48 protein-coding genes (2 of these 48 running past the window's edge) are annotated in these 57671 nt (G+C 38.4%); 35 read left to right on the top strand and 13 right to left on the bottom strand.

The window, feature by feature from the left end; genetic code table 11:
- The 14 genes from DRW42_RS07645 to DRW42_RS07710 all read left to right on the top strand — a co-directional run.
- On the top strand, positions 1-271 hold the 3' portion of the coding sequence (locus DRW42_RS07645) for an efflux RND transporter periplasmic adaptor subunit (protein ID WP_113948236.1). Its footprint begins 896 nt before the window's first position; only the last 271 of its 1167 coding nucleotides appear in the window; its start codon lies beyond the left edge, outside the window; it ends in the stop codon at positions 269-271.
- An 806-nt stretch (positions 272-1077) separates the two neighbouring features.
- Positions 1078-2292, top strand: coding sequence for a Pycsar system effector family protein (locus tag DRW42_RS07650; protein ID WP_113948237.1), 1215 nt, complete (start codon positions 1078-1080; stop codon positions 2290-2292).
- On the top strand, positions 2292-4331 hold the full coding sequence (gene ppk1, locus DRW42_RS07655; protein ID WP_113948238.1) for a polyphosphate kinase 1: 2040 nt from the start codon (positions 2292-2294) through the stop codon (positions 4329-4331). The genes DRW42_RS07650 and ppk1 overlap by 1 nt, the downstream gene beginning before the upstream one ends.
- A 173-nt stretch (positions 4332-4504) precedes the next feature.
- Positions 4505-5416 carry an SdiA-regulated domain-containing protein gene (locus tag DRW42_RS07660; protein ID WP_113948239.1) on the top strand — a complete coding sequence of 304 codons (912 nt, stop codon included), beginning with the start codon at positions 4505-4507 and terminating at the stop codon, positions 5414-5416.
- Between the two features lie 234 nt (positions 5417-5650).
- On the top strand, positions 5651-9256 hold the full coding sequence (locus DRW42_RS07665) for a BamA/TamA family outer membrane protein (RefSeq protein ID WP_113948240.1): 3606 nt from the start codon (positions 5651-5653) through the stop codon (positions 9254-9256).
- A gap of 141 nt (positions 9257-9397) precedes the next feature.
- Complete coding sequence (locus tag DRW42_RS07670) at positions 9398-11821, top strand: GAF domain-containing protein (RefSeq protein ID WP_113948241.1); 2424 nt, start codon at positions 9398-9400, stop codon at positions 11819-11821.
- A gap of 360 nt (positions 11822-12181) precedes the next feature.
- Positions 12182-12742, top strand: a complete 561-nt coding sequence (locus DRW42_RS07675) for an RNA polymerase sigma-70 factor (RefSeq protein WP_158544297.1) — start codon at positions 12182-12184, stop codon at positions 12740-12742.
- Positions 12743-12862: 120 nt separating this feature from the next.
- Positions 12863-14014 carry a FecR family protein gene (locus DRW42_RS07680; protein ID WP_113948243.1) on the top strand — a complete coding sequence of 384 codons (1152 nt, stop codon included), beginning with the start codon at positions 12863-12865 and terminating at the stop codon, positions 14012-14014.
- A gap of 56 nt (positions 14015-14070) precedes the next feature.
- Positions 14071-17688, top strand: a complete 3618-nt coding sequence (locus DRW42_RS07685; protein ID WP_113948244.1) for a SusC/RagA family TonB-linked outer membrane protein — start codon at positions 14071-14073, stop codon at positions 17686-17688.
- A gap of 10 nt (positions 17689-17698) precedes the next feature.
- Positions 17699-19159, top strand: coding sequence for a RagB/SusD family nutrient uptake outer membrane protein (locus DRW42_RS07690; RefSeq protein WP_147243694.1), 1461 nt, complete (start codon positions 17699-17701; stop codon positions 19157-19159).
- 16 nt (positions 19160-19175) lie between these two features.
- Positions 19176-20033, top strand: coding sequence for a putative zinc-binding metallopeptidase (locus DRW42_RS07695; protein WP_113948246.1), 858 nt, complete (start codon positions 19176-19178; stop codon positions 20031-20033).
- A 5-nt stretch (positions 20034-20038) separates the two neighbouring features.
- Positions 20039-21457 carry a TlpA family protein disulfide reductase gene (locus DRW42_RS07700; protein ID WP_158544298.1) on the top strand — a complete coding sequence of 473 codons (1419 nt, stop codon included), beginning with the start codon at positions 20039-20041 and terminating at the stop codon, positions 21455-21457.
- A 35-nt stretch (positions 21458-21492) separates the two neighbouring features.
- On the top strand, positions 21493-23118 hold the full coding sequence (locus DRW42_RS07705; protein ID WP_113948248.1) for a S8 family serine peptidase: 1626 nt from the start codon (positions 21493-21495) through the stop codon (positions 23116-23118).
- Between the two features lies 1 nt (position 23119).
- A complete protein-coding gene (locus DRW42_RS07710; RefSeq protein WP_113948249.1) occupies positions 23120-24655 on the top strand; it encodes an aspartyl protease family protein in 1536 nt (511 codons plus the stop codon).
- Positions 24656-24731: 76 nt separating this feature from the next.
- On the opposite strand, the gene DRW42_RS07715 is transcribed toward DRW42_RS07710, so the two are convergent.
- Positions 24732-25334 (bottom strand): GIN domain-containing protein, encoded by a 603-nt coding sequence (locus DRW42_RS07715; protein ID WP_113948250.1) that lies wholly within the window; start codon positions 25332-25334, stop codon positions 24732-24734.
- Positions 25335-25603: 269 nt separating this feature from the next.
- Here DRW42_RS07715 and DRW42_RS07720 point away from each other — a divergent pair, with 269 nt between their 5' ends.
- Positions 25604-25960 carry a response regulator gene (locus tag DRW42_RS07720; RefSeq protein ID WP_113948251.1) on the top strand — a complete coding sequence of 119 codons (357 nt, stop codon included), beginning with the start codon at positions 25604-25606 and terminating at the stop codon, positions 25958-25960.
- A gap of 248 nt (positions 25961-26208) precedes the next feature.
- Here the strand turns inward: DRW42_RS07720 and DRW42_RS07725 are convergent, their stop codons facing one another.
- Both DRW42_RS07725 and DRW42_RS07730 read right to left on the bottom strand, forming a co-directional pair.
- On the bottom strand, positions 26209-27507 hold the full coding sequence (locus DRW42_RS07725; protein WP_113948252.1) for an ABC1 kinase family protein: 1299 nt from the start codon (positions 27505-27507) through the stop codon (positions 26209-26211).
- 7 nt (positions 27508-27514) lie between these two features.
- Positions 27515-28168, bottom strand: a complete 654-nt coding sequence (locus tag DRW42_RS07730; RefSeq protein ID WP_113948253.1) for a TetR family transcriptional regulator C-terminal domain-containing protein — start codon at positions 28166-28168, stop codon at positions 27515-27517.
- A gap of 224 nt (positions 28169-28392) precedes the next feature.
- Here DRW42_RS07730 and DRW42_RS07735 point away from each other — a divergent pair, with 224 nt between their 5' ends.
- From DRW42_RS07735 to DRW42_RS07755, 5 genes are all read left to right on the top strand, one after another.
- Positions 28393-29247: an HD domain-containing protein gene (locus tag DRW42_RS07735; protein WP_113948254.1), complete on the top strand. Its 855-nt coding sequence runs from the start codon at positions 28393-28395 to the stop codon at positions 29245-29247.
- 496 nt (positions 29248-29743) lie between these two features.
- Positions 29744-29884, top strand: a complete 141-nt coding sequence (locus tag DRW42_RS07740) for a Sec-independent protein translocase subunit TatA/TatB (protein ID WP_113948255.1) — start codon at positions 29744-29746, stop codon at positions 29882-29884.
- A 58-nt stretch (positions 29885-29942) separates the two neighbouring features.
- A complete protein-coding gene (locus tag DRW42_RS07745) occupies positions 29943-30155 on the top strand; it encodes a hypothetical protein (protein ID WP_113948256.1) in 213 nt (70 codons plus the stop codon).
- Between the two features lie 330 nt (positions 30156-30485).
- On the top strand, positions 30486-33977 hold the full coding sequence (locus DRW42_RS07750; RefSeq protein ID WP_113948257.1) for a PKD domain-containing protein: 3492 nt from the start codon (positions 30486-30488) through the stop codon (positions 33975-33977).
- 2 nt (positions 33978-33979) lie between these two features.
- The gene (locus tag DRW42_RS07755) at positions 33980-34990 is read left to right on the top strand and encodes a PorP/SprF family type IX secretion system membrane protein (protein ID WP_113948258.1); all 1011 of its coding nucleotides are present in this window, start codon (positions 33980-33982) and stop codon (positions 34988-34990) included.
- Between the two features lie 98 nt (positions 34991-35088).
- Here the strand turns inward: DRW42_RS07755 and rpoN are convergent, their stop codons facing one another.
- The gene (rpoN, locus tag DRW42_RS07760; RefSeq protein ID WP_113948259.1) at positions 35089-36561 is read right to left on the bottom strand and encodes an RNA polymerase factor sigma-54; all 1473 of its coding nucleotides are present in this window, start codon (positions 36559-36561) and stop codon (positions 35089-35091) included.
- 165 nt (positions 36562-36726) lie between these two features.
- Between rpoN and mscL the strand changes: the two genes are divergently transcribed.
- Positions 36727-37116 carry a large-conductance mechanosensitive channel protein MscL gene (gene mscL / locus DRW42_RS07765; protein WP_113948260.1) on the top strand — a complete coding sequence of 130 codons (390 nt, stop codon included), beginning with the start codon at positions 36727-36729 and terminating at the stop codon, positions 37114-37116.
- A gap of 181 nt (positions 37117-37297) precedes the next feature.
- Here mscL and DRW42_RS07770 read toward each other — a convergent pair whose 3' ends face one another.
- Complete coding sequence (locus tag DRW42_RS07770) at positions 37298-38170, bottom strand: ChaN family lipoprotein (protein WP_113948261.1); 873 nt, start codon at positions 38168-38170, stop codon at positions 37298-37300.
- Positions 38171-38300: 130 nt separating this feature from the next.
- On the opposite strand from DRW42_RS07770, the gene DRW42_RS07775 reads away from it, so the two are divergent.
- The 8 genes from DRW42_RS07775 (at position 38301) to tsaB (ending at position 43249) form a co-directional block, all read left to right on the top strand.
- Positions 38301-39065 carry a LiaF transmembrane domain-containing protein gene (locus tag DRW42_RS07775; protein WP_113948262.1) on the top strand — a complete coding sequence of 255 codons (765 nt, stop codon included), beginning with the start codon at positions 38301-38303 and terminating at the stop codon, positions 39063-39065.
- Between the two features lie 23 nt (positions 39066-39088).
- Positions 39089-39436, top strand: a complete 348-nt coding sequence (locus DRW42_RS07780) for a DUF4288 domain-containing protein (protein ID WP_113948263.1) — start codon at positions 39089-39091, stop codon at positions 39434-39436.
- The gene (locus tag DRW42_RS07785; protein WP_244215226.1) at positions 39426-40487 is read left to right on the top strand and encodes a sensor histidine kinase; all 1062 of its coding nucleotides are present in this window, start codon (positions 39426-39428) and stop codon (positions 40485-40487) included. The genes DRW42_RS07780 and DRW42_RS07785 overlap by 11 nt, the downstream gene beginning before the upstream one ends.
- A complete protein-coding gene (locus DRW42_RS07790) occupies positions 40465-41199 on the top strand; it encodes a LytR/AlgR family response regulator transcription factor (RefSeq protein WP_113948264.1) in 735 nt (244 codons plus the stop codon). Before DRW42_RS07785 ends, DRW42_RS07790 begins: the two co-directional genes overlap by 23 nt.
- Before the next feature lie 237 nt (positions 41200-41436).
- Complete coding sequence (gene rpmH, locus DRW42_RS07795) at positions 41437-41595, top strand: 50S ribosomal protein L34 (RefSeq protein WP_010601723.1); 159 nt, start codon at positions 41437-41439, stop codon at positions 41593-41595.
- Positions 41596-41662: 67 nt separating this feature from the next.
- The gene (locus tag DRW42_RS07800; protein WP_113948265.1) at positions 41663-42061 is read left to right on the top strand and encodes a ribonuclease P protein component; all 399 of its coding nucleotides are present in this window, start codon (positions 41663-41665) and stop codon (positions 42059-42061) included.
- The gene (yidD, locus tag DRW42_RS07805; protein ID WP_113948266.1) at positions 42045-42275 is read left to right on the top strand and encodes a membrane protein insertion efficiency factor YidD; all 231 of its coding nucleotides are present in this window, start codon (positions 42045-42047) and stop codon (positions 42273-42275) included. Before DRW42_RS07800 ends, yidD begins: the two co-directional genes overlap by 17 nt.
- Before the next feature lie 278 nt (positions 42276-42553).
- Positions 42554-43249 carry a tRNA (adenosine(37)-N6)-threonylcarbamoyltransferase complex dimerization subunit type 1 TsaB gene (tsaB, locus tag DRW42_RS07810; RefSeq protein ID WP_113948267.1) on the top strand — a complete coding sequence of 232 codons (696 nt, stop codon included), beginning with the start codon at positions 42554-42556 and terminating at the stop codon, positions 43247-43249.
- A gap of 2 nt (positions 43250-43251) precedes the next feature.
- Here the strand turns inward: tsaB and DRW42_RS07815 are convergent, their stop codons facing one another.
- Positions 43252-44664 (bottom strand): DUF5723 family protein, encoded by a 1413-nt coding sequence (locus DRW42_RS07815; protein WP_113948268.1) that lies wholly within the window; start codon positions 44662-44664, stop codon positions 43252-43254.
- A 30-nt stretch (positions 44665-44694) separates the two neighbouring features.
- Positions 44695-46263 carry a hypothetical protein gene (locus DRW42_RS07820; protein ID WP_113948269.1) on the bottom strand — a complete coding sequence of 523 codons (1569 nt, stop codon included), beginning with the start codon at positions 46261-46263 and terminating at the stop codon, positions 44695-44697.
- Between the two features lie 90 nt (positions 46264-46353).
- Here DRW42_RS07820 and DRW42_RS07825 point away from each other — a divergent pair, with 90 nt between their 5' ends.
- The 3 genes from DRW42_RS07825 to DRW42_RS07835 all read left to right on the top strand — a co-directional run bounded on the left by DRW42_RS07825 (position 46354) and on the right by DRW42_RS07835 (position 50163).
- Positions 46354-46740: a DUF423 domain-containing protein gene (locus DRW42_RS07825; protein ID WP_113948270.1), complete on the top strand. Its 387-nt coding sequence runs from the start codon at positions 46354-46356 to the stop codon at positions 46738-46740.
- Positions 46740-49220, top strand: coding sequence for a replication restart helicase PriA (gene priA, locus DRW42_RS07830; RefSeq protein ID WP_113948271.1), 2481 nt, complete (start codon positions 46740-46742; stop codon positions 49218-49220). Before DRW42_RS07825 ends, priA begins: the two co-directional genes overlap by 1 nt.
- Before the next feature lie 286 nt (positions 49221-49506).
- Positions 49507-50163, top strand: coding sequence for a protein-L-isoaspartate(D-aspartate) O-methyltransferase (locus DRW42_RS07835; RefSeq protein ID WP_113948272.1), 657 nt, complete (start codon positions 49507-49509; stop codon positions 50161-50163).
- Positions 50164-50239: 76 nt separating this feature from the next.
- Here the strand turns inward: DRW42_RS07835 and smpB are convergent, their stop codons facing one another.
- Positions 50240-50689, bottom strand: coding sequence for an SsrA-binding protein (smpB, locus tag DRW42_RS07840; RefSeq protein ID WP_113948273.1), 450 nt, complete (start codon positions 50687-50689; stop codon positions 50240-50242).
- A 581-nt stretch (positions 50690-51270) separates the two neighbouring features.
- On the opposite strand from smpB, the gene DRW42_RS07845 reads away from it, so the two are divergent.
- On the top strand, positions 51271-51750 hold the full coding sequence (locus DRW42_RS07845) for a TlpA family protein disulfide reductase (RefSeq protein WP_113948274.1): 480 nt from the start codon (positions 51271-51273) through the stop codon (positions 51748-51750).
- An 86-nt stretch (positions 51751-51836) separates the two neighbouring features.
- Here DRW42_RS07845 and DRW42_RS07850 read toward each other — a convergent pair whose 3' ends face one another.
- Complete coding sequence (locus DRW42_RS07850; protein WP_113948275.1) at positions 51837-53702, bottom strand: Nramp family divalent metal transporter; 1866 nt, start codon at positions 53700-53702, stop codon at positions 51837-51839.
- On the bottom strand, positions 53689-54351 hold the full coding sequence (locus tag DRW42_RS07855; protein ID WP_113948276.1) for a metal-dependent transcriptional regulator: 663 nt from the start codon (positions 54349-54351) through the stop codon (positions 53689-53691). The genes DRW42_RS07850 and DRW42_RS07855 overlap by 14 nt, the downstream gene beginning before the upstream one ends.
- A gap of 127 nt (positions 54352-54478) precedes the next feature.
- Between DRW42_RS07855 and DRW42_RS07860 the strand changes: the two genes are divergently transcribed.
- A complete protein-coding gene (locus DRW42_RS07860) occupies positions 54479-54949 on the top strand; it encodes an Lrp/AsnC family transcriptional regulator (RefSeq protein ID WP_025142637.1) in 471 nt (156 codons plus the stop codon).
- Positions 54950-55096: 147 nt separating this feature from the next.
- On the opposite strand, the gene DRW42_RS07865 is transcribed toward DRW42_RS07860, so the two are convergent.
- The 3 genes from DRW42_RS07865 to DRW42_RS07875 all read right to left on the bottom strand — a co-directional run bounded on the left by DRW42_RS07865 (position 55097) and on the right by DRW42_RS07875 (position 57098).
- Entirely contained in the window at positions 55097-55759 is a 663-nt protein-coding gene (locus DRW42_RS07865) for an alpha/beta fold hydrolase (RefSeq protein ID WP_113948277.1), read from the bottom strand.
- Complete coding sequence (gene ung, locus DRW42_RS07870) at positions 55759-56439, bottom strand: uracil-DNA glycosylase (RefSeq protein WP_113948278.1); 681 nt, start codon at positions 56437-56439, stop codon at positions 55759-55761. Before ung ends, DRW42_RS07865 begins: the two co-directional genes overlap by 1 nt.
- Positions 56440-56579: 140 nt before the next feature.
- The gene (locus tag DRW42_RS07875) at positions 56580-57098 is read right to left on the bottom strand and encodes a thioredoxin family protein (protein ID WP_113948279.1); all 519 of its coding nucleotides are present in this window, start codon (positions 57096-57098) and stop codon (positions 56580-56582) included.
- A gap of 114 nt (positions 57099-57212) precedes the next feature.
- Between DRW42_RS07875 and DRW42_RS07880 the strand changes: the two genes are divergently transcribed.
- On the top strand, positions 57213-57671 hold the 5' portion of the coding sequence (locus DRW42_RS07880) for a YgaP family membrane protein (protein WP_113948280.1). The gene runs 81 nt beyond the window's last position; the window shows 459 of its 540 coding nt (coding positions 1-459); its start codon is at positions 57213-57215; its stop codon lies beyond the right edge, outside the window.

The following is a 57671-nucleotide window of genomic DNA, read 5'->3' on the forward strand; positions in this document are numbered from 1 at the left end:
GTATGTAGAAAGCGGTGCCAACAAAGTTGAAGCCTTGCCCGATGCCGCTATAGTTGAATTTGAAGGCAAGAAATATGTATTTATCGAGCAATCGGCCTCTAAACTGGCTTATCGTTACCGCATGATGGAAGTAAAAACAAATGTTGCCGAAAATGGCTATACGCAGGTATCATTCGCAGAAGCGGTAAACAAACCCAAAGTGGTGGTAAAAGGCGCTTATGATTTGCTGAGTAAGGTGAAGAATGAAGAGGAAGAAGGCGAAGAACATTAGTTCACTGGTCATTGGTTTATTGGTCATTAGTTCATTGGTCATTGGTTGATTGGTAACTGCAAATTGCCAACTGTAAACTGGCTATGCTTAATCGGTTATTTGTTCAAAAGAGACGTCATCTCGACTGTAGCACAGCGGAATGGAGAGATCTGCCTTGATAGATTTCTCGGCTACGTTGCCCTCCGCTCGAAATGACGGTATNCCTTGATAGATTTCTCGGCTACGTTGCCCTCCGCTCGAAATGACGGAATCTCGTGAGACGTCATCTCGACTGTAGCACAGCGGAATGGAGAGATCTGTCTCAAGACAGATTTAGCTTCGCTGAGCACTTACGTGGTTCTCGGCTACGTTGCCCTCCGCTCGAAATGACGGTATCTCGTGAGACGTCATCTCGACCGTAGCACAGCGTAACGGAGAGATCTGTCCCGAGATAGATTTAGCTTCGCTGAGCACTTACGTGGTTCTCGGCTACGTTGCACTCCGCTCGAAATGACGGTATCTCGAGAGACGTCATCTCGACTGTAGCACAGCGGAATGGAGAGATCTGTCTCAAGACAGATTTAGCTTCGCTGAGCACTTACGTGGTTCTCGGCTTCGTTGCACTTCGCTCGAAATGACGACTTTTTGATTGAAGACTATAGACTTCGGACTCCGGACTGAAGACTTCCAACTCCAAACTATTTCCATCATCAAAAAATAAACGTAATTTTATAATCATAAAAAATCAAAACAATTTCAGTGTAAAAAGATTTAATGAAAATGCATTTTCCCTCAAATAAACCATTAATACCATCATATTTACGTTCATGAACTATAAACAATTGCAGGAAGATGTAAAAACGCATGTTAGCGAATACTTCCATACCCATAACGATCCGCGGTTGGTTTATCATAATTTCGAGCATACCCAGGAGGTTGTAAATGCGGCACAGCAAATTGCCAATCATTATCAGCTTAACGAGCAGGATTTTTTTACCGTAACCGTTGCAGCCTATTTTCATGATACCGGCTATTTTGAAGATGCGCTAAACCATGAGGCAAAAGGGGCCGAACTGGCCGACCAATTTTTGGCCCGACATAAGGTAAATCAGGAAGTACGCGACAGTGTAAAGAGCGCTATTTTAGCGACAAAAATACCACAGCAGCCTAAAAACGAAATCGACAAAATCATCTGTGATGCCGACCTTTTCCATTTAGGCCTGCCCGATTTCCGTGCAAAAGGAAAACTGATGCACAAAGAAAACGAACTGATTTATAAAAAAGACATCAGTAAACTCGAATGGCGCAAAAAAGATATCCAGTTTATGGAATCGCACCATTACCATACCGATTATGCCAATTTGTTGTTGAGCGATCAGAAGCAAAAAAACATAGATAAGCTGAAAAGTAAACTAACCGCTCAGGAAGAAATCAGCACCGAACTCGAAGAGCCTAAAAATTTTGCTCCGGTAATTATCAAAGACAAAAAGAAAAAGGATAAAGATGACCGCCCTGATAAAGGTATCGAAACCATGTTCAGGATTACTTCGGCCAATAACCAGCGTTTGAGCGATATGGCCGATAACAAGGCACACATCCTCATTACCGTAAACTCCATCATGCTTTCGTTGATCGTGAGTTTGTTGTTAAGGCGTTTAGAAGATCACGGCAACCTGATTATCCCGACTTTTATTTTATTGATGGTCAGTTTAACCTGCGTAGTGGTTTCCATTTTATCCACCCGTCCGTCTATTCCTAAAGGCGAATTTACCCAGGAAGATATGGACAAGAAAAAAGTAAACCTTTTGTTTTTTGGTAACTTTTATAAAATGAGTTTGCCCAGTTATACCGATGGCATGATTAAGGTAATGAACGATAAAGATTTTTTATACGGAACCCTTATTACTGATGTATACTCGCAGGGTGTGGTGTTGGGCCGCAAATATAAACTGATCCGCCTGGCTTATAATATCTTCATGTTTGGCTTAATTGCAGCAGTATTGGCATTTGTAATAGCATACGCAGCGTACGGAAAACTTTAATGGAAACAACAACCGAAACCTCTTTTTTCAACAGGGATTTAAGCTGGCTAAAATTTAACGAGCGCATTTTGGTGGAAGCCGAACGCAATACCGTTCCGCTTCTCGAAAGAATCAAGTTCTTATCAATATTTTCTTCCAACCTCGATGAATTTTACCGCGTGAGGATGCCTGTACTGCTTGCCCTCGAAAAATTGAGCAATAAAGAAGATAACGACATCAAAATCGATGATAATCTGCTGAATACTGCCAATCAGCTTATTTCTGATCAACAACAGCGCTATGGCAAAATATTAAAATCAGATATTATTCCCCAGCTGAAAGAAAATAAAATAAATTTAATTTATGGTGAGCCATTTCCCAAAGAAATCAAGACAAGTGTTAGCAGGTATTTTTTGAGTCAGGTAATGGCCTTTTTGCAGCCCGTACACATTAACCAGGACACCAACTTTTTTCCGGCCAACAACGAGCTTTATTTTCTGGTTACCTTAAAAAAGAATAACGAAACCGAAGCAATAATTCTAAATATTCCTTCCAGTCAGTTGCCCCGTTTTTATAAGGTAGAAGCAGGCGAAGAAACCTTTATTGTGTTCCTGGATGATATTATCCGTTTCCATTTAGACAGGATTTTCCCTGAAGGAGAAATTACAGGTTGTTACAGTTTCAAGATTACAAGAGATGCAGAAATAGACCTGAAAGACGAATATCCGGGCAGTTTATCCGATCAATTGGAGAAACAATTGCTTAAACGCGATTCGGGTTTGGCTACACGTTTTCTTCACCAGCCAGGCATACCGGCCAATGTTTTCGAACTGCTTAAAAAACTGTTCAACCTTAAAAAAGCCAACAGGATAGAAGGCGGGCAGTACCATAACCTTAAGGATTTTATGGGTTTCCCGGTTAATTCTCCAAAACTATCTAACAAAAACTGGTCAAAAATCTGCAATACCGATTTCATTGATGGTTCTTTAACCGAGGCCATTTATAAAGACGATATCATTGTTCATACACCTTACCAGAGTTACGACAGTGTGCTGCGGTTTTTTAACGAAGCTGCTATTGATGAAGAGGTACGTGAAATATATGTAACGCTTTACCGCGTGGCCAGCGATTCGAAAATTGTAAATGCCCTCATCAGCGCTGCCAAAAATGGTAAAAAAGTAACTGTACTGGTAGAGCTTAAAGCCCGTTTTGATGAAGCCAACAACATTAAATGGGCCAAAAAAATGAAAGAGGTTGGCGTTGATATCATTTACAGTGTTACCGCGTTAAAAGTACACGCCAAAGTGGCCCTGGTTAAACGAAAAACAGGCGACCGGATGCATTATTCGGGTTTATTTGCCACCGGAAACTTTAACGAAAGCACTGCTGCCTTTTACACCGATCATATTTTAATGACGGCCAATAAGGAAATGCTTAGGGAGGTGGAACTGCTTTTTATTTTCCTTGCCAAAAGGGTTAAACCAAGCTCTGCCGATCTGATTAATTTCAGGCATTTACTCGTGGCGCAGTTTAACCTGCAAACAGTTTTTCTGGAGCTGATTGATCGCGAGATTGAACATGCCAAACAAGGCAAACCTTCGGGCATTACCATTAAAATGAACAACCTCGAAGAAAAAGTATTAATCAATAAACTTTACGAAGCTTCGCAGGCAGGAGTAAAGATCGATATGATTGTGCGGAGCATCTGCCGTTTGGTTCCGGGTGTGAAGGGAATGAGTGAAAACATTAAAGTTACCCGAATAGTTGATCGTTATTTAGAACATGGCCGCGTATTTATCTTTCACAATCTCGGCAAAAACGATGTGTACCTGGGGTCGGCCGATTGGATGAACCGGAATATTTACCGAAGGATTGAAGTTTGTTTTCCCATTTATAATGAGCAGATTAAACAGGAAATGATAGAAATTATTGAAATCCAGAAACAGGATAATGTTCAGGCCGTTTGTATAGATGAACACATGGATAACATTCCGGTTAAAACTGGCGGGGTTCTTGTTTCTTCCCAGCATGATATTTATGAGTTTTTGAACAATAAATAAAGCGCCGTGGGCCGTGGTGTGTCCACACGGACCAAAGCGATCGTCATTTCGACTGAAGCGAAGCGAAATGGAGAAATCTATCAAGCGATAACTAATCGTTCATAGATCTCTCCGCTACGGTCGAGATGACGGACCGAAGGCGGGACAACTGATAACAATTAAACTTTACCCTTATGAAATACAATAAAACTTTTCTTGCCTCCAGCTTTTTAATTGCTACTGCTTTTTTTAGTGTATCCTGTGTAAACGGTAACCGTGATGATAAAAAAGGCGAAACTGCCGAAACAACTTCAGCAAGTGCAGCATCAAAATCAGATTTTCCTTACGATCTGGCCAATCCCGTAAAATACAACATGCCGCATAACCTCTTCGAAATTTCTGGTATTGTATTTCACAACGGCGATCCCAAAGAAGTATTTGCCATTCAGGATGAAGATGGCGATTTGTTCCATTTAGGTTTGGGCGATAAAGAATCAAAGTTTACCAAATTTGGAGCAAAAGGTGATTACGAAGATGTTACCATCATCAAAAATTATTTTATTGTATTAAAAAGCAATGGGGAATTACATACTTTTCCAATTTCGGAACTGAACAAGCCAGAGGCCGGAAAGGTAACCAAAACCAAAGACCTGGTGCCAAAAGCCGAATACGAAGGATTGGCCGCTGATGAAAAAAATAACATGGTTTACGTGTTAACGAAAGATAGCAAACCCGATTCTAAAGCAAAAGCTTCGAGTATTTATGGCTTCAAATTTAACAATGATGCATCTTTAACAGCTGCGGGAGAATTCAGCCTTTCACACAAAGAGATCGAAAAAGCATCAGGAAGTTCAAAATCAAGGTTTCGCCCTTCTGCATTGGCTAAAAATCCAAAAACGAATGAGTGGTACATACTTTCATCCGTAAATAAACTGCTCGTGATTACCGATGCAGATTTTAAGGTAAAATCAACCCAGTCATTAGATCCTGACTTATTTAACCAGCCCGAAGGCATTGCATTCGACCGTGATAATAACCTGTACATCTCTAACGAAGGCGGAACACTTGCTGCGGGTAATATTTTGTTGTTTAAAGTTAAGAAATAAGGTTTGGTGTTCTTGAATGTTCGTCATCTTGTAGATAAATCGTCATCTCGACTGAAGCGTAGCGAAATGGAGAGATCTATCTCAAGGGTAGATTTAGCTTCGCTGAGCCTTCGTGTTCTCGGCTGCGTTATACTCCGCTCGAAATGACGGTAACCAGAGAGGAGTGATAACTTAACGTTATGCTTGGAAAACAAAATAATTTTAAAATAACTATCTTTATACAAACCTCCCAATATGATTAAAAGATTTACCCTTTTTACCATCTTATTTTTAATCAATTACATTGCCTTTGCGCAGGATGATGTAAAATACCGTGTAATTCTTTTCGGCGATGCAGGAGAGATGAATCCTGCCCAGATGCAGGACCTTAAAAATGCAGCCAAGCAGATTTTACCAAAAAAAACAACTGTTGTTTACCTTGGCGATAATATTTATCCTACCGGAATGGGCCTCCCTGGAAGTGCAGAAGAAGAGGAAACCAAAAAAATATTGCGCTCGCAGTTTGAACCCATGCGTAAGATGGGTGCTGCCGTTTATTTTGTGCCCGGTAATCACGATTGGGATAAATCAGGGCCAAAAGGTCTCGCTAAAATCAAAGCGCAAAGCGATTATCTTGCTGCTCAAAACGATCCATTATTAAAATTGATTCCTCAAAATGGTTGTCCGGATCCTGTAGCCATTAAACTAACCGATAAATTAACCATCATTGCTTACGATAGCGAATGGTGGCTGTTTCCTTATAATAAATCAAATCCCGATGGCGATTGCGATTGCCGTACAAAAGATGAGGTTCTGGTTAAAATGGAGCAGTTACTTGAAGAGAATAAGGATAAAGTAATCCTTCTGGCTTCGCACCATCCCTTTCAGAGTTATGGTCCGCATGGGGGTTATTTCAATTTAAGGAACCACCTTTTTCCGTTAACCTCATTAAACAAAAACCTGTACATTCCTTTACCGGTTCTGGGTTCGGTTTATCCTTTACTGCGTTCCACCCTGTTAAGTCCCGAAGATTTAAACCATCCAGCTTATAAGGATATGATCAAATCCATCACCGGTGTATTTGGCGATTATCCAAACGTAACTTACGTTGCCGGCCATGAGCATGGACTGCAGCTGATCAAAGGCAAACAACTGCAGGTCATTAGCGGTTCAGGTTCAAAAGTATCACCAAATAAAGAAGGTAAAACCTCGCTCTTCCACGAAATGCAGCAAGGCTATGTTGTGGCCGATCAGTTGAAAAACAACGATATGCGTTACGAATATTACATCTATTCCGATACCAGTGTTAAACGCGTTTACAGTTATATCAAAAAGTTCGAGGCCATCCCTCAAAAAGTGCGCAACAGGGATAAACCCATTACCACCGATAGTATAATTGTACGCATTAAGCCTGAATATGATAGTGTTGGCCGTTTCCACCGTTATGTTTTTGGCGAAAATTACCGTAAAGAGTACGCCGAAAAAACAAAAGTACCTGTATTAAGGGTATCGCAGATGATGGGCGGTTTAAAAGCTACTCAGCGCGGCGGAGGTAACCAGTCGCGCTCCTTACGCTTAGAAGATAAAAACGGTAAAGAGTACGTATTGCGCAGTGTAGAAAAATACCCTGAAGTGCTTCTGCCGGCTGCCTTACGCGAAACTTTTGCCAAAGATGTAATCAAAGATAACATGTCGGCACAGCACCCTTTTTCGGCTTTGGTTGTGCCTGATTTAGCAGATGCAGGTGGCATTGCACACAGCAATCCGATTATTGGCTGGGTTTCTCCGGATGATAACCTCGGCGAGTTTGAACCCGCTTTTGCCAATACTTTATGTTTATTTGAAGAGCGTGAGCCAACAGGAGATTCAGACAATTCTCCAAAAATGGATAAAAAACTTACAGATGATAATGATAACCGGTTGGATGGACCATCGTGGGTAAGGGCAAGGGCATTCGATATTTTATTGGGCGATTGGGACAGGCACGAAGATCAGTGGCGCTGGAAAGCAACTAAAACCAAAGATGGACAGATTTACACACCGGTTCCGAGAGATCGTGACCAGGTATTTTTCAGATCAGACGGTTTTTTACAGCGTTATACCCAATCATCGTCGTTATTGCCAATGATGCAGGGTTACGAACGGGGGATACAAAATGTAAACTGGTTTTTATGGGAGGGCAGGGAAATCAGCAGCCGCTGGACAGCCAACATCGATGAGAAAGAGTTCGATCAGATTGTAAAAGATTTCTGTGCCAATTATAACGATGCGGTTTTCGAAAAAGCATTGAAAAAATTGCCTGAGCCAAGTTATTCATTACATCATGATGCCTTTTTGGCGCAGTTACGCAACAGGATTGCCACTTTGCCGAAACTAATGAACCAGTATTACCACTTCTTTAACCGCATTGTGGATATAGAAGTAACCAACAAAAACGAACTGATCCAGATTACCGATGCCAATGATAAGGGATTACGGGTAAAAATCAATAAAATCTCTAAAGAAGGGAATATCAAGGAGGAACTTTTCGACAGAAAATTTGATCCGGATGTAACCAAAGAGATCAGGGTTTATATGCATAATGGTAACGACAGTCTGATCCTGAACAATAAAAACTCTAACATCAAAATCAGGATTATTGGTGGCAAAGGCAATAAAGTTTACGATTTTGCCAATAGTAACAGTTTGGTAAGGCTTTACGGCAGAAAAGATAAAGCTACTTATAATGGCGAAGATGCTGATAAAATCAGGAAAATCATTTCTAACGATACCGCTAATTTCAGCTATATCCCGAAAGATATGTACCGCAGAAATACCTGGTTGTTAAACGCAGGTTATAACCAGGATGATGGTATTTTATTGGGTTTAGTTTACAAACAAACCAATCCGGGTTTCAGGAAACAGCCTTATGGCAATTCACAAACGGTTTCTTTCCTGCATTCTTTTTCTACAAAAGCATTCAGGTTTAACTATAAGGGTGAGTGGTTAAAAGCGTTGGGTAAGGGCGATATTGTAGTAAAAGCCGATGCTTTTGCCCCTAACAATACCCAGAATTTCTTTGGCTTAGGCAACGAAACCCATTTCGACGAACATGGCGACGATATCAGGTATTACCGCGCACGTTATAACCTGTACCAGTTAGATGCTGCCATCAGGTGGCGCCGCCCTAAATCTACTTTTAGTGTTGGCCCCTCATGGCAATATTACAAGTATAACAAGGAAGATAACGATGGACGTTTTATCGAAAATCTATCACAACTGCATTCAGCCGATTCGCTTACCGTACGCAATGAAAAAATGTTTGCCGGTGCATTTATCAATTTCACCAACAATACCCGCGATAACGACCTATTGCCAACGCTGGGTAGTTATGTTGATTTTAAATTGCTGGGTTATAAAGGTGTAAATCAGTATTCTAACTCATACGGACAATTTACGGCAAGCATTGCCTTGTATAAAAACCTCGATGGCAGAAAAAACTTCATTTTGGCAGACCGTTTTGGCGGTGGGGTAACCGTTGGTAAACCAGCCTTTTATCAGGCACTTTACCTCGGCGGACAGGGCAATCTGCTCGGTTACCGCCAGTTTAGGTTTGCCGGCGAACACATGTTTTACAACAATTTAGAGCTTAGGGCCAAACTTGGCGACCTGGTAAGTTATGTTTTACCCGGACAAATTGGCTTATTGGGTTTTTATGATGTAGGCAGGGTGTGGAAACGTGACGAAGCATCAACAATATGGCACCACGGTGTAGGAGGGGGCGTTTATTTCGCTCCGGCATCACTCACAGTTGTGCGATTTGTGATGGGGCACTCCTCAGATGGCTGGTATCCTTATGTATCCCTTAACTTTAGGTACTAAATTTGTGTAACATATTTATAGATGTAATATCCAACTATTACGTTCAGCAGACGAACATTGCTTTAACGAGTGTGTATCTTTGCAAAGAATTAGTAATTAAACAGATAACTATAATTTTTACACTATAGCAAAACTTATACAATGAATACCAATGTAATACAGATACACAAAAACGAATGTATACATTGCCAGGTAGAATCTTCTCTGTCTTTCCGCCCCCTTGTGGAGTATTTAAAAGGCAGGTTGAAAACAGAAAAATCAGTAAAATCTGAATTTTACAGGTTTTTACTTCAAAAAATTGAAAAAGACGATGTGCTGCTTGGCAACATCAGTGCCGAAGAATTATCTAAATATAAAGATACCTTAGAATTAATTTTTACCATTCTAACACCTTTAATGGATAACGAAGATGATTTGTTTTGGGCTTTAAGTACCCCGATTCCTGATCAGATTTTCTTTAGCACCAATGCATTCTATAAATTTTTTAAGGATCACGATCCTAAAAATAAGGTAACAAAAGATAACGAGCCGATTGAGAAAAAACAGCTTAAATTTATCTATAACGTTATTTTGGGCCGGTTTTATAATTTTACCCCGGTACTGAAAAACGAGATTATTTATGCCCATATCAATCCGGAAACAAAGCTTACACAATACTACAATATCCAAACGGATACCAAGTTTGTGGATATTTTGCATAAAGGTGATTTACCTGAGCTTAATTTCGAAGAACTCGGCAGGCATTTTCAGGGCGAAACCGAACTCGAATATTTGGTAGAACATCTGCCATTAAGTAATTTTCATTTTGAAGGTTTTAGCATCATCTCCATAACAGATGTTACGCTGCAACATGCCATTGATGGAATCCGTGATGCCCTGGTTGATCACAATTACCAAACCGATGCTTACAAACACGTTATACATGCTTTAAAAACATTAAGCGGTAATGGTAAGTTAGAATTTGGCTTAATGCCATTTTTAACAGTGAATAACAAACTGGTTTTTGATAACCAGGAGTTTTCGCAGAGCATGTTGATCAATTCGGCAAAATCTTCCAATCTCGAAGAAGAGGTATTTTATTCGCTGGTAGAAAAATATAAAGAGAACCCGAGGGCAATTTTTGTAAGTGCCATTAACGACGATCAGATTAGCAAAGACCCATTTTTGAGGGTTTTAAAAGCTGCCGGGGTTTGTTCTTATTCTGTATTGCCGATTTATTACAACAACCAGTTGGCTGGTGTTTTAGAGGTATATTCAGACGAAGAAGTTTTGGTTGATGATAAATTGCTGTCGAGGTTACGTCCTGCAATGCCATTAATCGGTCAGCTTTTCCAATACAGTATTGAAGAATTTGATGCCAAAATGGATGAGGTTTTGATGGATAAATTTACTGCCTTGCAACCTTCAGTTCAATGGAAGTTTAATGAGGCGGTATGGCATTTCCTTCAGAATAAGGGAAACCAGAAAATAAAGGAAATTGAAACAATTACCTTTAAACACATGTATCCGCTATTTGGTGCCATTGATATCCGTAACTCTACTGTTGAGCGGAACAAGGCCTTAAAAGACGATATGGAGGTGCAGTTAAACAGTTTGATTGATACTTTAAAAGCCATCCGCAAACATGTTTCGTTGGAACTTACCGATAAGTTATTGTTCAACTGTAAAGACTGGATTAAACGCATCGGCGATTTTGCTTCTTCAAACGAGGAAAATAAACTGAATGAATTTTTAGAAATGGAAGTTTATCCGTTTTTATCGATCATTAAAGGTAATTATCCGGCAACAGCCGAATTTGTAGAACGTTATTTCGAAGTAATTGTGCCCGAAACAGGAGCTGCTTTTGCAAACCGTCGTCAGCTGGAAGTTTCCATGCAGCTGATCAATACCGAAGTAAGCCGTTATCTCGAAAAATCGCAGTCCAATTTACAGGCTTCATACCCTTGTTATTTTGCTAAATTCAGAACCGATGGTGTAGAGTATGATATTTACATCGGTCAGGAAATTGCGCCTGATAAACCTTTTGATCTGTTATACCTGAAAAATATCCGTTTGTGGCAGTTAACTTCTATGGTTGATATTGCACGGTTATCAAAAGGACTGATCAGCGAGATGCCACGTGCATTAGAAACTACACAGTTGATTTTCATCCATTCTAATGCGATTGATATCAGCTTTAGGAATGACGAACGCCGTTTCGATGTGGAAGGTGCTTATAACATCCGTTACGAAGTAGTGAAAAAACGTATCGATAAAGTATTGATTAAAGGTACAACCGAACGTTTAACACAGCCCCATAAAATTGCGATGGTTTATTTCAATCCTGAAGAAGCCAAAGAGTATATGGAGTATATCAAATACATGCAGGTTCAGGGTTATTTAAACGACGATCTAGAGCAATTGGAACTGGATGAATTACAGGGCGTTTCTGGCTTGAAAGCGTTAAGGGTTGGCGTAAAATACTTAGATAATAAGACAAGCACCAAACCTGACGCCGCAAAAAAGCTTAAACCTAAAGAGTTGAAGTCTATCGAAAAAGAAATCGCTAAAGTGTTGCAGCGGTAATAATTCACAAGATCCGTGATTATAAGCGGAGCACCTCCTTTGCCGTCATTTCGAGCGGAGTGCAATGAAGTCGAGAAATCTGTGTAGATAGATCTCTCTATTTCGCTGCGCTTCAACCGAGATGACGGCTTTTTTGTTATTTGTCAATCCTGAGCGTAGTCGAAGGATCTCCGCTCCGCGATGCTCCGGTCGAGATGACGGAATTTCATTGAGGAGTAAACAAAATGGATTTACATTCCATAATCCATCTCACATTTTCCATAAAAAGAACCTAAATACCCTCACTATATTTCTTTTTGCCAAGTTTTAAATTAATTTTACAATAGAATTCCTTATCAATCATCCTTATTTTTAATAAAATTGGCAGAATACTCTGATATAGCCTCATTTGAGAACTTGTTTAAGAAACATTACAAGTTTTTAGTGTTGGTGGCCTATCAGATCGTTAAAGATGAGGCAGCTGCCGAAGATATTGTTCAGGATTTTTTTATCAGTTTCTGGAACAGGCGAAACGATATCCAGATCGAAACCTCATTTCAATCGTACGCTACCCGCGCTGTTAAAAATCTTTCACTAAGTTTTCTTAAAAAAATGCCCGATGCGGTAGAACTAACTGAGCAAACTCCGTTGGCCGTTCAAACCGATTATTTGGAAGAAGAGGAAGCTTTATTATTAAAAGAAACTGCTGATGAAAAGGTATTGGGCCTGGTTAATCTTTTGCCCGATGAGCGCAAAAAAGTATTTCTGCAATATGTGGTGGATGGTTTGAGTTATGCCGCCATTGCAGAAGCCAATAACATATCCGTTAATACCGTTAAAACCCAAATGAAAAGGGCTTATGCTTTCTTAAAAGCTAAAGCTGCCGAAGATCCCCTTTCGGTAATTTTCATTGCCATTTTGCTGGGTAAAGGAAAATTCTAATCAAAATATAAAATTTATTTTATTGATAATCAGTTTGTTGAAAATTATTTAATAATTTTTTAATACTGCTGTCACCCTAAATTAACACAAGTTGTACTATATATTAATCTATCTAAGAAAATGAACGCAGCAGAAAACCACTGGATTAAAGTGATCCAACAGTTAAACAATAACGAATTGCCCGATCAGCAATCGCTTGAACAACTGAGTGATGAAGAAAAAGAACTGATTGAAGCTCTACAGGCAGATCAGCTGATTGCAGGTGCAAACCGTTTGCTTACTCAGTTAAATACAGATACGGCATGGAATAAAATGCAGACCAATTTAAAAGTGAAAAAGGTAAAACTGTTTCCAAATTTATTAAGATATGCTGCGGCGATTTTATTACCGATATTGATTTTGGCTGGCGGGGTTTTCTATTACATCAAGAATAGCGAACCGGTGGCACTCGATTTAGCAAAGCTGGAACCAACTGATCATAACAGGGCTACCTTGGTTTTATCTGATGGCCGCTCGGTTGAACTTTCGGAGGCTGGTCAGAAATTAGCGGAGGTTGCCGGAACGAGTATAACCAATAAAGGCAAAACATTATTGAGTTACAAACAGAATGGAGCCGCCGGGGGGGCACAGGTTTATAACAAACTGATTATCCCACGGGGCGCAGAATATAAACTGGCATTAGCCGATGGAACGATGATAACGATTAATTCGGCTTCGGTACTCCGTTTCCCGGTAAATATTAATGCGGCAAACTTACGTGAGGTATATTTAGAAAAAGGAGAGGCTTATTTTCAGGTGGCCAAAAATCCCGATAAACCTTTTATTGTGCATGCCAGTGATATGGATGTAAAAGTGCTGGGAACAACCTTCAACGTAAATACTTACACCCAAAGCACACGTACCACTTTGGTTGAGGGCAAGGTTGAAGCTAAATCGGCCAATCAAAGTACCGTTTTAGCACCTAAGCAACAGGCTACATTTAACACACAAACTAATGCCTTAACCAAAACAGATGTTGATGTGCTACCATACATAGCCTGGGCAAATGGAAAAATTGTGTTCGAAGAGGCTACACTTGATGAGGTAATGGAGCAATTAAGCCTGTGGTACGATTACGATGTGGTATTCCAGTCCGATAAAATTAAAAAGGTTCATTTTTCAGGAGAAATTGAAAGATACAGTGATATAAAAGTAATACTAAACATTATCGAACAAACAGGTGGTGTGAAGTTCAGCATTAAAAACAGGAGGATATATGTAGATCAGCGTTAAACACGACATCTAACCAACCAAAATCAAAAAAAATCAACCAACTATTTCAAAACTAAATGAAAAAATATTTACAAGATTATTTTTCGCCTCAACTGTGCTTTTTAACCAGGGTTTTAAGTATAAGCATTTGTGCGATGATAATTTTCAGTTCATCCCTGTGGGCACAAACCCAAACCAATATCAGCATCAGCGTTAAAAATGTAAAACTGTCTGATGCTGTTAAACAGGTAAGCAGACAGGCAAAAATGCAGTTCTTTTACAATGCCGATCAATTGGATAAAAACCCAAGGGTAACGGTATCATTAAAAAATAAAAGTTTAAGCGTAATATTAAATGCCCTTTTAAACGGAACAGATATCACTTTTGTAATCGATAAAGATGTAGTAATCCTGAAAACCAAAGCGGTTTCATCATCAGGTGGGCCGTCACTTTCGCAGAAAAAGATCAGGCTTACCGGTAAAATTACCGACGATAAAAACAATGCCATTCCTGGAGCTTCCATTCAGGAGATAGGCCAACAGAATGCGACTTCAACTGATGGAAATGGAAATTACGTACTTCTGGTTAACGATAATAGTTCTATCAGGTATCAATATATAGGATATAAACCAATCATTAAAGCGGTAAATACTACTAATGATGTTTTGGTTTTTAATATCCAGCTGGAGGAATCCACTCAAGGGCTTGATGATGTAGTGGTTACTGGATACCAGAATATCGCCAAAAGAGATTTTGTAGGCTCTATTTCTTCTGTAAAAATGGAAGACATTAAAGTTGCCGGAACCAATCAGATCGATAAATTACTGCAGGGGCAGTTGCCGGGCGTTGCAGTTACCAATACTTCTGGTTTGGTAGGTTCGAAACCAAGGGTAAGGGTTCGGGGTACGTCGACATTATTGGGCAGCCAGGAGCCGGTTTGGGTAGTAGATGGTATTATTCAGGAAGATCCGGTCCCGTTTGATTATCAACAGCTTAACTCTTTAACTCCGGGTACTTCTGATGACGCCATTAAAAATTTGGTAGGAAGTACTGTGGCTTTTTTAAATGTTGATGACATTCAGGATATTACTGTGCTTAAAGATGCTGCATCTACTGCGATTTATGGTGTAAAAGCAGCTAATGGTGTAATTGTAATCACAACCAAAAAAGGTAAAGTTGGGAAAACGGCTGTAAACTATACCACAAACTTTACTACTTCAGCCAGGCCAAATTATGGTCAGTTTAATTTAATGAACTCAAAAGAACGGATTGATGTTTCTAGAGAGATTTATGCAAAGGGTTTACAGTTTGAGGTAACTCCAGACCCCGTTTCGTACGAAGGTTTATCTGCCGATTTATTTGATAAAAAGATTACCCAGGAGCAGTTTGTGGCAGGCGTAAATAAACTTGAAACCAATAATACAGATTGGTTCGATCTGTTATTTCAGGCACCAATTAGCCAAACACACAGCTTAAGCCTGTCGGGCGGATCAGATAAAACTACCTATTATAGCTCAATAGGTGTTTTAAATGATAGGGGAAATACAAAAGGTAACGAACAAACACGGTATACAGCTTCGATTAACATCAATAGCACACTTACCAATAATCTTAAAGTGGGTTTTAAATTAAACGGAGCAAAAAGTACCACTGATGGATTTTATGGGGTAGATCCGTTTAACTATGCATATAATACGAGTAGAACAATTCCTGCTTATGGAAACGATGGTCTGCCATATTTTTACACCAGTCCGAATACTGGTGCAGGCGCTTTTAAATACAATGTGTTAAATGAACTGGCAGAAAGCGGTAATACCAATAAGCTTACCACCATCAATGCATCTGCTAATATTGAATATAAATTTTTAAAGCTATTTACCTTTCAGTCATTATTGGGCTATGGTTACAACCAAGCCAATGGTGCTACGTATGCAACCGAGCGTACAAACGCAATTACACAGCTACGTGGGTACGAATATGGAACAGCAGTTCCTAATTCGATTGATTATCAGGCATCGCGACTGCCAGTTGGTGGAGTTTATAATTCCTTTTCGGTTAACAACCAAACCACTACTTTTAGAAACACCCTCGCATTTAATAAAAGTTTAAGGGGAAATAAAGATGGTTTGAACATCATGGTTGGGCAGGAAATCAGGAGTTCGAAATATGATGGTTTAAAGCAGTTAAATTATGGTTACATGCCCGATAGGGGGCAGTCTTTTGCGCAGCTGCCACCAACTGTTGTCAATACCGGCGTTACTTTTGTAAATGGCTTATTGCAAAATACCATTCCAACCATTACCGATAGAATTTCTAATTATGTTTCTTATTTTGGTACAGCAACCTATAATTTTAACCAAAAATATGTTGTAAATGCCAATATCCGTACTGATGCATCAAACCGTTTCGGACAGTATGCCAACCACAGGTTTTTGCCTGTTTGGTCTGTTGGTGGTAAATGGAACATTGCTGAAGAAAGTTTTCTGGATAATGTACATTGGTTAAATCAACTTTCTGCCCGAGTTAGTTTTGGTTTTCAGGGTAATGTTGCAGAAAATTTTAGTCCTGATATCATTGCACAGATTCCAACTGGTGCAGCCTCAGTAAACCCAATTTCCGGCGATCCGGTATTATTGATAAAAAGTTTGGCCTACAAGGATCTTCGCTGGGAAAGAAACAGAACTTTAAACCTTGGTTTAGACTTTGCTTTCTTCAAAAACCGGATTTCAGGTAGTGTAGAGTATTTCAAAAAAGCAGGTTTCGACGTAATTGTTCAAAAAACGATCCCTTTAGAGTATGGCCTGTTAACCATGCCGGTTAATGGGGGAGATATTACCAATAGAGGTTTTGAATTTACCATAAATGTATTCCCTGTAAAAACGAAAAATTTTGACTGGAGCCTTAATTTTAATACGGCGAAAGTAATTAACAATGTCCAGGAATCAGGAGCAATATCATTAACCAACTGGCAAGCTGCGGTATCGGGCGGATTATATAAAAAAGGGGCTCCGGCAACCGCAATCTGGTCGTTTGATTTCTCTGGTTTAGATCCTCAAACTGGTAGACCAATGTTTAATGGCTTAAATGTAGCCACAAATCCGGAAGCAGCTACCGATGTAACCAAAGCTTTGGTTTATTCAGGACAGATAGATCCAAAGTTTACCGGAGGTTTGGGTAACAATTTCCGTTATAAATCATTTACTTTAAATACATTTCTTTACATCAGTACCGGTAACGTTAAAAGGTTAGCACCGCTTTATACTTCTGTGCGTGCCACTACCTCTGCTCCATATCCATTTCAAAACTTATCAGCAGAGTTAAATAACCGCTGGCGTAACCCTGGTGATGAGGCTTTCACCGTAATCCCGTCATTACCAACCGCTAATTCTACTGCCCTGAACCAAATTCCGGTCCCGGGCTCTACAGGAACATTTTCTCCATATCAGTTGTACGATTATTCAAGTACCAGAATTGTTGATGCAAGTTTTGTACGCCTCAGAAATTTAGCTTTCGGTTATATCGTTCCATCCGATAAAATTAAAAAGACCGGTTTAAAATCGTGTCAGATTCAGGCCTCAGTAACCAATCTGTTTTACATTGCCGATAAAAGGCTTAACGGTCAGGATCCTGAAGTAAACGGAAACAGTTTACCTATTCCGCGTACTTATTCTTTATCACTAAACATTGGTATATAACAAGCAGATTATGAAAAGATATTTAAAATACATTGCCCTTATTTGCTTATCAATAAGCGCATTATCCTGCAAGAAAGGTTTTTTGGAAGAAAGTAGCCAGGACCTTGTCAGGCCAACAACAACTGCAGCTTTAAACCAGATAATGACCGGAGAGGCCTATCCCTTAAATTCGGTAATAACTGAGTTTACAGATCTGCTTACAGATGATATTCAGTCGGAGTATAATGCCAATGCCACCGTTGTTTCTGCTTTGAATAAATATGCACCTGCATTTACCTGGCAAAAAAACATGATCGACAGGTTGCTCGAAAATTCGGCAAACAGTTCAAATATCTGGTTTAATTACTATGCGCGCATTAAAGGCTGCAATGTAGTACTTGATTACGTTGATGAGGTTACAGGCACAGAAACGGAGAAACAAAATCTTAGGGGGCAGGCGCTTGCATTACGTTCTTTTTATTACCTCATGCTGGTAAATTATTTTGGAAAGCCTTATTATGGTACAAATGTTAATCCAGAAACAGATTTAGGCGTTCCATTGATTTTAACTGCTGCTGTTACCGATACTCCTGTTGGAAGATCGACCGTTAAGGAGGTTTATGCACAAATTGAAAAAGATTTATTAGAGGCGATTCCGCTTCTGGATGCTGCAGGTTCAGGAAATCACATTTATAAATTTAATGGAATATCGGCGAGATTCCTCTTATCGCGTGTTTACCTCTACATGGGCAACTGGGATGCAAGCATTCGTTATGCCGATGCTACACTGCAAAAGAAATCTTCATTAAAGCAAATGAATGAGATTACCGCGGCAACTTTTGGTATTTCGTCGGCGGTTTCCTCTCCCGAAGTGATCTGGGGTTATGGTTTTAATGCTGAACTTTCCAATATGCCATTCGGTGGCGGACAGTCTGTAGCTAAAGCAGCATATTTTATCTCTGATGATTTGGGCAACACTTATGCCAGTAGCGATTTAAGATTAAAATATAGCTTTACCAGCATCGGTTATATCACTACAACGCTTAATACTTATAAAGGCAGATCAGCTAAATATGTGGCAGGAAACACCAATGGAAAAGCATTTAGAACAGCAGAAGTTTATTTAAACCGTGCCGAAGCTTACATTCAAAAAGCAATAGCCGGAGATGGATCAGCAGTAAGCAAAGCCCTGGCTGATATTAATTTATTGCGGTTAAACAGGATTACAACAGCAGCTTATACACCTCTTACCATAAGCGACCCGCAGGAGCTTTATACTTTTTATAAAGCCGAGCGAAGAAGAGAATTGTGTTTAGAAGATAGCCGATGGTTCGATTTACGACGTTGGGGGATGCCTGAGTTAAAGCATACCATTCAGCTCAGTGCAGGTACACCGCAAGTAGAAACGTTACAGCACAATGATAGCCGTTATACTTTAGCCATTCCGACTGAAGCGCTCAGCAGAAATGCCAATCTGATTCAAAATCCTTAATCTTAAATCCAAAAACATGAAAAATTTAAGCCATATCATTTTCTTGTTTATCATTTCCATCTTTGTTTTGGGATGTAAAAAAGAAGCTGCACTAGAGCCATCAAACATCGAAGTTCAATATAAACTGCCGCAGGGAAACCATGATTATGATCCTACTCTAGTTGATTTAAACAATAAATACGGAACATTTTTCCTTTATAAATTTAGTGCAATAGATTTTGGTGCCACACCAGTGTACAGCAGCTCTAATTTTGGTAGCAACTATGCTGTAGATATTGCAGATGAAGCTTATGTGGGCAAGGTGTTAAGCTTTATACAAAGGAACTGGTTAAATTATTATTCTGATGCTTTTTTGAAAGCTAATTTGCCATTTAAAGTTTTACTCGGACAAAATTTAAGGAGCAAAATAAGCCCGACAACAACTTATACGGTCTTATCGAGCTATAACCAGATCACTTTAAATAATTTCTCTGCATCGTTTGATAGCATGACAGATGCCCAGAAAAAAACCTATGTAAATAACCTGCATGTAGAGTTTTTTAACTTTATAAACAGCCGCGGAAAACTCGATATTCCGTCAGATTTTTTAACGGTAACCAATTACACTCAAACTGGCGTTACAGCAACCAATTTTTACACTTACGGCTATGTTTCTTATGTTGTTTCTTTACAGGATAACCGTCCGACAAGAGATTTTCTGTCTTACATCGCTTTAATTACTTCAAAAACTAAAGCAGAACTTGATGCAAGCATTTTAAAAGCATCAAACGATACGGCCGGATTAGTAAAAAAGAAATATGATATCATCATCAACTATTATAAAACCAAATACAATATCGATTTGCAGGCCATTGGCAATGCAGGCGTAATTTAATGGCTATGAAAAGGAAATTATTGAGTTTACTTTTATTATTTCTCTCGGTTTCTGCATTTTCTGCTACCATAAGCGGAAGCAGGATTGGTGCAAATGAAAAATCTTCAGGTTTTTTTGTCGAGGCTTTTTCTACCAAAGGCAGGGTGCTCTATAAAACAGTAAAGTTTGATGAAAAGGGAAAATTTACTTTAGATTTTCCTACCAGCGAAGCTTTGATATATTGGATAGATAACTTTCCGGTTTATGTGCTGCCCAATCAAAACCTCGACATTATTTTGCCCGAACGTAAAACCGGCGCATTTTTAATCGGCGGACCGGCAGACCAAAAAGCTACCTCGCCTGCAATGCTGGTAGAAAGCAATATGAAAATGAACGGGAAATCAGAAATTGATAATTTGCTGATTAACGAAATTCATGTAGCCTGGGCTGATTTAACTAAAGAAAAAAAAGAGACTTTATCCATCAAAGATATTGATCAGCAATATGAAAATGAAGTAAAACTGATCAACAAATCTAAAGAGCCAGGTTTGGTTTCAACAGCAAATTTCTACAACGATATGCGTTATATGGAATTGAAACTGCAATATTTACGTAGTCATCCGTCCATTAAAGTTGATAAAAATTACTTTAATATTCTCGATAAAATCTCGCTCAATAATCCGGCAGTAAATTCATTAAAAGCCATCGGACTGAGGTCGCTGGTTACCAACTATTATACTTTTTCAAAAGTTAGCCAGGGTGCAGATATTAAAGAAGATGATCTGGCTGATAACGGATCCGTTGGAAAAATGGAGCTTTTAATTAAAAAGGTAAATAATGAAAGGCTGATTAATGAACAATTGAGTCAGATTATCATCTACCACCTTTCGATTAATGGTTGGGATACTGATCTGGATAAAATAATGCTTGCCGCCACGGAAAAAACCACCGACCCTGCGGTAAAGCAAAACCTGAATGATTTACGCGAAAAATACAGTAAAGTATCTAAAAATGCCCTGGCGCCCGATTTTTCAATGCCAGATGCAAGTGGTAAAATGGTAAGTCTGAACGATTTTAAAGGAAAAATTGTAGCCATAGATGTGTGGGCAACCTGGTGCATTCCTTGTATGCATTCGCTACCGTATTTTTTGAAACTTCGCGATAAATACAAAGATAATCCAAATGTTGCTTTCGTTTCCATTTCTACGGATAATGCAAAATCAAAAGATAAATGGCTTAATTTCCTTAAATCAAAAAACATGAATGGTATAGATCTTCATGCGGGTGATGAAAAGTCTTCATCTTTCGAAAAAGCATATAACATAACAGGCATCCCGAGGTATATTTTAATTGATCAGCAAGGGAAAATCATCGAAGATCATGCGCCACAGGCCTCAGAACCAGGTTTTGAAAAATTAATCGAAACCGCCTTAAAATCTAAATAAGCTCCGGATTTAACACGAACTAAAATCATCATAAAATGAAGAAATTACTAGGCCTTTTTGGGGTCTTTATGCTACCGCTTTGCCTTAATGCCCAGCAAAATAGAGGTTTAACGGATGCTAAAAAGAAGGATTTATTTACGCATCACCCACAAAACTGGCACATGCTTTCGTTTGAAAAAGATAGTGTTTATGGGATCGGGGCAAATAAAGCTTACACAGAAATTTTAAAAGGCAAAACAGGCAAAAAAGTGATTGTTGCTGTAATTGATGCAGGTGTAGATATCGATCATGAGGATTTAAAATCAATCATTTGGACCAATAAAAAGGAAATACCGGGTAACGGAATAGATGATGACCATAATGGTTATATAGACGATATACACGGCTGGAATTTTTTGGGCAGCGCCGATGGTAAAACCAATATTGAGTTTTCCACCAGCGAAGATGACCGCGAATATGTGCGGTTAAGTAAACTTTACGAGCATACCGATACCGCAACACTAAAGGCAGCCGATAAAAAATACTTTAACCTGGTAAAACGGAAATCGGCATTAGCACAATCACAACGTTCATTAGCTGGTGTACAAAATTTAGCGGTCAAAATTGATTCTATTGACCGGTATTTTAAAAAAACATTTCCAAACAAAGTGGTTACCATTCAAACTTTATACGATACCAAACCAGAGTTTGAAAAAGATAAAGAACTGATTTTAATGTTTGAATTGTTAAAAATGCGTGCGCAGGCCAGTAAATACAGTGCGGATCTTCCGGTGAATGTACTATATAAAATAGCTCCATTTATGGTAAACAGTGCAGAGGCTAATCTCCAGTCTCAATTTGTTTCTTCATCTAAAGATGGCAGGGCTGTGGTAATGGCAGGATTAAAACCAGCACAAAACTGGGGCAATAACCAGTTAAGCTTTAAAAATTCCGATCACGGCACGCATGTGGCAGGGGCCATTGCTGCAGTTAGGGGCAATGGCATCGGTATGGATGGCATTGCCGACAATGTAGAGATTATGCCCATCCGTGTGGTGGTGCCACAGGGCGACGAATATGATGAGGATGTAGCAAAAGCAATCCGTTATGCTGTAGATAATGGCGCCACCGTAATTAACATGAGTTTTGGTAAACGAATTTCTCCAAAAAAGCAGCTGGTAGATGATGCCATTAAATATGCCGAAAAGAAAGATGTACTTATCGTTCGCGGAGCTGGTAATTTTACCGAAGATACCGATCAATACGTTTTTTATCCCTCGCAATTTTATGCAAACGGCAAAAAAGCAAGCAATGTAATAACCGTTGGCGCAATAAGTCCTTTCGGCGAAATTATGGGTTTTTCCAACTACGGAAAAAAATCGGTTGATTTATTTGCCCCCGGTTTTGATGTGTACTCAACAGGCATTGGCAATACCTACTCTGGTATGCATGGTACAAGCATGGCTTCGCCGGTAGTTTGTGGTGTAGCCACCTTGCTTCGCTCATATTACCCCCAATTATCTGCAGCTGAAGTAAAAAATATTTTAATGCAAACGGTAACCATAGTGCCTGAAGAATGGCAGGGCAAGCAAAAATTACAGAACATATCCGTTTCCGGTGGAATCGTAAATGCCTATCAGGCATTAAAATTAGCAGCTCAACAATCACAATCAAGCAAATAACATGAAAAAGATATTATTTATAGGTTTATTCCTGTTCGCTAAAGCTGTTTTTGCCCAGCAGGAACCCACCGATGTTCAGATAAAATATGCATTGCAGCTGTTCGGACAAAACCTGAAAAAACACAATGTAAAAGATATCACTTCGGTATTGGATGAAACCTTTCATATTGCCGAATATCGCGACCGTGATTTAACCAATGTATTGCCGCAGTTAATCAATCCGGTAGTACTGGATACAATTTATTACGAAAATATCATTAAAAGGAACAACAGGATTTATGCCAGGCAGGTTGCGGTTCCACGTCAGGGCCCGAAAATGATTTCGTGGCTAAGGATGAACAATTACTTAATGTTCGATCGCATTGGGCATTTTGAACAGCTGATGGGGTTGGCCGATCCGGTTGGGCAAGAGCTGCAGCCAGCTAAATTGCTTTCTAAAACAGCCATTAAACGATCCTCATCCTTAATGTTTATAGAAGTACAGATTAAAGGCAGCAACGAAGTTTATAGCTTTATGTTCGATAGCGGGGCAGGGGCAACTTCTTTAAGCGAAGATGTAGCAGCGAAATTAGGGTTAAAAGTAAATCAAAAGGCAATTGATATTAAAACAGCAGGAAACGGAGGCCAGTTTAAAACCATTGATACGTTAAATTTAAGTATCGGCGGATTAAATGTGAGAGGTAAACAGGTGGTGGTAGCCGATTTAAAAGGCCTGCAAAAAGTAATCGGCAAACCGATGGATGGCATTATCGGATTTGATTTACTGAAAGATTACCAAGTAGCCATCAATTTAGATGATAGCGAGATGAGTATTTATAATTTTGGCTATTTCGAAACTGATGATAAAAACAAGCTAACCATCAGATTAACCAATAATATTCCAAAAATCGAAGCCACTTTAAAGGTAGATGGACTTGATTATAAAACCCGTATGCTGTTTGATACAGGCGCAGGAGGGGCTATTTCGGGCAATTACTTTTTAAACGCTTACACCAGTGGGTTAACCGATAAAATGAAAAATAAAATGTCATCGGCCGCTATGGATTTAAGCGGAAATGTTAGCCAATCGGAAATGGGCACTATTGATGCGATTACCCTAGCAGGCGCTACCCTGAACAATCCCGTTATTTCTTTAGATCTTCCAAAAGAACAGCCGTCCTTTGGTTTCGACAGGCATGGTTTAATCGGTATGTCGCTTTTGGGCAGGTTTAATTTTAGGTTTAACTATAACATGGGTTATATTGCCATTTCGCCAAATAAAACTTTTGCTGCACCAATGGTGCCGTTATATGCTTTAGGATTAGGTTTTGTGCAGGATGGATCAAAATTTATGGTTACACATGTAGATGAAAAAGGTTTAGCCTTTAAAGCAGGGTTAAGAACCGGCGACGAACTAATTAGTATTAACCAGGTTAATCCGGGCTCAGTTGATCAGATTACGCAACAATTACGAAATCTGGCTAAAAATAAAATCGAATTAGAAGTAACCCGGAACCAGCAAAAGAAAAAGATAGAACTGAAAAAGTTTGAAATCTAAACCATTTTTTTTAAAAAACAAAGGCTTTCTGATATAACCAGAAAGCCTTTTATGTTTTATTTGTGTGTTTAATTTATTATTTAATTGCTGCAATCTCTTTTTCTATTGCAATGGTTTCTACTGAGCTGATATTGGTTTTCAAAGCGGCAAACCTGTCAATCGTTAATTTTTGCGAGTTCCCCATTACCAGAGTGTGGTTATCGGTAGAACCACTTAATTTTAAATCGGCATTATCTGCAATTACGGTATATAAACCTTCAGTACTGGTATTAATTTCTGCATGCGCATTCCCTTTTAAAAAGATCTGTAAATATTTTGTCCTTAATTTTCCTTCGGTTTTAACCACGGCGTTTTCTAATGCTTCAATTCTGTATAAGTCGTTAACATAAACAACCAGTTTGGTTTTTTCGGTACTGGTAGAAGTAATTTTAAGGTTGTCGCCATCCTGTATAATTTTGGCAGTTCCATTGTTGTCGTCAGTGTAGGCAACACTTGGGTTATTGTTTTGGATGATGGTAAGTTCTACATTTCCATTAACCGAAATTCTTTTAAAGGCTTTAATTTTTGCAATGGTTACAGGTTCTTTTTCTGAAGCAGAAACACTTGTAGTGAATACAGCAGATGATAAAACGATTGCTGTTAATGATGTTGCGATTAGGGATTTGATTGAGGTTTTCATAATATTTTTATTTAAAAATTAAATGTTAATTAATTGTTATTTAAATGTTTACGTGTTTTTGTTAATGTTTTGTAGATAAGACGCCATCAATCGAAAAACGTTGCAGCACATTTTACGTTTTTATACAATCGATAAGTAATACTCGACGAACAGGCTTTAATTCAAGACGAAAACCTGCAACATTTACTTTCCAATTGTAAAATATTTTAAGAAGCAGTATTGGATTGTACTTTTTATTTATCTTTAAAAAGATTTTAGTCTGTTTATTTATGAAGAAAAAGGTTGTACTTGTTCAGGATAATAAAGATATCTTAGATATTATGGACCAGGTATTGGAAGAGGAAGGTTTTGAAGTTACCGCTTCGCTAACCACCGAACCTATAGAAAAGATAGATGAAATTGAACCGGATGTGGTAATTGTAGACGACCATATCAAAGGCAAAAAGAAAGGATCGCAGGTAATTAAAGAACTTAAATCTGATCCTGAAACGGAAGATGTATCGGCCGTTTTAACCTCTACATCCAATAATTTACCCCAACAGGCAGAAGACTGTAAAGCCGACGATTATATCGAAAAACCTTTCGATCTTGATCACATGGTTGATGTGGTAAAGAAAAATGTTTAATTAAGTCCTAAAATGGGCATCAAACGTCCAAAGTCCGATTCAGCACATTAAGTCCATGTCGTCACCCTGAATTCATTTCAGGGTCTTTTATTTGAAAAATTGCTTCGCTGGCTAAAGAAACATTCTCGCAAAGTTGAATTCCGAAAGAAAAACCTTAATGTCCTTAATTTCTTAATGGTCAATGAAAAAGTAATCAGTAATGATTTCTCCACTACGGTCGAAATGACGATGATTTATAGAAATAAAGATTAAACATGAGGCTTAAAAGTATCCGTTTTAACTGTTGCCTTCAACTCATGTAAAATCGTGTACAATCCAAAATTGGTACGGTTAACATAAATAAAATGTTTTACCCCGCGGGCCTGTTTAAATTCAGGCATTTTCGAAATTTTTTCTCCATACATATATAATTGCTCAAAGAAATCGGGTTTGCTAAAATCAAATTCCCCACTGGTATAAGGTTTAGCAAATAAGCTGATCATTTCCCTGTACGATTTATAATAAAACTCAATCTGCTCCGGCGTATCATCTGCATGGATCATATCCAGTTTTCTGAAAGCTTCAATTGTTTTATCCTTATCGTTAATCACATCTGTAGAAATCAATGCAAAAAAGGGATTATAAAAATCGTCCGGCATTTCCTTGATACAACCAAAATCGATAACGCCAAGCTTTTTATCGGGGGTAATCATAAAATTGCCCGGATGCGGATCAGCATGTACTGCTCGTAATTCGTGCTGCTGGAAATTATAAAAATCCCATAAGGCCTGACCGATTTTATTACGTAGTTGCTGCGATGGATTGGTTTGCAAAAACTCTTTTAAATGTAAACCCTCAATCCAGTCCATAGTAATAATCCGTTTGCCCGATAATGCAGGGTAATATTGAGGAAATACCACATCCTCAAGGTTTTTACAGGCTTCTGAAAATTGGATCGATCGTTTTACCTCCAGTTCGTAATCGGTTTCTTCCAGTAGGCGTTCTTCAACCTCTTTAATATAAATGCTCAGTTCCCTTTCCGACATGCCCAATAAACGGAAAGCAAAAGGTTTTACCAGTTTCAGGTCAGACGAAATGCTATCGCCCACACCCGGGTACTGGATTTTTATGGCCAGTTTTTTACCCTTAAGCGTGGCCTGGTGTACCTGCCCGATGGAAGCCGCATTGCTTGAAGTAAGGTTGAAAGTGTCAAAAATCTGTTCGGGTGTTTTGCCGAAATTTTTGGTAAAGGTGCGTACAATCAGCGGACCCGAAAGGGGTGGAGCGTTGTACTGCGATTGGGTAAATTTATCTACATACGATTTTGGCAGAATATTTTTATCCATGCTCAGCATCTGTGCAATTTTTAAGGCGCTGCCTTTTAATTCACTTAACGATTTGTAGATATCGGTAGCATTATCTTCATTCAGCTGCTCGCGGTCCATTTCAGGGTTAAACAGCTTTTTAGAATAATGTTTAATGTAATTGCCTCCGATCTGTATGCCGGTTTTAACAAATTTAGCCGAACGCTCTACCTTGGTAGTTGGAATACTTTTTTGTGTTTTCATCTAATACCTACAACCCCATCTTATCTGCAAACTTCCCGTTTCTGGATAAAAACTTCCCGTATTCCAATAAATTATCAATTGGCGAGTGTTGGAAAAGATCGAAAGTAACATTTATACCCTTTTCTATCGCTTCGTCGCTTTTTTCAAAACCTTCGCTATCATCATTGATCCAGAAGTTAACAATAAAGGCAAACTGGATCCACAATGCATCTTTATACCGCTTACTTAAAAAACGTCGCTCGGCAAGTTCTCCGCTATCCAAACCCTCATCTATAATTTCCTGTGCAAAGTTTTCGAATATCGGTTTTACGCCAGCGAGTACATCAGGTGTAGAAAATTTTCCACGGTGGTTTTTCAGACTATAAATTACAAAACTGCGTTCGTTTTTCAGGTTTTCCAGATAGCTGTAAAAAAAAGAAAGCATTTTTTCCCTGGCGGTATATTGAGGCCATACTTCCTGTTCTTTGATTTTGCTGATGGTTTCGAAAGTGAGTTCGAACCAGATGGTTTTTTCTATGCTTTCGAAAGAAGAGAAAAACTGGTAAAAATCGGCTTCTGTGATTTTAAGTTTTTTTACAAAAACATAAACCGTTTTCGGTTTTTCATTGTTTGTTAAAACGTAATCCAAGTATGCTTTTCTGATTTGTTGAGCGGTTGCCATAAGCTATTTTTTACAAGTATAACGTTAAAATTATTTGCTTGTTTTTGTATATGCATTTTTATCGATCATGAAAATGTAATAATAGCTTTCAAAATATTTGAAAGTTGGTTTTTAGCTAAAATATTTAGTGTTTTTGGGTTTTGAATGTGGAAAAATATTTTAAATAAAACTAAAATAATTAGTATTTTTGTGTGCGATTAATCCCCTTATTAAAGCAAGATAATATGATTCAGCTAAATGATTTTTTATATGGCAAAATGGAACTGCCCGAAGTATTTTCTGATCTCTTAAAAACCGATGCTTTAAAAAGGCTGGCAGGGATACACCAAAGCGGCGCAATATTTTTAGTCAACCCTGATATTTCCCACTCGCGTTTAGAGCATGCCATTGGGGTAACCATGTTAATCAGGATGCTTGGCGGTTCAGAGCTCGAGCAGATTGCAGGTTTATTACACGATATTTCTCATACGGCTTTTTCGCACGTAGGTGATTATGTTTTTGGCAACACCGACGAAGATTACCATGAAAAGGTTTTTGCAGAGGTTTTATGTAAATCTGAAATCCCTGATGTATTGTTAAAGTATGGGTACGATATCAGTCAGATCCTTTATGGTACGTTTGATATTTTAGAACAGCCTTTACCTGCGCTTTGTGCCGATCGTTTGGATTATACCCTTCGTGATGGTGTTCATGGTAATATCATTTCAAGGCAACGTGCACGCGAATTCCTGACGGCTGTAGTTTTAAAAGATGGAAAAATTGCGATTAATAATGAAGTTGAAGTAGAATGGATTAATGAAACATTTGAAAAACTCAATAACGAAGTATTTAAATTGCCCCTCCATTTATATGCCAACGGAAAAATGGCTGAGCTGATTAAAAAGTTTCTGGATAAAGGTTTACTGATAGAAAGCGATATGTTTAAAACCGATACACTCCTGTTAAATAAAATCAGAACTTCTTACGAAGGTTATGAGGCCATTAAATCCATCAAACAGTTAAAAGGTTTTACAGAGTTTATGCGCCACGGTGCTGTGCCGAAGGTTAAAACCAGGAGATTGAATGCGCTATTGGTGTAGGCGGTTGGAGTTGAGAAGGGGGTAGTATTGATGTGCTAAAAAATCACTTTGTCATCCTGAGCGGAGTCGAAGGATCTTTTGGTAGAGGATTAGCGAAACAGATTCTCCGTTTCACTGCTTTGCTTCCGATAAACATCGTAACAAATTGAATTAAGCTAAATCCCCTGATACGTCATCTCGAGCGAAGTGCAACGAAGTCGAGAGATCTATCTCGAGGTGGATCTCCACTCCACTACCGATGTAAAATCGGTACAAGTTGTGTTTCGCTCGAGATGGCATTACGGGCAATTAACCAGTTTAAACAATTAGCCGATTAACCCAATAATACAGTTTACAGTTGGCATTTTGCAGTTAACAATTTAACAATCCAGCAATTAAACAATACTACCTAATTACCAATGAACAAATGACCAATAAACAAATGACCAATGATCAATAAACAAATGACTAATAAACCAATGAACTATTCTACCTATATTGTACAAAATTTATGAGTATGTCTGCAATTGAAATTATTTTAATCGGTGTGGTGATCCTGCTTATTTTTGGAGGTAAAAAATTGCCTGAATTAATGAGGGGGATAGGGAAGAGTGTTAAAGAATTTAAGGATGCCAAAAACGAACCTCCTGCTAAATAATTAAGCTTTCTAAAACTTTCCTCTGTGAGTCGTGTTTTTAATTCAAACAATTCTCAAAATGGAAAATCAAAAAGAAGATCAGGCCAGGTCAAAATCAGATTTCAGCAAAGAAAATTCGAAAAATCCTGAACAGGGTTTAAACAACTGGAATGATCGTTTAGATGAAAATCTGGAACCGGAAAACCATAGCAATAGTGTTGCCGATGAAAAGGCAAAAGATTTCTCCGAAAAATACGGTAGCGGGGATCAGTCTGACGAAAACAACAACTGAATATTTATTATTTAATTTATTCCTCAAATTCCACTTTTTGTGATCATAAAGATGGGTGGGATTGTTATTCATTATTCGGAAAAAAATACCCAGATTTCCTGGTTTAATTTTGAATAATGTTATGACTGTAATACAAACTAGCTTAACTTTTCTTTAAATAAAATACAATTTCATTCCAATTTTTTTACACTAACACCGGTAGTTTATTACACGAAATTTTATTTCTGTATTAAAAAAATGTTAATTTTTTTTCATGTGACCTGATTAATAGTATATTGCATATCTAATCAAACAAACATGTTTAACGTTTTCGAACTAAGCTGATAGGTGATGAAATGGCATTGGTTATTGGTTTTGTTAATTTCTTTGCTTTTTACCAAAACGTTTGGGCAAAATGTTTCTAATGAAGGAACTGATTTTTGGACAACCTTTCCAACTCATGTACCTGCCGGAGCAACCGGCGGTGTAGTACCTTATGGTAATATCGCCATTTTTGTAACTTCAAAAGCAACTTCCGAAGCTACTGTAACCTGTGGAAATGCGGCACCGGTTACCAAAATTATTCCGGCTAACACAGCCGTTAGGTTTGATGTTCCGCGAGCCGATGCTTATATTGACAGGATAACCGACGCCAACCGGCTATTAACAAACAGAGGAATTCATATTAAGGTTACTGATGGCAAACCAAAAGTTTCTGTTTATGCACACATATATGGTGCAAGGAGGTCTGCGGCTTCACTCATCCTACCATTTGAAACCCTTGGGCAAACTTATTATTCAATGAATTTTACCCAGACTAATGGAGGAAATAATTTCCTGACATTGGTTGGCGTAGAAGATAATACGGATATTATCCTGCATGAAAGAAATGACAATAAAATACCGATCACTTTAACTAAAGCCGGAGATGTTTATGAATATTTGGCTCCTGGAAATGAAGACTTAACAGGAATATATGTCGAAACTAATGCTGAAACATCTTCTTGCAAACGTTTTGCCGCTTTTTCTGGTTCTTCGGCACTTGGAATTGCGTGTAATACCTCCCAAGACCCCTTATTTCAGCAACTTTACCCAACAAATAGCTGGGGTAAAAATTATGGCGTGGTGCCTTTTGTCGACCGGAGATATATTTTACGGATACTTGCACAGGAGGATAATACGAGTGTAACTTATAATGGTATTACCCAGATTATCAATAAAGGGAGATTTATAGAAAGCGATCAGCTCACCAATTCTACATTTATTACTTCTGATAAATTAATAAGCGTGGCGGAGTATTCGCTTTCTCAGGAATGTTCTTCAATAAGCGGGAGAGCCATTACGGGAGATCCTGAAATGGTAATTCTGAACCCCATCGAATTCAATATAAGAGGGGTAACCGTATTTTCTTCCAATTTGCAGGATATAAGCGAAAAATATATAAATGTCCTCATTAAAACTGATAAGATTTCGGGATTTAGATATAATGGGGTGGCACCTAATACCACTTGGACAACTTTAAACGGAAACCCGCTTTATTCCTATACGCATATTCCTGTTAACCAGGAAAGTGTTACGCTAACGGCTGCCGATGGCTTTAATGCGATAGCTTATGGTTTTGGAGATCACGAATCTTACGCTTATTCGGCAGGTACTAATTTATCCTCAAACAATTACCTTACTGTTTACAATACTTCGAGAAATGAAGAGGGGCAAAATGGTTGTGTTGGCGAAAGTTATAATATTAAGATTTCCGTTCCTTACCAACCTAGCCAGATTAGTTGGTCGCTAGATAATGAAGCAACTACTTTTCAAAACCCTCCGATATTGTTAGAAACCACTACTTTGCCTGATGGAACTAAGGTATACACTTATGAATCGCCTTACAGCAAAACTTATACAACAAAAGGAAAACATAGTTTGGATGTGATAGCCTATCTGCCAAATATAGCTACATGTGTATCAGGTGATTTGGCAACAAACTATAATTTTGAAATTTACGACCTGCCTACAGCTAAGTTCGATCCGCTTATTGGCTGTAGTGGCACAGGGGTGAAATTTATAGACAAAAGTGTGTCCAATTCTGATCTCACCATTACAAAATGGCTTTGGGATTTTGGAGATGGTAGTACCCCTTCTACCGAACAACATCCTATACATACCTATGCAAAAGCAGGCGAGTACTTGGTAAAGTTAACTGCTAGCACTGAATATAACTGCACAAATACCTCCGATCCGGTAAAAATCATCATAAATCCTTTACCACTCGTTGATTTTGATATTACTGGGCTTTGTACCAGTTCGCCTACACTTTTAACTGATAAATCTACGATAGAAAACCCCGGAAAGATGGTAAAGTGGACCTGGGATTATGGTGATGGAAGCCCTATTGTAACATCTGACAATAATGTTGTTCCTCCGCATCAGTATACTACCGCAGGCGATTATATAATTACCTTAACTGTAGAGAGTGATAATAATTGTATCGGCGTAAAAACTAAAGAGATCAATGTTTATGATCCCCTGAAAGATATTGATTTTACACTGCCCGATTTCTGCCTGGATGATGGCGTGGCAAAATTTAAAAATACAACCTTAAATCCCGATGGAACCATAGCAGGTTTATCTGCGCAATGGACTTATAGTTTCAATAATGTGGTTATTGGTTCATCTTCAGGTTTTGATGGTGCATTTTCACCCTCCCTAACAGGAGATTATACCGTTAATTTGACCGTTAAAAACCAGTATGGATGCGACAAGTCCTATTCTCAAACATTTACGGTAAATGGTGCGGTTAAAGAAGCGAAGTTTGAAAAAGTGAAAAACGATGTTTGTGTTAGTGATGAGATATTGATCAAAAATACTTCAAGCGTATTCGCAGGCAAGATTACCAAAATTGAAATTTACAGGGATTATCAAAATGAATCTACTATTTACAAAACTATCCCTTACCCGGATGATAGTGATATCGCTATCAAGTACGAGACTTTTGGCGGTAATACTAACCGGACATTTAAGGTCAGGCTGGTTGCCTATTCAGGAGAAAGTTGTTTTAAGGAGTATACCGACGAGGTTACTGTAAAGCCTACACCGCAATTGGAATTTGACGATATCCCCTCGGTTTGCGAAGCAGATGGTACTGTTTTAATTACCCAGGCCAGGCAAAAATTGGGTGAGGAAATGAATGGGCCTCCTGGCGAATATTCGGGTGATGGCATAAAAGCCGATGGTACCTTTAACCCTAAAATCGCAGGAGTTGGAAGTCATACCATTACTTATACTTTTACAGGTGATAATGGTTGTCCTAATTCAATTAGTAAAAATATCATCGTTTATAAATCGCCTGTGGCCGATGCTGGTGGATTGATCTACATCTTAGCTGGTGGACAAATCCCTATCCCGGCAACCGCTGAAGGGACGAATTTAAAATACCAATGGTCGCCGGCAACTGGTCTCGATAAAACAAATGTCTTAAATCCGGTTGCCTCTCCGGATGAAGATACCGAGTATACCCTTGTAGCAACTACACAACCTGATGGTTGTTCTACCACATCAAAAGTGCTGGTAAAGGTTTTACAGTCCTTAAATCCGCCCAACACCTTTTCGCCTAACGGTGATAGTGTAAACGATACCTGGGTTGTAAAATATTTAGATTCGTACCCTAACGCAACTGTAGATATATTTAACAGAAATGGCCTTAAAGTATTTTCGAGCAAAGGGTACAAGGTTCCGTTTGATGGAACCTACCAGAACGAACCACTGCCGGTTGGGGTTTATTATTACATCATCAATCCGCAGAATGGCCGTAAAACTATAACAGGACCGCTCACTATAATCAGATAATATTGAAGAAGCTCATTACCATATTTGCCATTTTTGTAAATTTTAACGGTTTTGCTCAACAGAAACCACAGTATACGCAATACATTTTTAACCAGTACCTTTTAAATCCGGCACTTTCGGGTATCGAAAATTATATCGATTTTAAAGCAGGTTACCGAAAACAATGGTCGGGTATTACCGATGCACCTCAAACCTCGTTTGTTTCTGCACATTGGGCATTGGGCGATAAGCAGTTATGGAGTAATGCGCTAACCTCTTTTCCTGAGCAAACAGGTAATCCAATGGATCGGAACTATACGCAGAACTACACTTCATCGCCATCTCACCATGGGATGGGCGTAACGGCCGTACTCGATAAAACAGGGCCGATTAAAAGGTTGGATGCCAACGTTACTTATGCCTATCATTTACAGTTGAGTAATGATTTTAATTTATCTGCTGGCATAGCAGCGGGAGTTTCGAGTATCTCTCTCGATTTAAATGCCCTTACTTTTGATACGCAGATTGATCCGATTCTGAACAGGGCTTTGATTAACCAGGTAAAACCTGATTTAAGCCTGGGCTTATGGTTGTATGGTGCACGGGTATTTGCCGGTTTATCGGTACAGCAGATTTTGCCACAGAAATTAAGCTTTTCCGGCGATGAAAATTATAACCTGGGCAAAGAAGTACCGCATTATTTTGCCACTGCAGGATATAAGTTTTTTGTTGATGATGAAATTGCAGCGATACCATCAGTTATGGTTAAATATGTATCTCCCGCGCCGGTTTCTTTTGATTTAAACCTGAAACTGGCTTTTAAAGATAAAATCTGGCTGGGTGGAAGTTATCGAAAAGATGATTCTTTTGCGGCAATGGCCGGCTTTAATATCGGTAAAATGGTTAACCTTACTTATTCTTACGATTTCACTACTTCACAGTTAAATCAGGTTAGTAATGGCAGTCACGAAATTGTGCTCGGCCTAATGCTTAACAATATTTATAAAGTGCCGTCGTATATCCGGATATGGTAGTTTAATTGGTATATACAAAGAAGTCAAGTTTTTAAAAACTTGACTTCTTTTAAATTAGAGCTAAATTGAAAACTACCAACTGTTAACTGCCAACTGAATTAAAGCTCTTTTCTTAATCTTGCAACCGGGATATTCATCTGCTCACGGTATTTCGCAACAGTTCTGCGCGCGATGTTATAACCTCTTTCTTTCAGGATTTCCGTCAGCTTTTCATCTGCCAAAGGTTTACGTTTATCTTCGTTGCCAATGCAGTCTTCCAATATCTTTTTAACCTCTTTGTTCGAAACCTCCTCACCGTTTTCGGTCTGGATGGCCTCTGAGAAGAAAGATTTTAATAGGAAAGTGCCAAATTCGGTCTGCACGTATTTAGAGTTTGCTACCCTCGATACAGTTGAGATGTCCATGTCGATTTTGTCGGCAATATCTTTTAAGATCATTGGGCGCATTTTACGCTCATCGGCCGTTAAAAAATACTCGTATTGGTATTGCATAATCGCATTCATTGTTTTTAACAATGTTTGCTGTCTTTGTTTAATTGCATCGATAAACCAACGTGCCGAATCCAGTTTCTGTTTTACAAACTGAACGGCTTCTTTTAGTTTTTTATCTTTTGATGAAGCTTTATCATAATGCTCGAACATTTCCTGGTAAGACCTGCTTACTTTTAGTTCAGGAGCATTTTTTGAGTTTAGCGTTAAAATCAGTATGCCATCATTATTGCTGATGTGAAAATCAGGAATAATCTGCATTTGTTTGGTGGTAACCTGGTTTGCATCGCCCGGTTTCGGGTTTAAACGCAAAATTTCATTTACTACTTCTTTCAGTTCTTCACTATCCAGGCCTAAACTTTTCTCTAATTTATCGTAGTGTTTACGCGTAAATTCGTCGAGGTAGTTTTCTACCACATTCATTGCTTTTACAATGATGGGGTTACCCGGATCTTTCCTTTTTAACTGGATCAGCAAACATTCTTTCAAATCTCTGGCGCCAATGCCCGGAGGATCAAAACTTTGGATCAGTTTTAACATTTCCAGCACATCTTCTTCCTCAACCATTACATTCTGCGAAAAAGCAAGGTCATCAATCATCGAACCCAACGGACGGCGTAAGTAACCATCATCATCCAAACTGCCAATAATCTGTTTACCCACTATAAAATCCTGATCCGATAGGGGCGTAAGATCCAATTGCTCCTGTAAACTTTCGAAAAATGTACTTTCGATGGCGATAGGAGTTTCTTTTTTCTCCTCATCATCGTCGCCATTGTTATAATTGGTACTGTAATCGTTGGCCGAATCGTCCTGCAGGTAATCATCCACATTAAATTCGTCCATACTGTTATCTTCCGATGATTGCTCGTAATCATCAGATTTATCGTTTAAATCGTCGTACTCGCTTTTAGGCTCGTCTTGCGTCATTAAACTCGGATCTTCCAGTGCCGGATTTTCTTCCAGTTCTTCCTTTATACGCGTATCCAGAGCAACAGTTGGCACCTGTAACAGCTTGATAAACTGTATCTGTTGAGGTGATAACTTCTGTAATAACTTTTGTTGTAGATGTTGCTTTAGCATATTGGATATAAAAGAATGGGGCAAAAATAAACAATAGATTTCAGATATTCTCTGCAATTCATCTAAATGCTATCGATATGTCCGGTTTTAAAATTATTTCCTAAACATTTGCATTCAGTTTAATGTTTGCTATTTTAGTAAATAAATTAAACTAAATTATAAAGTATGGGATTTGTAAAAGAATTTAAAGACTTCGCAGTTAAGGGAAATGTACTTGACTTAGCAGTGGGTGTAATTATTGGAGCAGCTTTTGGTAAAATTGTAAGCTCACTGGTTGAAGACATTATTACCCCTGCAGTTTTAGGACCAGCTTTAAAGGCAGCCGGTTTAGAAGACCTAAGTAAACTTACCATTGCAGGCACGGCCATTAAATATGGTAATTTCCTTTCGCAGGTCATTTCGTTTATCATTGTTGCATTTGTTCTTTTCTTAATTATTAAAGGAGCCAATAACCTAAAGAAAAAAGAAGTTGCAGCCCCGGCAGCAGCACCTGTACCTACAAAAGAAGAAGTGCTTTTAACGGAAATAAGAGATTTGTTAAAAGCAAAAGCATAAAAACCAAAACTCCGCAGAATAGTCCCATCTGCGGAGTTTTTTTATATCATGAGGGTCATCACCCTGATCCGAAAGTTATCGGATTTGTTTCAGGGTTTTCATGCTAACATGAAATCAATTTAGCATAACGTCTGTTCTAAGATCATAGCGCATTATTTTCAATAAATAATTATTGATCTAATTAATAACTCCTTTTTACTGATGGGTCGGTAATGATCACATAATCACCCAGATTTCTGAACTTCTCCCAATCCGGGCTGCTAAAACTGTTGTCAGAAAATGATGATATATTCAGGATTTTTAATTTTGGATTGGCCTGAGCTAGTTTAGCCAGTGTACCCAGTTTTTCATCGCTGTGGAAACGCCCGTTAAGCTGTAAAACCTTTGTCCCTTTATTGGCTTTAATAAATTTATTTATAGCCCATGCCATGGTAGCATCCCATAAATTTTGGGTCTGGTAAATTTTCATCGGTCCCATATTGTGGCCACCCAGTGTTTCTGTAAATTTTTCGTAATACCTGCCCTTTGCAGTATCAATAGGTGTAGGAGGCAAAAAATTGAATGAGGTTTTAGGGAAGTTTTCTAAGGCTTTTAATCCGCTCATCGTAACTGCATTGCTGTACCTGGTAGCGGCATTGGCCGCAATTACTTTTATATGCTGCGTTTTGGCATATTCTATTAAAGGTTTATAATCTTTATAATTTCCCCAGGCCCTTCCTTCTTTAATAAAATTCTTTTCAGAAATCAGTCCTGCTAAATATTCATCTACTTCCGGTTGTACATCGGTATGGAACATTTCTAACGATAAGGCTGTTTTCTGAGGATATGCGGTACTGAGTTTTTTAAAAATTTCGGCTTCGAGATAGTGCCCGATTGAATCGTTATGGTCTTCACCAAAAAATAATACATCAACTGTCTTCATATCAGTAATAATATCATCTACCGAAATGTTTTTTTGCTTTTTTACGTCGTAAATTTTATAATGGCTGCTAATTTCCTGTGCATATAGTGCTGTAGAAATGCTTAAGCCTATCATTAATAGGATAAATTTCATGGCTTCAAAATAACAAAATAATTTTCACCGATAAAATGAGGTCATTTACCGCCTTTTTGCCATTTCCTGCACTTTGCATATATGTTGGCGACCCGCTTATCAATACTTTTGGATTATTAAATTTACACACATGGATAACCTTAATCATAATCATAAAAATAACCAGAACAATAGCTCCAGGGCATTGAGTGGTTTCATCATAGCAATTATCGGGTTTGGACTTTTGTTAAACAATATGCATTTAAATATCCCGGAGTGGATATTAAGCTGGTCTAATTTTTTAATCTTAATTGGTGTATTTATCGGCGTTCGTCGTAACTTTAAAGGTATAGCCTGGTTAATCCTGATTTTAGTCGGAGCTTACAATACCCTGGATAATATACCCGATCTGAATTTCGACCCATCTAAATATGCTTTAGGTGTTGGTTTGGTGATCATTGGAGGATTTTTAATTTTCAGACCAAAAGATTCGGCGTTTTTTGGCCGTAAACGTCAAGACAGGAAAAGCGCCAAATTCGATTTTGAAGGGGCGGCCAATGATAAAACGGCCAATAATAACGATATTATTGATGTAATGGCTGTTTTTGGCGGAAGTACACAAACAGTTTACTCAAAAAACTTTAAAGGAGGGGATATTTCAGCAGTATTTGGCGGAGCAGATATCGTGATGACGCAGGCCGATTTTCCTGAAACGGTATCGCTCGATGTTACTGCTGTTTTTGGAGGAATTAAACTGATTGTTCCGCAAAACTGGGCCATAAAATCAAATGTAACCGCATTATTTGGTAGTGTAGAAGATAAAAGATCACATGTAATGCCGGTATCCGAAATGACAAAAACACTGATTTTGGATGGTACGGCCCTATTTGGAGGGATCGAGATTAAAAGTTTCTAAACATTTATTATAAAACATCGCCTATGAAATGGTTTGCAGTAAATTGTATTTATCAGGTAATTTGTGGTGAAGGGAAGCATACACCCCAGTTTAATGAGCAAACACGCTTGATACAGGCAGATGGTATTGCGCAGGCCCTGGAAAAGGCAAAATTAAATGCCGTACATTTTAACCCGCCGTTTAACAACTGTATCGGCGAAAAAGTAGTATGGAAGTTTTTAGGTGTAGGGGGAATATCGGAGGTAGAAGAACCTGCCGATGGTGTGGAAGTAAGTTCGAAAATTGTTGAGCCGAAATCGGTAAACAAGTATCTCGAAAAGCTCGAGCACCGCAATAAATCATTAACTAATCAAAACCGTTTTGACAACTAGACCTTTATCCGTTCCGCAGATACAGAAAACATCACTTGCGCTTGCAATCGTATGGACTGTAATATGTGGTGTTGGATTGCATTATGTGGTAAATTTTTCGTGGTGGATATCTGTAACCGATAGCCTGGTTAATAATTTTTTATTGGCACTGGCCTGCATCGCAATCAGCAATATGCTCGGGTATTACCAGCCTAAAAACGAGCGTATCCTTTATGTGCTTATCATTACACTGGCGCTTACCTTTGTGATTATTTATATCGCAAAGTATGGTATGCTTCTCATTTTTGCCGATTACAAGGCCTATAAGGATTTCTATAATTTTTCTTTTGCTTTCCGCGGACTGATCTCTTTTATGTGTCTGGCCTGGTGTGCATTGGCCAACATTTTATGGTACAGGTTGGAAGAACAATCAGAAACCCACGAGAGGCTTACAGCAGCCAAAAGCCTGGCTAAGGAAGCAGAACTGAATAAATTAAGGCATCAGTTGCAACCTCACTTTCTTTTCAACAGTTTAAATTCAGTATTTGCACTTACCATGGTAAATCCGAAAGAAGCAGGGGTGATGATTACCAAACTGGCATCTTTCCTCCGCGGAACCTTAAAACGTGATGACGAATTATGGGTTTCGGTAGAAGAAGAAATGGAATACATCCAGTTATACCTCGATATCGAAAAGGTAAGGTTTAGCCATAGGTTGAACATTGAAGTGAATGTAGCGGAAGATACTTTAAAACTCTGCCTGCCTGGTACTTTGTTGCAGCCGATTGTTGAAAACGCCATTAAATTCGGACTTTACAATACTTCTGCAGGTATTACGATCAAGATTGATGTTACCGTTGAATACAATATCCTGCAACTGCGCGTACAAAACCCGTTCGACCCCGAAATGAAGGCTGCTGGCGGAACAGGTTTTGGTTTAAGTGCGATTAAACGCAGGTTATATCTGTTATTTGCAAATACACATTTATTACAAACCGATATTGAGGCAAATAATTTATATATTACGACTCTAAAAATTCCACAAAAAAATGATCAGAACCATACTAATTGACGATGAGCCTTTAGCAAGAGATATTGTAAAATTTTATCTTTCCGATCATGCAGAAATAGAAATTGTGGCCGAATGTGGCGATGGATTTGAAGGTTTAAAAGCAATTACACAGCACAAGCCCGATCTGGTTTTTCTGGACATCCAGATGCCCAAAATCAGCGGTTTCGAAATGCTCGAACTGGTTGAGGATAAACCTGCAGTTATTTTTACCACAGCTTTTGATGAGTATGCCATAAAAGCATTCGAGGTTAATGCGGTAGATTACCTGCTTAAACCGATCGATAAAACGCGCTTCGATGCAGCCATTAAAAAACTGCCTAATAAATTAAACCAGACCGAAAATACTGAAGCTGTTTTAGATGCTGCGGCATTAAGTCCGGCACAGAACAACAGGGTAGTGGTAAAAAAAGATGGCGTAATCAAGATCATTCCGGTTGCCGATATCAATTACCTCGAAGCTGATGACGATTATGTGAAGTTAAGCACAGTGGATGGCGTATTCTTTAAAAATAAAACCATGGCCTATTTCGAACAAACGCTCGATGCCGGTCAGTTTATCCGTATACATCGTTCTTATATCATTAACCTGGCACAGGTAACCAAAATAGAGTTAAAAGAGAAAGATAGTTACGTAGTGCTGTTAAAATCAGATATCTGGCTACCGGTAAGCAAAACAGGTTATGTAAAACTGAAAGCAGCCTTAGGTTTATAAAAAATACGTTCCGTAGGAAGGCCTCATGGGTAGAAAAAATACGGATATGAATTTTTTCGTTCCGTAGGAACGTTTCGTGGAAGAAATAGCATTTAAAAATGATCCATTAGTCCTGTTTTTCAAAAGATTTTCTACATTTGCGTTAAATAGAAAAAATAATAATTAATCACTCTTGCATTTGTAGAGAAATCGCTTTATATTTGCACCTCTTAATTTTACAATAGATAATATACAGTCATGAAAAGAACATACCAACCTTCGCAAAGAAAGAGAAGAAACAAACACGGCTTCCGCGAAAGAATGGCAACAGCTAACGGCAGACGAGTATTAGCATCACGTCGTGCTAAAGGAAGAAAAAGATTAACAGTTTCTGACGAACGCAAGCATAAAGCATAATTTTTGATTGCTTTTCCGTTAACCCGGAATTGGCAGATCAAAATCTGCAGTTATCAATCAAAAATATATGTACACATTCAGGAAAGAAGAACGGTTATGCAGCAGGAAACATTTAGACCTGTTGTTTAAAAACGGTTCTTCTTTTTTATTATACCCGTTTAGGGTTTCTTACCTCTTTATTGATGAACCCGCTGCTGTGCAGGCCCAGGTAGTAATCAACGTTCCTAAAAAGAGATATAAACGGGCGGTTGACCGTAACCTGCTCAAGCGCCGCATCCGCGAGGCTTACCGCTTAAACAAACAGGATAAATTATATCTTCCATTACCAGCTGACAGGGGATTGCTTTTGTTTTCCATCCAGTTTGTGGGTAAGGATAAATACGAATTTGCCTTCATTGAGAAAAAACTGATCGCTACCTTTAAGCGTTTCCAAAATTTAATCCAGCCCAATGAAGTTGATCAATAAAATATTCGGCTGGTTCTTTTTAGGCCTGATCAAAATTTATCAATACGCCATTTCTCCTATGCTCGGCGCTAACTGCCGCTTTACACCAACCTGCTCGCAATACGGTATAGAAGCCATCAAAAAGCACGGACCATTTAAAGGTGGCTGGCTGGCGTTAAAACGTATTGGCCGTTGCCATCCCTGGGGTGCGCACGGGCACGATCCTGTACCTTAGGGGGGAGTTCATTGGTCATTAGTCATTTGTTTATTGGTCATTGGTTCACTGGTGATTTGTTTATTGGTCATTAGTTTATTCACTCTCAACCGTCATTTCGACTGTAGCATAGCGGAATGGAGAAATCTATTTAAAAGATCCTTCATTGCATTCAGGATGACAGAGCGTAAGAGGATAACTGACATTGGACTGCCGACTTCAGACTAATAGCTGCAATCAGTCTAAACCATCTTCTATTATACCTCTTCCATCTTCCATTTTATTAATATCTTTGCCCCATGGCTAAAATACTTCAAATAGAAACCGCTACGGCAATCTGTTCTGTAGCATTATCTGTTAACGGCGAAACTATTTCATTTAAAGAGGAGCAGGGGCAAAACCTTCACGCGGCAAATTTAACCCTGTTTATTGATGAGGTGGTTAAAACTGCCGGGATAAGCTATAATGAATTAGATGCCATCGCTGTAAGTAAAGGTCCGGGATCTTATACCGGTCTTCGGATTGGAGTATCTACCGCTAAAGGACTTTGTTATGCTTTGGATAAACCATTAATTGCCATCGAAACATTAGAAATGATGGCGGCAGGTTTTCTGGCCAAAAACCAGGATTATTCTGGCTTAATCTGCCCGATGATCGATGCCCGCAGGATGGAAGTATACACCTCTGTTTTTGATAACCAGTTAAATGTATTATTACCAACTGAAGCCAAAATCATCGATGATACAAGTTTTGCCGATCTCTTATCACAGCAAACAATTACCTTTTTGGGCGACGGCGCAGCTAAATGTGCTGATGTTTTAACAGATGTAAATGCAAGGTTTGATAATACCAATTTCAATTCTGCACCTTATATGTCAAAATTAGCCCAAAAAGCATTCAACAATGGTAATTTTGAAGACGTAGCTTATTTCGAACCTTTCTACCTGAAAGATTTTGTGGTTACGCAATCAAAAAAACAACAGGCACAAGGTTAGTTTTATTTCCTTTTAAAGATTGAAAACAGGCTTTTAAAGAAACTTCCACCTTCGCTTTTATCGTTAATTCCCGGTATCACATCAGCAAACTGAGGGTGATTAACCACATTACCAAATTTAATGCCCACACCCATGTAAAAAGAAGCGCCATTGGGGCCGCTACCCACTGTTGCATCGCTCTTAATGGTTCCAATTGTCTGGAAACTGGTAGCTACCAGGTTATCTGTTCCTAAAAACAATTCAAAATTTGGCGTTTGGTATTTGGCCTGTAATCCTACCATAAAAACACCATTCATGTTATATAAGGGAGTTAAGCTTCCCGAAAAATCGTTGGCAATAAAAGTATTTACAAAAGCAATGTCGCCACCTTTGTAAAAAAGGTTTTTGGAAACGGCCAATGCCGGTTTGTAAAAGCCATATCGTTTAGACATGTATACATCAAGTTTGGCATTGGTAGGGGCTAAAAACTTTTTAGGTTGCTCGGAAAGCAGGAAAATGTCTTTTATCTCCTGGTTCGTATTTGATTGGTTATTTTCTAAGTCATCAATTACTTTCGCCTGATTGATGGTAGTACGTTGCGTGTTGCTCCGCCACCAGATAAAACCCAGATCTTTAACATTTGCCATTAAGAATAAACCTCTTTTAGTGGTATAATTGGTCCCGAATCCTAACGATAGTCCCGGGTTTTTGAAGTTGGGGAAAAAGTTTTTTTTATCTACCTCGTTAAAATCCGAAAAATTGGCCGAATAAGTACCTGCAAGTCCGATCAGCATGGCCGATGCAGTAGGATCGATGTAGAGATAAGAATCGGAAATATCCAGTTTATTATATAAAATACCGCTTAATAAACTTGCTTTCAACCCAAAAGCAAGCCTTTTATTCCAGTTTTCGCGGTAAGTAAAGCTAAACTGGTGATAACTTTGTTCGTATCCTTTGGTATCGAATAGGCCGTAGTACTGTTGCCCTTTGTTAAAGCGTTCAAATGAATCGAAAATGGCCAAAGTTTCATTGGTATAATCAATATGCGCGTCTGATCTGATCTGCCACGAAAAACCCATTTCTTTCTGGTACTTGTACGATTTAAAAAGACGGAAAGTAGCTACATAAATATTGCTATTTTCGAAGAAATGGTTAACCTCTCCGGTTCCTATTGGTAAACCAGCGGTGTTGTACTCACCTTCCTGGGTTAATCGCCGTACAATATATTTCGAACTGCCCTTGTTAATTGCATTTACCCCAAAATAAGGCAGAAAGAAGTTAGAGGAAAATTTTCGTGATGAATCGAGTGTGAAAGATTTTTGTGATGGGTTTTCGAAAGCATCAAACATGGTTTTGGTTCCGAATAGTGCATATTGCTGTGCATTTGCAACCCCAAAGCTGGCCAAAGCCAGTAACGCAAGTAAAAGTTTCTTCATGTAAATAGTTTTATCTGGAATGATTTCTTATTAACGGTTACTTAACGAATCTGGTATTTGTGGTTTTAAATATTTGTTTAAAAGCAAGTTAGTGATAAACTTGTTCCTGTCTGCACTCATCTGGTAATAAAAAGTATCAAAACTTTTTAAACCACTGTCGGCCCTTAAATGTTTGTAAAAACCCAGTTGAACATTATTTCTGAAGATATCTGCCGAGTTTTTAGTGTTGATATAATAACTTAGGTTAGAGGTGGTCGAAATCTGGTTAACCGCATCTAAGTATTGAGGCGTTTGTATCAAAAGCCTGTTGTTTTTGTAATCATTTAAAAACGATTGTACCGTGCTCGCATTATTGGCCACTACTAAATTATTATCAACAATGGTATAATAAGGACGGCCGAATTTTTTGAAAGGCTCTCCAAAATAACTGTATAATATATCTGACGATTTAAAAAGCTTAATGTCTTCACTGTAATCAGCACTAACATCCAGCAACAGTTGTTTCACTTTTTCCCCGTTTGATAAGGAAATTGCCCCGAGCTTTTCCGTGGTGCTCAATTGAAAAAGTATAAATTGGTTCTTCGTATAAACCGGGAATACGCTATTCAGATCAATCCTGTATTCATCCTTTATTCTTATGATAGCGGCCTTTGTTTTGTCTGTAATTTTTGTCTGTTCCTGCCAAATATTTAGCTTTTTTAACCATTTATTATAATCATCATAAGCGTATAAGGTATAATTTGCAGTATTATCTGGCAATATATTTTGTATTGAAGTATTTTGTGGACTTATGCTTTCGAACAGTTTAAGGTAGTTTTCCTGATCTTTTAACTCTGTATTTCCACTAAAAAGGATTTTTTCTTTACTAAAATTGTAATTGAGTACCGCAAAACTATTCTGTTTGTTCAAAAAGGTAATTTCTCCGTTTATATTTCCCGCAATAATATTCTTTAATAACAAAGGTGCCTGGTTAAAATTGATGTACACATTCGCCAGTACGTTTTTAATCTGCCTGTTGTTTTCTTTAATGTATTCCGTAAATGGATTTTCAGATAAGCGAACATTGGCATCATTAATCAGTTTTAATGAGGTAGAAACGGTTAATACCTGCCCATGAACTCCCAGATAAACCGATAAACTATCATTTAATTTAACAGTATAAAGTTCTTTTGAATTTTCGGTAATCGATTTCTTTGTTTTTAAAGCCCCATAAAACTTTTTAATATCGTTATCCGGCTGGATTTGTAACGTAATCAGAAAGTTGAGGGTTTTATTCGAGTCGGGGAGTACGCTGATATACACCTGTTGATCTTTCAGGTACTTATTAAGTCCGTTATCGTCAATAATGCCTGTTTTTAATTGCCTTAGCAGGTTCATTTTATCTTTCCCTAAAACCTGCTGAATTAATTGCTGACCTTCTATAATATCGTAAAAACCTTTATCATTCTGAAAAGAAAACATCAGGGCGGCATTATTGGTTGCCGATTGCAGTGCCAGGTCTTTTGCATCATTATCGGTACCCAATTTCGAAAAATACAGGTAGGCCATAAAGGCCACGCCCAAAAATAATGCACTTGTTAGAATTACGATTTTTTTCATCTGCTGTGCAACAAATTTAATTTATTACATTGATTAGTGAGAAGTTCTTTGTCAATTTATTAATTTAGCGATTGCTACTAGCAGATAACTATGAATAAACGAATAATCCTTACCGCTTCTTTTTTTGGTGCTGTTGCTGTTTTGCTGGGGGCTTTTGGTGCCCATGGCTTAAAAGCTTTAATCGATGGACCATCATTGGAAATCTGGCAAAAAGGTGTTGATTATCAGTTCTATCATACCTTTGCATTATTGTACCTTTCTACATTTGCCCGTTACAGAAACAAGCTGATTAATATTGCTTATTTCTGCTTTACATTTGGGATTATTCTTTTTTCAGGCTCGTTATATTTGTTGGCTACGCGGAGCATATCGCATTTGGGTTTTACCGAATTTATTGGTCCGTTAACTCCAATTGGCGGGCTTTTGCTGGTGTTGGGATGGATAATGCTCTTTTTTGCAGCATTTAAAGATAAATAATGAACAGTTTCGAAAACGATATTTTTGCAGAAAGAGAAACACTTTTTGTTGAAGTTATTTTGCCATTATCTTTGGCGAAAAACTACACTTATCGTGTGCCCTTTGACCTGAACGATCAAATTGCCATCGGGAAACGTGTGGTGGTGCAGTTTGGTAAACATCGAATTTATACGGCATTAATCAGTGGCATTACTACCGTGCCGCCAACAGTTTACGAAGCAAAATACATCATCGATGTAGTAGACGCCGAACCGGTAATTACGCCCATGCAGCTCAAATTCTGGACCTGGATGACCAACTATTACATGTGCAACGAAGGCGATGTAATGGCAGCCGCTTTACCTGCAAGTTTAAAACTGGCCAGCGAAACCATCCTGATTCTCCGTGAAGATTATAATGATGAGACCGAACTTACAGAAAAGGAAGAAATCATCATTAATGCGCTGAAACAACAGCAAAAACTCACCGTTAATGATGTTTCTAAGCTATTGGGGCAGAAAACCGTATATCCCATCATTAACCATTTATTGGATAAAGAACTGATTCTGGTGGCCGAAGAGGTGGTGCAGAAATATAAACCATTGCTTAAATCGTTCGTGATTTTGAACGACTTTTACACCGAAGAAGAAAATTTAAAGCAACTGTTTCAGGTACTTGATAAGGCACCAAAACAATTGGATGCCTTGCTTGGATATCTTAAGCTCCAAAAATCTAACCTGCCAATCTCAAAAGAACAACTTTTAGAGGAAAGCAACTGCGGACCTGCCGCATTAAAAGCCTTAACCAATAAGGATATTTTTGTGGTAATGAAAAGGCCGGTAAGCCGCTTAGCTGCCCATGATGAAGAATTTAGTGTAAATTTCGAACTCAATGATGGTCAGCAGAAAGCTTTAGGACAAATTAAGCAGTATTTTGAAGAAAAAGAGGTGGTTTTGCTTCATGGGGTTACCGCATCGGGTAAAACGCAGGTGTATATTAAGCTCATCGAGGAAATTATCCAGAATACAGATGGACAGGTATTATTTCTCCTGCCCGAAATTGCTTTAACCACACAGATTGTAGAGCGGATTAAACGTTATTTTGGAAATTCGATTGGGGTTTACCATTCTAAATTCAACAATAGTGAAAGGGTAGAAATCTGGAATAAAGTAAGAACAGGTGCTTATAAAGTAATCCTTGGAGCACGTTCAGCCGTTTTTCTTCCTTTCCAGCACTTAAAATTAATTGTTGTTGATGAAGAACATGAAGCCTCATATAAACAGTACGATCCGGCTCCGCGCTACCAGGCCAGGGATGCAGCTATTTATTTAGGGTACCTGCACCAGGCTAAAGTAATTCTAGGCTCAGCCACCCCATCTTTAGAAAGTTATTACAATGCATTGCATGGTAAATATGGATTGGTGGAGATGAAAGAGCGTTTTGGTGGGGTACAATTACCAAATCAACAGGTGGTAAGTATTTCGGAAGAAACGAAGAAAAAAACGATGAGTTCGTATTTTTCTAGTGTACTGATTAAAGATATTGATCTGGCACTTTCTAAAAAGGAACAGATTGTGCTATTCCAGAACAGAAGGGGCTATGCTACTATTTTGATTTGCGCAACCTGTGGTTATACGCCGAAATGTGTAAACTGTGATGTAAGTTTAACTTATCATAAAAGCAGCGGCAAGCTGCATTGCCATTATTGCGGCTATCAGCAAAGCAGTGTAAATATCTGTCCGGCATGCGGCTCTGTGCATGTGGAGCAAAAAGGATTCGGTACTGAACGTATTGAAGAAGAACTCCGTTTGCTGTACCCCGAGGTTACCATTGCCCGTTTGGATATGGATAGCACACGGACCAAAAACGGTCTGCAACAGATTTTAAATGATTTTCAGGAAAAGAAAACCGATATTTTAATTGGTACACAAATGGTGGCCAAAGGTTTGGATTTCGATAACCTGAACCTGATTGGTGTGATCAATGCCGATACTTTACTGGGGTATCCCGATTTTCGCGCTTACGAGCGTAGTTTTCAGTTGCTGGCGCAGGTTGCCGGTAGGGCAGGGCGCAGGGCCGACCAAGGGAATGTATGCATCCAGACTTATGATGCCGAAAACCGGATCATAAAACAAGTGGTGAACAATGATTACGAAGGCATGTACAACGACGAAATTGTGGAGCGGGAGAAATTCCTCTATCCGCCATTTTCGAGGATGATATTTTTGTACATCAAACATAAAGATTCGCATGTTTTGGATCATGCTGCACTTACACTAGCGAATATTCTTAAAGCAAAGTTTGGTAAAAGGGTTTTAGGACCAGAACAGCCATTGGTAAGCCGCGTGAGGAACCTTTATATCAAGCAGATCATCATCAAAGCCGACAAACATACAGCAATCCAAAAAGTAAAAGATGCCTTAAGAGAAACATTGACAGAGTTTAATGCAACCAAAGAGTTTAAGGGCATTTTTACACAGATAGATGTAGATCCGTACTAAAAATGAGTGAATGAATGATTTAATGAATGAATGATAGAATGAATGAATGAGAGAATGGAATAAATACTCTAAGTCAAAACTCAAGCATTCAAAATTCATTCATTCAAAATTCAGTCATTCAAAATTCTATCATTCAAAATTCTGTCATTCAAAATTCAATCCTTAGCTCCTGTGGATAATGTATCATTCTCTAATTCAGCTAATCAATATTCAATCATTGAAAAATTCTGTCATTCTCTCATTTAGTGTTTGTATCACCGTTTAAGAAACGCTAATTTTGAAGTTCATGGCGTATAAATTTGTTGATAATTACCGGGAACGTGGTGCGAGAAAAAAGCTGGTTGAGTTATTAAGATCCCGAGGGATTGAAGATGAAAATGTATTAACCGCAATTAGCAAAGTTCCACGGCATTTCTTTTTTGACGAAACTTTTTGGAACCAGGCCTATAAGGATATTGCTTTCCCGATAGGCGATGGACAAACCATATCCCAGCCATATACCGTTGCTTATCAAAGCGAACTACTGCATATAAAAAATGGAGATAAAGTACTCGAAATCGGAACCGGTTCGGGTTATCAAACCTGCATTTTAATGGAATTAGGAGCCAATGTTTTTACTATAGAAAGGCAGGAGAACATTTACAACAGAACCATTCAGGTTTTACCGGGAATGGGTTACCGGCCTACTTTTTATTGCGGCGACGGATCAAAAGGAATTGCTGCACACGCCCCTTATGATAAAATCATCGTTACTGCAGGTGCACCTTTGGTACCCGAAATTTTATTAAAACAGTTAAAAATTGGTGGTATACTTGTTATCCCGGTTGGAGACGAGAAAACGCAGAAAATGGTAACCGTTATCCGCGTAAGCGAAACTGATTACGAAAAAATTGTATTGGATACCTTTAGGTTTGTGCCGCTAGTGGGCGATCAGGCGTGGTGATTTTAGTCCTGAGCCCACAGTCTTTATTCAACTTAGACTCAGGACTAAAGACTGTAGACTAAGGATTGGTAGCTAACTATCTTTTCATCGCTCTATCCAACTCACGTTTTGTATCGCGGTCTTTAATGCTATCACGTTTATCGAATTCTTTTTTACCCTGTGCTAAGGCAATTTCCATTTTTGCAAAACCTCTTTCATTGATAAAAATGTGCAGTGGAACAATGGTATAACCTTTTTCTTCGCCTTTAAGCTTCAGTTTTCTGATTTCCTTTTTCTGTAATAATAGGGCACGGTCGCGTTTAATATCGTGGTGGTAAAATGAACTGTGGCTATATTCCGAAACGTGCAGGTTGCGCACAAAAAGGTTACCGCCTATAAACATGCAGAAAGCATCTGTCATGTTGGCTTTACCCTGTCTGATAGCTTTTATTTCAGTTCCTAAAAGGGCTATACCGGCTACGTATTTATCTAAAAGATTGTAGTCGAAATAAGCTCTTTTATTTTTTATGTTGATGTCGTTTTTCAAAATTTAATAAAGTATATGTTATTGTAATCTTCAGCAATGATAAAAAATACACTTGCCGGGTTGCAAATATCCTAAAAATTGACGTGATAATTTAATTTTAAGACGTAAAGAAGTCAAGTTTAATAGCAATGTTCATATTCAAACTTGACTTCTTTGAATAAAAGTGCTGATCTGGAAATGTTCTGCTGGTGTTCTTGGCTTCTTCAGTCCCGCTTTTTGCTGCAACCAAAGCAGAAAAAGCTTTTGGTTTCCGCGTTTATCGGGTTTATTTAACATGGGCTGGTGCAAGGAACAAGCCTTTCATCTGCTTACAAAACCTTATTCATTAAACCCGACAGAAACGGGCATCCCGATCCTTCAATTGGGATAAAGTGGATGGCGGGACTACAGCAGCCATTAAAAACTGACATTCGTTTTCGGATTATAAATAATTGTGCAGGAGAGAAGTCAAGTTTAGACAGGCGATATGCCCATTAAAACTTGACTTCTCTAGCATAAAAAATGTTCATCTGTTTGTAAAAGCTAAGGATATATTATTATGTTCGTATTTATTCAATTAAGTTTGGACATAAAACACTAAAATGAAATTCAGAAACCTACTTTTAATCTTATTATTAGCCCTAACTTTTCAGGTAAAAGCACAGCAGCCAACTTTGTTGCCCCAATTTACTTTCTACCGTCTGGATGGAAAAGCTTTTTCTAATACCGATATCAAACAGGGGAAAAAGAACCTGTTTATTTTATTCGACTGTACCTGCGAGCATTGCCAGCGTGAAAGTAAAATCCTGAATACGAACTATGCCAAATTTAAGGATGTAAATATCTATATGATTACCATGGATGAGGGTTATATTATCCCCCAGTTTTTCGATTCTTATGCCAAAGGTTTAAATGCAAAACCAAATGTATTGGTGCTGCAGGATAAAAAACGCATGTTTATTCCAACTTTCTTGCCGAAACAATACCCCGCAATGTACTTATACTCACCAGCCGGTAAATTATTGTTATACCAATCAGGTGATGGCGGTATTAAAAAGATGATTACCGCAGTAGGTAAATAATATACCTTTTTTAGTCACAGATAAACACAAAACTCATATCTGTGTTTATCTGTGAAAATCTGTGGTTGGTTATAAAAACCTAAAATTTATCTGATAATCAGCACAGGAATATTTACTTTATGCCGTACTGAGTCAACCGTGGTACCAAAAATAAGGTCTTTTAAGCCTTTATGTCCGTGCGCACCCATTACCAATAATTCCATTTCGTTCCGGTTGCTAATATCGGCTATCGCTTTACCTGTGTTTCCGAAACCAATAAACGGGGTAGAATCGTAACCCAGATCTTCCAGATTGGTACGGTATTTTTCTAAGTTCTCCGCATCACTCATTGTTTCATGATCCATTACATCATTGCCATGGTAACGTGCAGCCGCAGTTTCAACCACATGGATCAGGTAATAATGCGCATCTTTACCACCCTGGATTAAAGCATGGCGAATGGTATTTTTATCATTTTTAGAAAAATCGACGGCAATACCAATGCGTTTGTAACTGATCTTGTCAATTTTACCAATATCCAAAGCATTTCCATGGGGAATAAGCGATCGGGAAGCATTCTTTTTCTTTTCTAATAAAGGGTGGAAAAAAACATAAAGCAATAAAAGCACGATCAGGATCAAAGCTGGGATTACAAATACATAAATCCACCAGTTGTTGGCTTCTTTTGCCCAGCCACTTATTTCTTCGATAACAAGCTTTACATTCAATGCAATAATGGCTATGGCGCTTGCCCAGGCTAAAATTTTTACCCAGGGCTTGATCGCGAAATCTTTCATCAGTTTTTTATCCGATGTAAAATGGATCAGGGGGATAATGGCGAAACCCAGCTGCAAACTTAAAACCACCTGACTTAAAACCAATAATCCGCCAAGGGCATCATCACCATAATGCAGAATGGTAAAAAACGCAGGGATAATGGCCAGTAAACGGGTAATTAGCCGGCGTAACCAGGGTTGTATCCTTAAATTAATATGGCCTTCCATAATAATCTGTCCCGCTAAAGTTCCGGTAACTGTAGAGCTTTGTCCGGCGGCAATTAACGCGATGGCAAAAAGGGCTGGGGCAACGCTCCCGAAAATGTTCGAAAGCAATTTATGCGCATCCTGTATTTCGGCCACTTCGTGCAGGCCGTTTTTATAAAAAGCTGCCGCGGCGAGGATCAAAATGGCGGCATTAACAAAAAAAGCGAGGTTTAGCGCTACTGTGGTATCAATCAGGTTAAATTTTAAGGCTTCTTTGATGCCTTTATTGCTCCGTTCTATCTTTCTGGTTTGTACCAGAGAGGAGTGCAGGTACAGGTTGTGTGGCATTACGGTAGCACCAATAATCCCGATGGCAATATAAAGTGCATCACCATTTAAAATGGAGGGCTCAAAACCTTTTGCCACTTCTTTTATGGAGGGTTCAACAATAAACATTTCGACCAGAAAGGAAATCCCGACAATAAAAACCATTGATACAATAAAGCCTTCCATGGCCCTCATGCCTTTATTTAGTAGAAAAAGCAGTAAAATGGTATCGAAAATGGTAATGGAGATGCCCCAGATGAGTGGTAAGCCAAATAAAAGCTGTAAACCGATGGCCATACCAATGATTTCGGCCAGATCACAGGCTATAATGGCCGTTTGTGCCAGGCCGAATAATGGAATATTCGCCCAGCGCGGATAAGCCTGTTTTGAGGCTTGGGCTAAGTCTAAACCACGTACAATACCCAAACGGGCACTTAATGATTGTAACAGCAGCGCAATAAGGTTTGACATGAGTAAAACCCATATCAGTTGGTAGCCAAATTTACTGCCACCGGCCAGATCGGTTGCCCAGTTGCCCGGATCCATGTAACCAACGCTGATTAAATAGGCCGGACCAATAAAAGCCAAAATCCTTTTCCAGCCTTTTCTTTTATCTGTATTTACACTCTGATGTACTTCACTTAACGATTCAGTTTTTGCCATTACTGCTGATTAAAATATGTTTTGCAACTTCTCTACTAATGTTAACTTGTTTATCGGATAATCTGATTTCTACTGAACCATCAAAATCGGTAACATCACTAACCTGGATTTGTTTGCCCAAAGTAAGTCCCAGCTTTTCTAAATGTTTTAAAAATGCCGAACTGTGTTGACTAACACCGGTAATGGTGCCTGAATCGCCCACTTTTAATTCGATGAGTTTAATAAACTGGGTTTTGGCAAAACGTCCGTTTTTATCGGGGATAGGATCACCATGTGGATCTGCTTTTGGGAAACCCAGAAACTCATCCAGTCTTTCAATCAGCTCAACGGACCTGATGTGTTCAAGCTCTTCGGCCACATCATGCACCTCATCCCACTTAAAATTTAATTTATCTACCAAAAAAACTTCCCAAAGGCGGTGTTTGCGTACAATATCTATTGCGGTATTTTTTCCGGTCTCTGTTAATGTTACACCCTGGTATTTAATATAATCAACCAAACCTTTATCAGCCAATTTCTTGATCATGTCTGTTACAGAAGCAGGTTTTGTTTGCATCTGCTCTGCAATCGCATTGGTTTGGACGTTTGTTGTGCGCTCTGCTAAATGATAAATTGTTTTTAGATAGTTCTCTTCCGTGTAACTTTGCATTTATATTTATCTAATTAAATTTTTAGGTAAATCTAAAAATTTTTATTTAAAATATATATGATAAATTATGTTAAAATTTAGAATATAATTTGGTTATGTTTGTATTCTCAAATACCTTTAACACCGTATGGCATCTGAATTAGATAAAATTGATTTTAAAATTTTAAGGATTCTTCAAGAGAATGGAAGAATTACCAATTTACTTTTATCCCAGGAAATTGGTTTATCGCCTGCACCAACTTTAGAGCGTGTGCGCAAGCTCGAAATGGCAGGATATATTAAAAGTTATCATGCCTTGGTTGATGAAGAAAAACTGGGTTTGGGTATCAAAACTTTTATCCAGATCCAACTCGATTTTCATAAAAATAATACCATCCAGATTTTTCTGGATGAAGTAAACCAGATCAAGGAAATTACGGAGTGCCACCACGTAACCGGGCAGGCCGATTTTCTGTTAAAGGTTTATGTAAAGGATATTAAAGCGTACGAACGTTTAATTATGGATAAAATCAGTAAGATTTCTGTAGTGAAAACCTTCCAGACGATGATGATCATGTCTACCACGAAGAAAGAGCCGATTGTGCCTTTGGAGTACTAGCATATTCTTTTTTAAGCAATTATTTAATAGAACGGTCGTCATCTCGACTGGAACGCAGTGGAATGGAGAGATCTGTTGTAGATTTCTCGACTGCGTTGCACTTCGCTCGAAATGACGATGAGTCTAGTAATGATGTATCGCTTAAAATTAGTCTATTCCTATATTCAATATTATTTTCTCAATAATTCCTGAGATTTCCTTTGCGTTTTGATAAACCATAAAGTGCGTTCCATTATGGATCACGAAATCGGGTTTTGCAATTTTAGAATACAATATCTTATCACTTGTACCATGGATGTGGTAAATCCGTTCAGGTATTGTTTTATTTCTCCAGCTTAATATACTTCCAATGGCCCATTTTAAGAAAAAGGGGTCAGTATCTTTAATAATTTTGCTGAGCAACGTTTTTTCGCTGCTTGATTTAGTGCCGAAATAATAATTCTGCGTGAGTTTATTTGAAGATTTTAACAGTTTGGCCAGAATAAATTTTAAAATGCCCAACCTTCCTGCAAAATGGTAAAGCGCCGGTAAATGATTGCGTAACATCGTACTCGAAATGATAATCGTGCTAACGGGGTTTAAAACCTTTGCTATTTCTACCGCGATCATTCCACCAAACGATACCCCAACCAAGGCAAAAGGTTGCGATTGATCGATAATGCTACTTAACCTTTCGGCATAAGCAGCTAGTGATTCATCTTTAACCGGACTAATCCAATCTACATGAATGATATTGATTTTTTCGTTGAGCTTAAGTTTGGAAAAAATCCTTTTATCAGCACCTAAACCACTTATAAAGTAGGTATTCATTACTCCGGCAGATTCCAGTCGATAGGGCTAAGGTTATTTTGCACCAAAAGCTGATTGGCTTTTGAGAAGTGTTTAGAACCGAAAAATCCATTATAGGCAGAAAAGGGTGACGGATGCGCCGCAGTAAGCACATAATGCTTTTTCTGATCAATTAAAGCTGCTTTTTGTTGTGCATACTTACCCCATAAGAGAAAAACGATATGTTCGCGTTTTTGAGACAAAGCTTTAATAATTTCATCAGTAAAAATTTCCCAGCCCCGGTTCTGATGTGAGCCGGCTTCCGAAGCGCGGACGGTTAAAGTTGCATTCAGCAATAGCACACCCTGCTCAGCCCAATGGGTTAAATGGCCATGGTTGGGTGTTTTAAAACCTTCAATATCGGTTTCCAGTTCTTTATAGATATTTTTTAACGATGGCGGAACAGCTATGCCCCGTTGTACAGAAAAAGATAAGCCATGTGCCTGCCCGGCACCATGATAAGGATCCTGACCTAAAATCACCACTTTAACCTGATCGAAGGGTGTAGTATTTAATGCATTGAAAATATCAGCACCTTTCGGATATACCGTTGCACCATTTTGTTTTTCCTCCTGTAAAAAAGACTTCAGGCTTTTCATGTAGTCTTTTTCAAATTCTTCTTCTAAAATGGCTAACCAACCTGGTTCTAATGCTGCAGACATAGTATTGATGTAAAATGTAATGATGTAAGATGTATGATGTTTTTTTGGTTAATAGTTCATGTCTTGGATGGTTTAGCATAAGCCAATAGGCTATCTACCATGAGCCATCAAACTATGAACCATAAACTCACTCAAAAAGTTTAAGATTTTTTCTTGTAAATCGCTAATAAATCACCTTCTAAAGATGTTTTAGGACCTTCGATGATACGGCCTAATTCATTTCCTTTTTTATCAAACACAATAAATGTAGGTACCCTCGAAATGTCCAGACCATCCAAAATGCCGTTTTCAGCTTTTTTATTTCCGTCAACAGCAATAATTTCTACATTTTTTTCTTTAAAATGCAGGGCATCTAAAATTTTAAAGAAGTTTGGTACGTTTGCTTTGCTGTCGCCACACCATGTGCCTAAAACTATCTTGATTTTTTCATTTTTAACCAGTTTTTTTAGTTCAATCATAGTTGCTGCATCTGGAACGTAGGCAGCATAAAGTGGATCGTACATCTCCTTAAATTCAGGGAAAGTGGTAATTCCCTCGCGGGTGCAGGCGTTGATCAGGATATCTTTATTGTGGACTTGATCGTGGATTTTTTTATTAACTTCTTGTGCAGAAACGTTCATTGCAAGTACGATTAGGGTTATGGATAATAGGAATTTCATAGCGGTATGATGGTTTTTTGTTGCTTTTAAATTTTTAATGAAATTATTGTTTTAAAATCTAATTTCTGCCATTTAAACACGATATTTGCAAAAAAAATTATTAGAATAAAATTTATGCCAAATATTATCAGATTAATTGCGGGGTTTGCTTTATTGGGTGGCGCAGTAGCTTTATTTGTTTTCGGTTTCTGGCCTTGGGGCATTATTGCCATTTTATTAGGAATAGTTGTGCTGGTAACTTATTTCTTCAATGAAAATATGCTGTTGGCCCAATGGTTTCTTAGAAAAGACAACATGCCTAAAGCAAAAATGTTTTTAAACCGCATTACCGATTACGAAAAACAGTTGATTAAAGCACAGCACGGTTATTATAACTTATTGATTGGTTTAATCGAAAGCCGCACTGCACCGATGCAGAGTGAAAAATATTTTAAAAAGTCGCTTGCTTTGGGCATGCACATGGATCATAATGTTGCCCTGGCTAAATTAAGCTTAGCTGGTATAGCAATGGCAAAACGTAATAAACGCGAAGCAACCATGTACCTTGCAGAAGCAAAAAAAGCAGATAAGAAT

The organism is Pedobacter miscanthi, from assembly GCF_003315595.1.
Taxonomy (GTDB): domain Bacteria; phylum Bacteroidota; class Bacteroidia; order Sphingobacteriales; family Sphingobacteriaceae; genus Pedobacter; species Pedobacter miscanthi.

What these genes read in the sequence shown, in the direction of transcription:
- ppk1 (WP_113948238.1), top strand. Translation starts at nt 2,292, where the DNA reads ATGGAAACAACAACCGAAACCTCTTTTTTCAACAGGGATTTAAGCTGG.
- DRW42_RS07770 (WP_113948261.1), bottom strand. Translation starts at nt 38,170, where the DNA reads ATGAAATTTATCCTATTAATGATAGGCTTAAGCATTTCTACAGCACTA.
- DRW42_RS07790 (WP_113948264.1), top strand. Translation starts at nt 40,465, where the DNA reads ATGATCAGAACCATACTAATTGACGATGAGCCTTTAGCAAGAGATATT.
- DRW42_RS07860 (WP_025142637.1), top strand. Translation starts at nt 54,479, where the DNA reads ATGGCATCTGAATTAGATAAAATTGATTTTAAAATTTTAAGGATTCTT.
- DRW42_RS07725 (WP_113948252.1), bottom strand. Translation starts at nt 27,507, where the DNA reads ATGAAAACACAAAAAAGTATTCCAACTACCAAGGTAGAGCGTTCGGCT.
- DRW42_RS07820 (WP_113948269.1), bottom strand. Translation starts at nt 46,263, where the DNA reads ATGAAAAAAATCGTAATTCTAACAAGTGCATTATTTTTGGGCGTGGCC.
- DRW42_RS07690 (WP_147243694.1), top strand. Translation starts at nt 17,699, where the DNA reads ATGAAAAGATATTTAAAATACATTGCCCTTATTTGCTTATCAATAAGC.
- rpmH (WP_010601723.1), top strand. Translation starts at nt 41,437, where the DNA reads ATGAAAAGAACATACCAACCTTCGCAAAGAAAGAGAAGAAACAAACAC.
- DRW42_RS07695 (WP_113948246.1), top strand. Translation starts at nt 19,176, where the DNA reads ATGAAAAATTTAAGCCATATCATTTTCTTGTTTATCATTTCCATCTTT.
- DRW42_RS07855 (WP_113948276.1), bottom strand. Translation starts at nt 54,351, where the DNA reads ATGCAAAGTTACACGGAAGAGAACTATCTAAAAACAATTTATCATTTA.
- tsaB (WP_113948267.1), top strand. Translation starts at nt 42,554, where the DNA reads ATGGCTAAAATACTTCAAATAGAAACCGCTACGGCAATCTGTTCTGTA.
- DRW42_RS07740 (WP_113948255.1), top strand. Translation starts at nt 29,744, where the DNA reads ATGTCTGCAATTGAAATTATTTTAATCGGTGTGGTGATCCTGCTTATT.
- DRW42_RS07665 (WP_113948240.1), top strand. Translation starts at nt 5,651, where the DNA reads ATGATTAAAAGATTTACCCTTTTTACCATCTTATTTTTAATCAATTAC.
- DRW42_RS07835 (WP_113948272.1), top strand. Translation starts at nt 49,507, where the DNA reads ATGGCGTATAAATTTGTTGATAATTACCGGGAACGTGGTGCGAGAAAA.
- DRW42_RS07730 (WP_113948253.1), bottom strand. Translation starts at nt 28,168, where the DNA reads ATGGCAACCGCTCAACAAATCAGAAAAGCATACTTGGATTACGTTTTA.
- DRW42_RS07850 (WP_113948275.1), bottom strand. Translation starts at nt 53,702, where the DNA reads ATGGCAAAAACTGAATCGTTAAGTGAAGTACATCAGAGTGTAAATACA.
- DRW42_RS07735 (WP_113948254.1), top strand. Translation starts at nt 28,393, where the DNA reads ATGATTCAGCTAAATGATTTTTTATATGGCAAAATGGAACTGCCCGAA.
- DRW42_RS07815 (WP_113948268.1), bottom strand. Translation starts at nt 44,664, where the DNA reads ATGAAGAAACTTTTACTTGCGTTACTGGCTTTGGCCAGCTTTGGGGTT.
- DRW42_RS07705 (WP_113948248.1), top strand. Translation starts at nt 21,493, where the DNA reads ATGAAGAAATTACTAGGCCTTTTTGGGGTCTTTATGCTACCGCTTTGC.
- DRW42_RS07715 (WP_113948250.1), bottom strand. Translation starts at nt 25,334, where the DNA reads ATGAAAACCTCAATCAAATCCCTAATCGCAACATCATTAACAGCAATC.
- DRW42_RS07745 (WP_113948256.1), top strand. Translation starts at nt 29,943, where the DNA reads ATGGAAAATCAAAAAGAAGATCAGGCCAGGTCAAAATCAGATTTCAGC.
- priA (WP_113948271.1), top strand. Translation starts at nt 46,740, where the DNA reads ATGAACAGTTTCGAAAACGATATTTTTGCAGAAAGAGAAACACTTTTT.
- DRW42_RS07710 (WP_113948249.1), top strand. Translation starts at nt 23,120, where the DNA reads ATGAAAAAGATATTATTTATAGGTTTATTCCTGTTCGCTAAAGCTGTT.
- yidD (WP_113948266.1), top strand. Translation starts at nt 42,045, where the DNA reads ATGAAGTTGATCAATAAAATATTCGGCTGGTTCTTTTTAGGCCTGATC.
- DRW42_RS07670 (WP_113948241.1), top strand. Translation starts at nt 9,398, where the DNA reads ATGAATACCAATGTAATACAGATACACAAAAACGAATGTATACATTGC.
- DRW42_RS07750 (WP_113948257.1), top strand. Translation starts at nt 30,486, where the DNA reads ATGAAATGGCATTGGTTATTGGTTTTGTTAATTTCTTTGCTTTTTACC.
- DRW42_RS07845 (WP_113948274.1), top strand. Translation starts at nt 51,271, where the DNA reads ATGAAATTCAGAAACCTACTTTTAATCTTATTATTAGCCCTAACTTTT.
- ung (WP_113948278.1), bottom strand. Translation starts at nt 56,439, where the DNA reads ATGTCTGCAGCATTAGAACCAGGTTGGTTAGCCATTTTAGAAGAAGAA.
- DRW42_RS07685 (WP_113948244.1), top strand. Translation starts at nt 14,071, where the DNA reads ATGAAAAAATATTTACAAGATTATTTTTCGCCTCAACTGTGCTTTTTA.
- DRW42_RS07660 (WP_113948239.1), top strand. Translation starts at nt 4,505, where the DNA reads ATGAAATACAATAAAACTTTTCTTGCCTCCAGCTTTTTAATTGCTACT.
- DRW42_RS07875 (WP_113948279.1), bottom strand. Translation starts at nt 57,098, where the DNA reads ATGAAATTCCTATTATCCATAACCCTAATCGTACTTGCAATGAACGTT.
- DRW42_RS07780 (WP_113948263.1), top strand. Translation starts at nt 39,089, where the DNA reads ATGAAATGGTTTGCAGTAAATTGTATTTATCAGGTAATTTGTGGTGAA.
- mscL (WP_113948260.1), top strand. Translation starts at nt 36,727, where the DNA reads ATGGGATTTGTAAAAGAATTTAAAGACTTCGCAGTTAAGGGAAATGTA.
- rpoN (WP_113948259.1), bottom strand. Translation starts at nt 36,561, where the DNA reads ATGCTAAAGCAACATCTACAACAAAAGTTATTACAGAAGTTATCACCT.
- DRW42_RS07865 (WP_113948277.1), bottom strand. Translation starts at nt 55,759, where the DNA reads ATGAATACCTACTTTATAAGTGGTTTAGGTGCTGATAAAAGGATTTTT.
- DRW42_RS07700 (WP_158544298.1), top strand. Translation starts at nt 20,039, where the DNA reads ATGAAAAGGAAATTATTGAGTTTACTTTTATTATTTCTCTCGGTTTCT.
- DRW42_RS07825 (WP_113948270.1), top strand. Translation starts at nt 46,354, where the DNA reads ATGAATAAACGAATAATCCTTACCGCTTCTTTTTTTGGTGCTGTTGCT.
- DRW42_RS07650 (WP_113948237.1), top strand. Translation starts at nt 1,078, where the DNA reads ATGAACTATAAACAATTGCAGGAAGATGTAAAAACGCATGTTAGCGAA.
- DRW42_RS07775 (WP_113948262.1), top strand. Translation starts at nt 38,301, where the DNA reads ATGGATAACCTTAATCATAATCATAAAAATAACCAGAACAATAGCTCC.
- DRW42_RS07720 (WP_113948251.1), top strand. Translation starts at nt 25,604, where the DNA reads ATGAAGAAAAAGGTTGTACTTGTTCAGGATAATAAAGATATCTTAGAT.
- DRW42_RS07800 (WP_113948265.1), top strand. Translation starts at nt 41,663, where the DNA reads ATGTACACATTCAGGAAAGAAGAACGGTTATGCAGCAGGAAACATTTA.
- DRW42_RS07680 (WP_113948243.1), top strand. Translation starts at nt 12,863, where the DNA reads ATGAACGCAGCAGAAAACCACTGGATTAAAGTGATCCAACAGTTAAAC.